Source organism: Achromobacter spanius, assembly GCF_039673305.1.
Classification (GTDB): Bacteria; Pseudomonadota; Gammaproteobacteria; order Burkholderiales; family Burkholderiaceae_B; genus Achromobacter; species Achromobacter spanius_F.
This window is the reverse complement of sequence record NZ_JBDJLJ010000011.1, coordinates 57,672-111,676: the sequence shown is the minus strand read 5'-3', so window position 1 is coordinate 111,676 and position 54,005 is coordinate 57,672. Positions and strand designations below refer to the sequence as shown.

Genomic DNA, 54,005 nt, shown 5'->3' with positions numbered 1-54,005 from the left:
CCGCTGAAGATGATGACGCGAGGCGTGCATTCGCGACAGGCAACCTACAGCTGAGGCGCTAGCTCGAGGCCGGTGAGGTCCGGCAGTTCGACATCCACGAGAATCACGTCCGGCGTGAACTCGGACACCGCGCGCAGAGCGGAGGCGCCGTCGCCGACGGTCCGAACTGAAACGCTCGAATCCATCGTCAAGCATTCGGCGGTCAGTTCGGCCGTCATTGAATCGTCGTCGACGATAAGAACTCGCATTGCTCCGGTCCTATTACGCGCATGAAGGGTACCTGCAGGGCGCACCAGAGCGCGGATGCAGTTGCTATGGCTTCGAGCTTTGAACTGTGCGACAAATGCGCGCTGCGGTCAAATCAGTGGGTCTCTGCCCTGCACCTATACTGGTGCCTTCGCCCCGGAGGGATCGATGTGTAGCCACTACCAAACGCTCAAAGACGCGGAGCTGCTGCTCAAGAAGTTCGGAGTGACCAGGCCAGGTGTGCTCGGCAAATACGATATGTGGCCCCGATACCAGGGCGTGTTCGTTCGCCGGCCACCGGAGCAGGACGCGGGTGACGAAGCAGTGCCCAGCCTGGAGGCCGTCCTTGGCCGCTGGGGGCTGATTAGCGCCATGACCAAGCCCGACGGCCTGGACAAGGCCGGCAAGCTTTCCACGTTCAACGCCCGCAGCGAGACGGCGCCTAAGTCCTTCACTTTCAGCAACGCCTGGCGCCGCGCACAGCATTGCATCATCCCAGCAGATCCGATCTTCGAGCCCGACTGGAGATCCGGCAAGGCGGTGGCCACGAGGTTCACGCGTGCCGACGGCGCGCCCCTGGGCATTGCGGGCTTATGGGACCGCTTTCGCGATGCCGCCGGGCAGTGGCAGGACAGCTACACGATGCTGATGATCAACGCGGACGAGGATCCGCTATTTCGCGAGTACCACCAGGCCGGCAAGGAAAAGCGCATGGTTGTTATCCTGCCGGAAGGCGCCTACGGCGAATGGCTGACGGCCAGCGCCGACCAAAGCCGCGACTTCCTCGTGCCCTTCCCCTCTGGCAAGCTGGTCGCTACACCAATGGCCTGACCCCGATTCAGCTGCCATATACTGTATATCCATACAGCCTTATCAGCGCAGGATCATGCTTTGCTCTGTCGTCCGCACCCACTACTTCGGCCAGAAGCGCCGAGACAATGACCCAGCGCCGGCGGTCACCGGCACGGTGCGGATGTACTCAATCACGCGCGAAGACATGCGCCGTCAGGTGCGCATCATGACGATGGACGGGCTGGCAAAGTTCGGCGCGACGGCGAAGGGGCCAATCCCAGACCTGCTCGAGCCGGAGCTGCTTACCTTCTGTTCCGACCGGGGAATGATGGTCTGCGGATTTGAGGAGATTGACGGGCGGCGCTACTCCCAAGGGTGGTGGATGCAGTGGATCCCGCGGTAAAGGGCCAGTCCGACAGGCGTGCAAGTCCGGTGCCATTGCTAGGGTGTTGTGCCATGTCAACACCCACACCAGGACCTCCGAAAATTACACTTGGTGTAATAGTGGTATATTGACATCCCCATCGTAACGCCTAGAATTGAGCAATGAAAGTTGAGCACAAAGACGGCTTGCTGCAGCGATTAGAGACGGATCCCCAATTCGAAAATGGCCAGGACCCGCACACAGTGCGGTCTTTTCGCATGCGCATGGTGATGCTCAGGAGCGCAATCAGTGTTCAATCCTTGAGCGCGTTCCGAATGCTCGACCTGCAAGAGGGTGGAAGTGGCATTTACTCAGTCCGCCTTACGGTAAACAAGCGGCTCACCTTTAGGCAAGAACCGAATCACACAGAAGAGATGGTTAGGGTCCTTTCAATCGACACTGTCCATTGAGACCTGACCAGGAGAGCGCAATGCAAACAGCAGCAGAGTATTTCCCCCCTGGGGACTTTCTCAAAGAGGAGCTTGAGGCTCGTGGGTGGACCCAGGTCGAATTGGCCGAAATTATGGGCCGCCCGACCCGGCTGATCAATGAAATCATCGCTGCAAAGAAGTCCATTACCCCCGAGACGGCGATCCAGCTCGGAGAAGCCTTGGGTTCGGACGCTCGAGTCTGGATGAATCTCGAGAGCCAGTATCAGCTTTCGAAGGTGACGAAACCCGATAATCTTATTGCCCGCCGTGCACACCTTTATGCACGGTTTCCCGTCCGCGACATGGTAAAGCGTGGGTGGATCCAACTGAGCGAGAACATCGAAGTATTGGAACAGCAGTTCAAGACCTTTTTCGGTATCGATCGTCTTGATCAGGATCCTCACTTCATGCACGCTGCAAAGAAGACGGATGAGACCCAAGAAGCCTCCATTCGACAGTTGGCTTGGCTGTTCCGCGCTCGAACGATCGCAGCGAATCAAGTGAGCAAGAAGTTCAAGAAAGAACTGCTCGAAGCTGCGATGCCGAAGCTGCATGCGTTGTTATCCGCGCCGGAAGAAATCCGTCATGCCTCGGGAATCTTGGCAGATTGCGGCGTCCGTCTCGTGTTCGTCGAAGCACTGCCGGGTTCAAAAATAGACGGAGCGTGCTTTTGGCTCACACCGACTCAGCCCGCGATTGCGATGTCGCTCCGGTTTGATCGCATAGACAACTTTTGGTTTGTCCTTCGGCACGAACTGGAACATGTGCTGCAGGGTGACGGTAAAGACGACGGCTTCATCTTGGATGTAGATATGGACGGAGATAACTCGGGACAGCTTCTTGAGGAAGAACGCATCGCAAATGAAGCCGCAGCCAATTTTTGCGTGCCTAAGACAGAAATGGACAACTTCATCGCTCGTGTCGCGCCGTATTTCAGCGACGAGCGCGTCACACTCTTTGCCAAACGCTTAGAAGTTCATGTGGGAATCGTAGCGGGCCAATTGCGGAAGCGGTTGAAACGATACGACAGATGGAGCAAGTATCTGGCGAAAGTCAGGCACATTGCGATTCAGAGTGCCCCAACCGATGGTTGGGGGAATGTTGACTATTAATTGGAGGATGATGCACCTATGTCGGCATACTCAAATGCAGTGAAAGACTACATTGAGCGCTATCAGCGCGAGAAAGGTGATGCCAGCGGTCTCGTTGACACGCATGAACTCGCGGCCTGGGCTTACGAGAACGGTCTGCACAAGCCGAACGCCAAGACCATCATTGACGCCATTGCGGCTGATATAGCTCAGGTCTTTCGCGAAGAATATAGAACGGATCGTCACGGTAGGCGCTACCGCGCGAAGCACGCCACAACGAAAAAGGTGGGCAACAAGACTCTTTCGCTTTGGGCCGACCTTGACGACCCCAATGCCCCGCATGAGCATTTCCAGCGCTCGTTCGCTCAGCGGCGTCTTCAGATTGTGGGCGATTGCTTTCAGCTCAAAACGGACGCCGATGTATACAACGACCAACGTCAGCCCGAAACGCCCGTCCAAATTATCCTGGACTTTGCCTATGACGTGGAAGAACTCCAGCTTCGCAACAACAAACGGGCTGCATAACGAAAAGGGCCTCAAAGCGCGCCAACGCCCGAGGCCCCTGAATGAATGCGAAGCCCAAAGGTCCCATGGGCAACGCACCTTGACTGCAAGGTAGATATTGCATCGTAGTCGGTCGCCAAGCCGGCTGTCAAATGTCAAGGCGGAAGTTGGGGCGGCGTTTTGGAGCATACATATGCAGCCGAACGACACCGAAGAGGTCATCTATCGGATGACCATCACCGTAAAGGGACGGGTCATCCGTCGCCCTGACGGTCGCCCGTTCCGGATTGTGTTGCGCAAGAAAAAAGCCAACTAACAAGCCGGCCTCAAAAAGCCCCTGGCCCCGCGGCCGGGGGCTTCTTGTTTTCGTGCCTCACCTTGGCCACGCCGCCACAGTAGCCTGGTGCCGCACCGCGCACGCTGCATACGCCACCAGCACGACATCCTGCAGCCAGACCTGCCAGTCGTCATAGCTCGCCGGATCCTGGGGCGGATCGGGAATTTCTGGGCACGGTGCCGCCAGGCCGCTATCGAGCGGCGGCATCACGCGCGGCACGTACAGCGTCCGTGAGGTTCCGCACCCGGCCAACATCAGGCCGGCAACCAGCAGGCAGAGGATTCGCATTTTTCAAAGCCTTGGAAAGTGCGCCGATCGACGCGGTGAGTTCGGGGCCGATCGCCGCCGCAGCGCGAGCGTTCTCAGCCATTGCCTGCAAGTCCCGGTTGGTTTGCTCGATTGAGCCGCGCGCGACTGCCAAGTCATCGGCAGCCCGCTCCAATCTCACTTCGGCCAGTTCCTGGCCATGGACGGCGCCCAGCACATACCAAACTGTGCCGGCGCCTGCCAGCGCCGCCGCTGCATAGCCCCGCCAACCCAACAGCACGCCGGCAAACTTCTTGGCGCCGGACATCATCCTGCCGCCTTCCAGCCGCGCGGCAACTGGAAATGCGGCCCATCCTTGAGCGTCTTCCAGTCGCCGCCCCACTCCACCGGCACACCGAGGTCCGCGGCGCAGGCCTTTACGACTTCGGCGAGGTCCTTGAACCTGGCCCATTCGTTCCACGGAATCGCGCCGCCAACAAGCGGCGCCAAGTCGACGGCATGGCCGTAGCCGTCCGCCTGCCGGAGGTGCAGGCCGTTCATGGTCCGGCTCTTTCCCGCTGCCACCAGCTCGCGCTGGCGCTCGGGCGTCCGCAAGCCTTCGACCACCGTGAAATCCACCGCCGTGCGTTGAATTGCCAGTTTGACGACTTCGACAAGCTGGGGGTGAACTCCCTCCAGGCGCTGCAGGCTGCGCGCCGACAAGGCGAATCCAGACATAGTTGCTCCTCAAAAAAAGAGCGCGCCGTAGGCGCGCCGTCGCTTAGAAAAGGTAGGTTGCCGTCAGGGGCGCGCGGCCCGCGCGTGCTCATCCGCCGTCATGGCCAGCCGGTTGCGCGCGCGATACAGCAGATCCAGCTGCGCGCGCTTTGCATCCGGCTCCATGTCGGATCGCTCCAGCGCCTTGATCCTGGTGTTCACGTCGCGCAGCTGGCTGTCCGCAGCCTTGAACAACGCGCGCACGTGCAGTTGGTCGTCGCCGGCCAGCGCGCGAGCGCGCTCGAGGTCGCCAAGTTCGCGAGCCTGCGAGTAGGCTGCGTAGACCTGGGTCACGTCGCGCTGCTCGTCGTAGAAGCGCTGGATGTATTTGCTGCTGCGCGGGTCAGACTCCTTCACGAAGTCCCCGACGACAAACCAGTTGTCCAGGCGGCTGAGGTCGCGTCGCGGGTTGTCCGGCAGGCCAGACAAGGGCCGAGCCAGATGGTCGGACACGTTGAGCGCCTGTGTCCCCAGCCAGCCGAAATACCCGCGCACCAGGTGTTCCAGCCTTTGCGGCGACACTCCAAGGGTCCGACCCAGCGTCACGGCGCCGGCAGACGTGGAGGCCGTAAATCGCTCGCCGGCCGGCAGGCGCTGCTGGCCCACCGAGTCAATGTCCCTCTCTCGGAACGAGTCATAGTTGAATGCGGCTTCCATGGCGGGCTTGACGATCTGCGGCACGGGGTTCATAGCCAGCTGCTCGGTCAGGATGGCGCCCACGGTCTTGCCGAAATCGGCGAGGCGAAAGTCGTCCCCGCCGAAGGCCAATTCCGTGCCGCGCTCGACCACGCTTCCGAGCGCGCCGATTTCAAAGGGCTTGGGGATGTACACGAACTGGTTGGTGCCCGGCAGCTTGGTGATCCAGAAGGAGTTGCGAGCCCAGTCCGGCAACTGCTTGTAGTCGTCGTCGTCCTTCATTCCGAGGTACAGCAGCGCGGACGCCATCGCGACGGCGCCCGTCACAACGGCAAAGCGCGCGGGGTCCGCGGCCGCGCCCCGACCCAGCTTGTACATGCCTTGCAGGCGCGCATTGAAGAACGGCACGACCTGGGACAACAGCCGAACAGCGGAGAACGTGCCGCCTGCGGTGAAGTCCATGAGATCGCGCGCTGCGTAGCTGGCCTCAAGATGGTTACGGCCTGCCTTGCGAGCCTGTTGGTAGATGGAAGCGCGGTTGATGGTTTCCGCCCGATCGCCCGTCTCCTGGTACCAGTCAAACGCCTTGCGCATCGCCCGGCTCATGCCGGCCGGCGACGTGATGACGTCGTCGGGATGCGCGCCCAATTCGTCCACCAGCCGCTTGACGTTGCGGGCATTGCCGTCGTTGAAGGAACCGAAGCGCACCGCACCGCCGCCGGCCATGAGACGGCGCCAGGTGTCGCTTTCGGCGCCGGTGGCCTTCCACCCTTCCGCCAGGTTGCGCAGCGGATTCGTTGACAGGTTGCTGTCGATCGCCATGGCTTGGATGGTGTCGCGCAGCAGGTTGCGCACGCGGAAAGTCGGACTGATCGTCACCCCCACGGTAAGCGCGTGCTTGAACTTGCGCGCGGCCTTGGTGAATGGATCATTGGAACCGACGTAATGCAGGGACGTGAGGGCGTTCATTACCAGGGGATCGCTCACCAGGTAATGGCGTTCCTGACCGTCGAACATTGCCCGCACGCTGCCGCGCTCGGCTTGGCGAACCCGCGACGCGATGCCCAGCTTTTCCGCCTCCTGCAACGCGCCCTGCGCCGCCAGGTTCTTCATGCTGGCGGAAAGCAGGTGCGACCAGTTGGACACGGTGTTCGCCACCAGGTCGCCCAGCTTGTCCGTGCCACCCTTGAGACGTTTGTAAGCGTGCTGCCCGACAAGACCGCCAATCTGTCCCGGCCCCATGGTTCCGGTCGCATCGTCCTCCATGACCCGATAGAACGGCACGTAAAACTCGCTCTCCCACAGGGTGCGGGCGCTGGGATCAATCAGCCCCGCCTGCTGGGCGACGTCAAGCACAGACCGCTGCAGCTCGTTGAACTGAGCCAGCGCCTCGCGATAAACGCTGGCGCGGTCCCGGCCATCGGCCATCTTGCCGGCGGCCAGCCGCTTGCCGGCCGCGATGTCCTCGGGCGTGAACAGGCGTTCGCGCGACGCAGCTTCTGCCTTGGCGCCCGGCCACTTCGCCGCCTCCGCACGCGCCGCGGCTTCTTTGGCAAAACGCTCGGTCACACCATTGTCGAATCGCACTTGCCATTCCGCGGCCAGGCGCTCGGCCCGGTTGGCTGCAATCCAGGCCATGAAATGATCGTGCTCGCCAATCAGGCCGGCCAGGATCTCGGCTAGGCCCTTGCCGCCGGCGGTGTCCAACGCGCCGTCCTGCAACTTGACCGCGCCGTGGCGGACCAGATATTCCGCTGCGCCGTCCGCTCCCTTGGATAGGCGGGCCTGCATATAGGCTGTCGCACTGATGCCTTTGAGCGGCGCGAACTGGTCGAATATGCCTTGCACCAGCTTGGCCTGCCACCGATCGGATGCCTTGGCCAAGCGCTCCTTGATGGGGTCTTGCTCAGCCCATGCGCCGATCTTGCCCAGGAACTTGTTGCGCTGGCGGCGCTCGATGTCTGAAAGGGATTCGCCGGGTCGGGCGACCTTGGCGCCGCGCTTGGGCTCGCGTGGGGCGCGCGGTGCCATCGGCGGAATGCCCGCCGTGCCGGATGCGGCGCGCGACTCCATTGGCCCAGAAGCAGAAAGCCCCGCACGGGGCGGGGCTTCGTCGGCACGCTCCGGTGTCAGAGTGGGAGGGGATCCCTCTTCATGAGCTCGTCTATCTGTTCCACCGATTCGCGCATGTCTTTCAGCAAGGATTCGACCTCGGACGGCGTCAGGCGCGTCATGCTTGGCGAGATAACGACCTTCTGATTCTGTGAGCGAGTCGAAGCCGCGGCCAGTGGCTTCGCGGAAAGCTTGTTCGACATCGCCATAGCGGGCTCGCAGTTCAGACAGGGTTTCGGGGGACAGCCGCAAGGTAGCACTGTAGAGTTTACCCGTCAACGCGAACGAACCGACCACCCGCCCCCCATTCTTCTCGATATGTGAGGCAAGCGCGGCCAGAGTGCCGCCTTGCGTCAAGGTGTCATCGACCAGGAAATAGGACTTGCCCGGCTGCACCTCTCCGTCGAACTCGGGTTGTTGGAAGATCCGGCTCAGTCCGTCCAGCGCCGTGCGTTTTGCCTTGACGGATTGATAGATTCCGCTCTCGACAGGAAGGTCCAAATGCTTGCCAAGCGCCTTCGCCGAGGCCAACGGAATTTTGTTGTGGCCAGCGGCCTCAATCGCCACCACCGGAACGATCGTCGGCTGCTCATTGCCAATCGCGGCACGCACCTGTTCGACCGCCTCCCGCGACAGTACGTCCTTGAGCAGTCGATACGCCGCTGCAGTGTCGCCGGCCTTGGCCGCCGCATGGTCGGGATGCTTTCCGGCCGCACCAAGACGCTGGCCAATGACGACGGGCGGCAACGAGACAGGTTCGGCGCCGCGGCGAGACTCTGCCGCCAGCGATGCGGCTGCCTCTTGCATCCCGGCGCTCGCGCGCGCTGCGGGCGCGCGCTGCAAGAACCGGCCGGCATCGATCACCATCTGCCTGATGTCGATGTTGGTCAGCTTGAGATTCAGGCCGAGCCGTCGCAGCGCAGCCCGGATCTTGCCGTAGAGCCGTTCCAGGAAAATCGGGCGCCTGCCCTGCTCCGCCATGCGGGCCAGGACTTCGCGGGCCCGGTTCTCAGCGGAGTAGTCGGGATAGCGCAGCGTCACTGCTTCGAACGTGGCGTAATGAGGATGATCCGGGCCGGCGTTGCGCGGGATGTGCGCGCCGTCAGGCGCCCGCGCCAGGCGGCGCACGTCCGCCAGAACCTCGCCGAAGCGATCACCCAGCAGCGCCTCCACGCCGAAATGCCCCACCACCTCATGGGTCAGGACCTGGTGCAGGCGCTCGGCCGTAGGCAGGTTCTCGGCCACGAGGTAGATGCGCCCGCCGTCATGAGCGGGGTAGTAGGCGCCCTCGGCGAGGGGGGACGGCTTGGCTCCTTCCGGGATCTGGTCCACACTTTCCACGACCGACACACGGAGGCTGGCCGCGCCCGGCAGCTTGCCCATGAAAGCGTCGGCAACTTTCGTGGCCTCGGAAACAGAAACCCCGGCGCGGGGCCGGGGTTCTTCAGCTGAGCGCCGCTCTAGCGGTCGCGGGCCATCCAACAGGCTGCGCTGCCCGCGCGCCTCCGCTTGGTCGGCCCCCCGATCACTCCCCGTCAGGACGAAGTCGTCTCGGACCGCATCGGCTGCCGCACGTTGGTCGGCCGCTCGAGCCTGCGCAGCACTCTCCTGCTCTCCGGCGGCCACCGCCTGAGCTGCATGGCGCAGCGCGTCGGACGTCGGGTTCTCCAGTGTCAGCGCTTGCCGGCCGCCCGCGCGATCACCTTCTGCGCCTGGTCCGTTGCCTCGCGCTCCCGGTTGGCCTGCACCGCGCGAAGAATTGCCAGTGTCCCGTCGGCCATACGCCGCTGCTTGGGACTTAATGTCGGCCTCGTAGAGTCCGGCGTCGCCGTCGGCTCGGATTGAGGCACGCTCGATGATGGCTTCTTGGGTTGGGACATCCGTAATTCCTTGTTCGCTCAGATAGACGGCCGCATCGAACTGTGCGGCCAGCTCCAGCGCTGTCGTGCCGGCGGGCATGGCGTCGATGACGCCAAAAATGTCCTCGGCCAGCTTCTGCTTGTCTTTCGTATCGCTGAACCTTTCGGCTTGGCGCTCAGCATACGCGCGGCGGGCTGCCTCGTCCATCTGCTCCAGTGTGTAGACCGCCTCACCTTCCAGGGCTTCCCGTACGCGGTCCATAGCGGTGCCCGACAGATCGACGGTGTCGCCGTCCATCGGCAGATATCCCGCCTGCTGCATGGCCTCCACCAGCATGTCGGCATCCATGCCGCCCCTGCGGAACAACCCGGGCGCGCGGCGATTGGCCAAGTGCGCGCGATCGCCGTAGATATCGGCTGCCAGCTCCGGCCGGATACCGCCTGCTTGCCGCACCATCTGGAGAAAGTCGCGCCGGGCATCACGCCCGAAATCCGCGGCGGTGGACCCGGGCTCTGCGACTGGCGCTTGCCCGGTGCGCGGCCTGGCGACGAATCCACCCTCGACCGGCACTGACTCCGCGTTTCCATGCGCGGTGGCGGCACGCTGCGCAGCGCCTCGCGTGAGAAACGGCCGGCCATTTTTGGCGGTGATATCGGGCTCATACACCAGCGTGCCAAGCCCGGATTCTGCCGCGGGCCGCGTGGTGTCGCTATCGGCCAGCCAGCGCTTGAACGTGGGCATGTCCATCTGCGTGACCTTGCCCATACCCCGCCAGTCCGGCGTATAGCTGTCGCGATATGCGCGTTCAGCGTCCTCCCGGCTGTCGTAGCCCAGCATCACCTTGGATTCATCGAACCCGCGGTGCCCAGGGTCCACCTGGTCGATCACGAACACCGGGCCGCTGAAGTTGGGCGACGTGCCCGGCCGCACGAATACGTCGACCTGGTCACCGTCTGCGCCTTCCGTGCGGCGGATGTAGCCGTAGTGGCCCGCCATCCGGTTCACCCATGCGGTACCGTCCGGCGCGGTGCCGCGACGCTCTGACCCATCCGGATTCTCGATCGACAACTCCAGGCCAGCCACGCGCGTGCGCCCGACCTTGTAGTTGCCGGCCTCCTTCTGAGCTTCCGAGGGCTCTGGCCGACCATTCGTGGGAGAGGTCGCTGCCTCGTTCGCAGCTGTGTCGATCGCCGCGCCTGGATGCCGCTCGCCGGCGGCGGCCACATCGGGCGTCAGGCCCATGGCCGCCTGGCGTTCCAGCTCGGCACCACGTTGGCCGGCGGTCGCGGCGACGCCGGCCGCATCCACGCGGTACACGGGCGCCGGCAACGCGCCCCGCGCAGGAGCACCGGCGAGGGCCGCGCCGACACCCTCGGCGAGCTCCTCGGCCGTGTAGGGCTGCATGCCGTTTTCGTGCCGGATGATGGCCGTCGTCAGGCGTGCCAGCGTGCTGGGGTCGCTCAGGTCCAGCCGCTCGCCAGCGTCAACGCCCAGTGCTCGCGCGACCTGCTGCACGTAGGCGCCCGTGTCATTTTCCGACGGCGGCGCCCAGCGATTCACGATGTCCTGCACGGTGTCCAGCCCGTGCTGGCGTTGATAGGTCAGAAGGTTGCGCGCAGTGGCCCGGATTCCGTCCTCCGGCGTGGCGAAGATAGCGAAGCGCGGATCATTGCCTTCCACCTCGCCGGCGAACCCGACGCCCTTCTGGATGTTGCCGGGGTTGTTGTTCCGGATTCCACGCGGCGCATTGGAGGGCATGCGCCAGGACTCGCGCGCTGTGAACCCGTCGCCGGCGGAATACCCTTCGGGTGCGGGGAGAGCGTCGCGCCGCACGGGCCCGTCCAGCACAGGGAACGCTTCCGGTCCGCCCAGCGCTGCGGGGCCATCCATGGCTTGCCGCAGAGTGTTTCCCGGCATAGGCCCGGCCGCCAGCTCGGAAAGGCGCACGAAATGCCCTCGCCCGTCTGCAGTTCGAACGCGCGCCAGTGGTTCGCCGCCGGCGCGCGCCGTCGCGGCATTGCGCTCCACGCCCAGGAACTCGACGCCCAGTTCGCGGCCGTTCTGGCGCAGATAAACTTGTTGCCCGCGCGTGAACGTACCTGCGGCCTCTTTCTGGGGTTGCTCCGTCTCCTCAGCCTCCGCGGCCGGAGACTGCATTCTTGCCAACTCGTCGGCGGGCACGAACGAATCCTGACCGTTCACCCGGACCCGAGCGTACCGTCTGCCGTCGGAGCCGACTTCGGGCTCCATCTGGACGAATTCCACAGGGACATCGTGGTCGGCGTTCTTCCAAAGGACCTGATCGCCCTGTGCGTAGGCTGCTCCTCCTTCGGTTCCCGCTGAATTGTGGGCAGATTCCTCCGGTGCCGCCGTCTGGCGGCCAGGGCGAACGATGAATCCGTTCTCGTAGCGCAGGACCTGCGCATCCCCACCCAGCTGCTGGGCCTGCTGCCACGCGGCGCTCGCAGTCACGAAGGGCCTGCCGCTCGGGTGCATCACGTCACCGGCCTCCAGGGCCGGCGCCACGCGCACCCCACGGTTTCGCACCCCATCGGTAGCGCCGTGGATTGCGCCAGGGCCCACGCCGGCGACGAAGCCCAGCGCCGCGTTGCCGAACGAGCCCTCCAGTGGGTCCAGTTCCATGCCCGCGCCCGCGTTGATGCCCTTCTGCGTTGCGACACCTTCGCCCACTTCCTGGATGGCCTCCTCCGTACCGGCCAGGCCGGCGCGGCCCACCGTCTGCGCGACGGCGCCTCGGCCGCCCAGCACCCGGCCAGCAGGCGACAGGATCTTGCCCGTTGCGGCACCGCCGGCGGCAGACACTGGAAGGGTTCGGACAAATGCAGCATCCTCCGCCGCGGCGCGCACGCGCGCCCGCGCCTCCGACGGCGTCAGCCCCTGGGCGAGCAAATCGCGAAAGCCGGACGAGGCCGCAGCCAGCTGCTGGTCGTCCATTGCGTCGATGGTCTCGCGTGCCTGTTCGATGGCGCTGCCGCCGCCCATCGCGCCGCCCACGCCCGCGCCGGCCGCCATGCGCGCACCGACGCCAGCCGGGCCGGCTGCCAACGAAGCCGCGATCGGCAACAGGCTGGAGCCGCTGGCGTTCAGGGCCTGGAGGGCCAAGCCCGACGCCGAAGGGTCTCGGCCAAGCGTCCACGTGTCCGGCTTGTCCAGGTCACCACCCGGCTGCGAATCCGCCTCGCGCTGCTTCGCCTCGGCGCTGCGCGAATCAAGCACGCGCTGCCCCAGGTCGCGAGTCGCGTCCGCCGCACCTTCCAGCGGATTGCTGGGAATCTCCAGCCCGGCGTCGAAGGCCTGGTTGAGGGCGGTAACCGCCACACGCCCCAATCCTTCGGCCACCTTTCCAACGCCGCGCACGGCGCTGCCCGCGCCCTTGATTGCGCCGCCGGCGAAGGTCTTGGGATAGTCGACGAACTCGATGCCGCTGGCGTCTTGCTGCGGCTGCTGGAAGTCGGCAACGCGGAACGTAAACGGCGCAGTCTCCAGTGGCGTGCCGGTGGGCGCCTTCGCGTCCGAGAATCGCAGGCTCAGATCCTGCCGCACACCGTCGCGGCGCGCATCCACGCTGTCTTTGAACTCGACATCGTCATCGCGCTTTTCAAAGTTGTCCATCTACACCCTCTCCGTTGCTGCGGCCCATAGCGGCACGCGTGATTTCGGATCCTTCCGTCGCCCTGGCCCAGCTGTCGGCAGCCGCCTGTTCAGCCGTCCGTGCCAGCTCCACATCGCGCTCCGCCTGTTGCAGGAGCGCCGCATGCTTGGCGCGCGCTTCGGCACCGGCCTTCATCCCCGGCGGGCGGGTGCGAAGCTGCCGCACCAGTGCCTCCGCCTGGTGCAGCTGCGCGCGGGCGGCGTCCAACTGGACACCTTCCGGGCGCTCCTCGACTTGCCCGGCTGGCGCGGCTGCAGGCGCCGGCGTGCCGGGCGTGCGTCCAGCGTTGGCGGCCGCCCTGCTTGGCTGCGCCGGCGTCTGGGCGCCAGGGCCAGCGGGGCCGCCAGGCCGAGAAGTTCCGCCTTCCAGCAGCCGCGCGCGAATCTGTTCCTGAACCTGCTTCGGCACGACCGATACGGGCAGGCGAATCAACTGCCCCTCGTGCTCCACGCCGAACCCGAACTGGCGATCGCCCAGGCGGATGGGCACGATATCCGCCGTACCGCCCTGCACCTGTTGGGCCAGCGCCGCCAGGTTCCCAGCGGTCAAGACCTCGCCTTCAGGCGTACCCGCATTGAGCCGGTTGATGTTCTCGCCCGTGGCGATGATCCCGCTGACCTGCTTGCGCTCGTCGTCGCCCAGGCCTTCCAGGCTGTCCACCTTGAACAGGCGCATGACGTGGTTGGCCAGATCCTTGTTGGACGTCACCATCTTGGGCTTGCCCGCTTCGCTTCCCTCTGCACCAACCCGCATGCCGCCCTTGCCATCTGGCACATACAGCGTCTGATCCTTGCCCACAACACGCGGCTTTCGCAGTTCCTCGTCGCTGCGCAACTGGCTGTCCAGCAGCTTGTCGCGGCGCTTTTGCTCTGCCTCCCACAGCGATTTCGCCTGCTGCGCGACCATCGCCTGTTGCGCTTTGGGGTCACTGACGTTGCGCACGAAGCTCTGCAGCATGAACTCGCTGATGGGCTGCTGGACGGGCTTGCCGGTGGCCGTGTCCACGCCGACAAAGTCATAGACGGGCGCGCCGCCCGCCTGCTCGGAGCGCTTGTTGATCGAGGTCACCTCAATGCCGCCGGGCATGAAGCGGTTCACGAACGGAACATACGCATTGGGGTCGCCGGTCAGCTGGTAGCGGCTCTGTGCCGCGTTGAACGCTTGTTCGCGGTGCTGGCCGACGAATTTCTCCCGATCGGCCAGCAACTGCATTGCGCGCCCGGGCTCGCCCAGCTCGAGGGCCTTACGGTAGGCACGGGTCAGTCCGTCAGCGATCTGGCCGAACTCGCTGCCGCCGAGATAATCAGCGGGCTGCGGGCTTTTTTTTTCAGCCGCGGCCGTCAGGGGGGACGCCACCGCCGCGCGCGGTGCGGTACCGCCCAGGCCTCGCGGCGCGGAGTCCGCCAGGCCGATCGTGCTGGCGTCCAGTCCCTGCGGCGCCGCCGACGGTGCGGGCGCGCCCAGCGCCACAGGCTGCAGGCCCCACGCATCACCAACCGCCGGACCGGATGCGACGGACGGCGCCGTCTGAATTCGCTCCAATCCACCCCCGGACGCAGGCTGGGCGGTGTCGCCCGCCAGCGCTGCCGCGATCTCCCTATCAGCCCGCTTTTTCTTTTCCTCCGCCTCCCGCGCCAGGTTCCTGTCCTTGGCCGTGTCATAGGCCTGAGCAATGGCCATCCCGTTCCGCAGCCCGTCAGCCAGGCCGCCCGCAAATCCGCCGTTCATCGCCATCAGATTCTCTCCAGTCCAATCAGTCCGGCCGACAGGTCGCCGGCCAACGCCGGCGGCAATTCGCCGCCGACTCCAATCTCGTCAGGGACGGCCACACGCTCCAGGCCCGGGGCGCCGCGGGCGCTGCGGCGTTGCTCCAGCCGGTCCACCTTCTTGGCGAGCGCGCGGATAGCGGCGTGGTGCTTGCCGCTCACGCTGATCATGTCCAAGCCCACACCGCCGGGCGCGACCTCATCCCCAAAGGCCGCCTGCATGTCCTCCGCGTACGGCCCCACGTGGCGGCCACCGTCGGCCACGCCGTCCTGATACTTCCAGCTCTCGACCGGCACGCGCGTCAATCCGTCCAGCGCGGCATCGTCGTCGACCGGCGAGCCGCCCTCCTTCAGCTCCTTCGACGAGAACATCATGGCGCCGGCCATCATCCCGGTGCCGATCAGCGATCCCAGGCCTGCTTGGCTGGACGAGTTCGCCTGCTGCTGCATCTGCATCTGGCTCATGCCCAGGTTGCCCATCGAGTTGTAGGCGCTGCTTGCCGTCCCCAGCAGGCCCTGCCCGGTGCCCGCGGCGTTCCCCTGGGCGGCCTGCGCGCCCATGACACCCGTGGCGGCGTTCCCGGCCTGCAGCGATGCCTGCGAAGCGGCGATGCCCGTCCCGGTCTGGTTCCGACCGAAGCGCGCGGCGTTCTCCCGCAGGCTCATGCCCAGAATCTTGGTGTCGTTGCGCTCCTTCGTGACGGCGCCCGCCGTCGCCAGCGCCCTGGCGTTGGCCTGGTCCGTCATTGCGGTGCTGCCCAGGCTGCTGGTGGGCGAGACGCCCATGCGCGCCATCTCGCGCGACGTCTGCTCCTGCGTATTGTCGAACTGCCGGCCCACCGTGGCGGCGGCCAGGCCTTCGCGGCGCGCCACCTCCTCCGGGCTGTCGTAGTTCATGGCCTCTTCGGCCATCTTGTTCTCGATGGGCTGGAAGACGTCCTTGTATTGCTGCCACTGATCGTCCCCGCGCTCGGCGTTCTTCGTGGCTTCGCTTAGCGCGTTGTTCATCAGGCCCTGGTAGATGGGCGCGAACTGGTCAGTCAGCTCCTTGTTCCATTCGAAGTTACGTTCGGCCAAATCCTGCGCACGCATCCCGATCTGCGCATTCGCTTCTTGGGCCCGGCCCACGGCCGGGTCTTGCTTCACTTCCGAGGACATGCACCCCATGTCAATCTCCCCGCGCGGCCCGCTCGGCCTCAAGGTTGGTCAGGTATTCGCCCCAGGGCTCGGTCTGCTGCCGCAGCTCCACGCCCACGTCCCGTGCCCACCGGGGCCCGCCCAACAGCAGCGCGCTGTGCGTGACCAGGTCCACGTAGGCGGCGCGCAGCACGTAGGCGATCCGCTTGGGCGCCGTACCTTCGGCGCGCTCCAGCTCTGTCGCGACCCGCCAGTTGGTGCTGGCGTTGGCCAGGATCGAATTCAGCGTTTCGAAGTTGGCGCGGTAGAACGGGTTGCGGGGCAGCAGCACCAGGGCAGCGAACATGCCATCGTTGATTGCCTCGTCATCCAGCACCTGGTCGCGGTCGATCAGGTCGTCCCACAGGTGCGCAGCCTGGAAGGCCAGCCGCAGAAAGTCCACCGCGGCCTGGTTGCCGCGCATCCAGCGCAAGGCCTGCGCAGGGTCAAAAAAAGGCGCGCTCATTGGCGCGCCTTCTTGGGCTTGGTGCTCGCCGCCGCCTTGGGGACGGCGGGCGATTTTCGTGGCCGCCGCTTGGGCGACGGCTTGCGCTGGTAGGCGGGGTCGATGATCGCGGCCGGCGCAGCGTGGTTCGCGCTGGGCACAGTTTCCCCGGCCACCTCGGCGCCCGCGTCCACGGCATCCGCCGCCGCGGCGCTGGCCGCCGCCTGTCGCTCGGCCTGCACCGTCTGGTGCAGGATCTGGGCCAGGTTCATCACGAGCCCCATGGCCAGCTCCTGCGTCAGCCGGTTGCCGACGTTGGAGAAGATGACGCTTTCGATTTCCTTGTTCAAGGACTGCTCCCAATGATCTGCGTTAGAGGATGCCCGCGACGTCGATGATCGACACTTCCACGCTGGGCGAATATGAAACAAAGGCGTTTGCGTAGACCGGCGCCCACCCGATGAACGTGCCGGCGGGATCTGGATAGCTTGCCCAGAAGCCGTTCGCCGTGGGCGCCAGCGCTTCCAGCATCAGGTAGGAAATCCACCCGCCGCCAAGGTACTGCTGGCAGTTGAACCCTTGCCGGACAAAGGACTGGTTGTAGGCGTACTTTCCTGATACCAATCCGCTATATGTCCAGCCGTCCTGGTAGGCCATGCGGTAGGCCTCGGAATAGGCTGGAACGGTGACGCTGCCGATGATGTCCAGCGGCCGCTGCGCCGCGGTGAAAATTTGCGTGCCGGCCTCGTTGAAGGCGTCCAGAAAGCTGGGCTCCACGGGGCGGTCAAATACGTAGTACTCGCAGGTGTTCCGGAATGACAACTGCAACTGGCCGTTCACCAGATTCGCCAGCCTGAGATAGCAGGGGTTCGCGAGCGGCCGAATGAATACGACGGGGTCGATCGCCGGCACCGTGACATCGGTGTTTGCGACGCCGGCGTGGCGCAGGAACATGTTGATCGACGAGCTGTCGACAATCAGCTCGCTCGCGCCCGATAGCACCTGAAATCCCGCAGCCATCACCTGACCCCGTACACGACTTTGACCGAAACGCGATCGCCCGGCATTCCAGAAACGAATTGCCAAGTGATCGTGGTCCCTACCCGCCTGATGTCCGGAGCATTGCTATGCGACGGTGAGCCCATGGGAAAGGTCGCGATCCACGGTATGCCGTCAGCCAGCTCCGGGAAATTCAGCGATCCATTCGACGTTCCAGTAAAAAAGACCCCGCGTTGCCGCGCGATCTTGCTGGTGTATGACGTCAGGACCGCCCCATTCGGGCCGTACGTCTCAATTCCTACCGGCATTACCAGATCCCCAAGCGCACGCGCAGGACGTTGGCAGCGTCGTAGACCAGCAGCAGGTTGTCCCGAATCTCCAGGCGGGCGCCGCTGGCCGCGGTGCGCAGCAGCCCGATAGTCGCTGTGATGGCAGACAGGGACGTCACGCTCAGCTTATCTGCCGATATCGAATTGGCGGCGATGCGGGCGGCATTGAGCACGCCGGCCGTGATCTTGTCGGCGCTCAGGTTCGCGATCTTGGCGTTGGTGATCGCCGCGTCCTGAATGTTGGCGGTCTTGACGTAGGCGTCGGTGATGACCGCCAGGCGCGCCGACAGCGAGGCCACCGTCAGGCGGTCCGCATTCAGGGAGTTGACCGCTATCCGGTCGCCGCTCATTTCCCCGAATGTCACCTTGGCCGCGGACAGCGATGCCACCTTGGCATCGGTGATGGCGGCGTTGCCCAGCTGCAGCGTGCTGATGGATCCGTTGGCCACGTAAAGGTTCCGGATATAGATGCCCGGGGGAACCGGCACGCCGTTGATTTCCGTGGGCTCATGGATTTCGTACAGCAGCGCCTTGGGGTCGCCGGCCGCCGCCAGCACGTCGATCAAGTAGGCGGGGTCCAGGGACACGGCGCCGGCAGTGCCGCCCACGTCGTTGAAGGGGCCGATCTTCCCCCCAACAGAGACGAACCGAATCCAGTAGAAGTAGGTCGTGTTGGCATCCGTGCCGACGGGGTCGCTGTAAACCCACCCCGTCGTCTGCCCGACGCTGAGCGCCTGCGCCTGGTTGTCCGTGGTACCGCGGAAAATCTCCGCGTAGCCAAAGTACGCGAAGTTCGGCTTGTCCCACTCCAGCACCACGGCGCCAAGGGCCGGCGTGACCCTAAACCCGGTGGGCGCAGGCGGGATTCCGTCGACGACGGGCGGCGTGCTGGGCTGGAACGCGCCGCCTGGATTCTTGATCAGGATCGGCTTGCCGTCCGCGCCGCGCATCGTGACGATGCCGTTCTCGACCAGGTCGCCCCACGTGACGGCGCGGTCGACAGCCTGGCCACCCTGGCCGAAGCGCGTCGCCAGCGTCATGCGCATCTGCTCCAGCGCGCGCGTCGCCGCCGGGTTGCCCGGCAGCTGGGCAGCCTCGATCGCCGGCAGGTCCGTGTATCGGAGGCCGGATCGTTGGGAAGTCGCCATGCTTAGACCGCCGTGACGTTGCCTAAGGTCGACGCCACCGTGACCTCCGTGATTGCCGCCGTGCCCTCGAGCGTGAATTCGAAGCTGCGCGCGCGGTAGTTGCCCCGAAGCCGGAACGGGCGGCCGCTGCGCACGACGTGCTCAACCAGCACCTCACGCGGGCCGCCCACGGCCTCGATCACTGCGCGCAGCCGGAACGTCACAGGGTAGGCGGCAGCCACCACCTGGGCGGCGCCGACGTTCTGCGCCCGCTCGAGCAGAAATCTTTTGCTCACGCAGCGCATGGCGAGCGGCACCGATCCACCCGCCCATTTGTGCACGTCGCCGTCAGGCAGCGCCAGAAACAGCTCATCCCGTCGCCCGTCCGAATACGACGCGGTGGCGTAGACGTCGGTGCGCGTCATGGACATGGCCCCTCGAGTGAGGTCGAAGATCAGGCCGCCGCGCTGGGCGCCGGTGTCGTACCAGCAAAACAGCCGGCTGTCGTGCACATTGGCGTGCATGGACTCGGGCCGATAGGCCTGCCATTGCTCCCGCGTCAGCAGCTCCTCGGTAACCAGGGCGATACCGCCTGTCTGGTCGACCATGACCAGGCCGTCAGGCGACGCATAGACCACGCCGCCCTTGAACGCCCGAATCGTCCGCTTGGCGACGCACGGCTGGTTGCCGTCCAGCCGCACGGGCGTCAGCGTGACCGGGTCCGCCTGGGTCGCCAGGTAGGTATCGCCCTTGGTGCACACCACCGTGGCCTGCCCCATGATGGCCCCGCCCACAATCTCGTCCGCCACGGGCGAGTAGTAGGGCCAGCCGAAGGGCTTAAACACTTCCGACCGGTACACCCGCTTTCCGGAGAATCCAATCATGAAGCCAGCAGGATGATCCATCAGGCCGAACAGGTCGTCCGGTGGCGGCACCAGCGCGCGCTCTGGCAATGCCTCGCCGAGCATCGTGAAATCGACTTCGTCGCTGAACGTCACGGCGCCGGCGGGAATCTCCTTCCAGAATCGAAGGATGGCGGTTCCCGTGGCGTCCGTCGTGGACAGGTAGAGTCGCTTGAGCGTGATGTTGTATTCGCCCGCCGGCGGCCCTTCCAGGTTGATGACGTTCAACGTATCGGCCGTCGCGGCATCGAACGGATCGCTCACTTCGTTCGGCGGCCCCTCCTCCCCCCAGGCGGACACAAAGGTGTAGGCCAACAGGCAGGATTGCCGCTCCAGGCTGGAAGGCGGATCCGGCTGCTCCGAGATAGTCACGGTAGCGCGCGACGTCGGCGCCGGGACTCCCAGGCGGTACCAGGCGGTGGGCATCAGGTCGTTCGCCGTGGCCATGGTGGAATCGGTCACCCGCGGCGGCTGGCCGGCTTCGGTGAAGTACGTCCGTTCCTGCGCGTCGTCCGGGATTGCGCCGCGCGCCACATCCGCATCATTGAGCCAGTGGAACCAATACCGTGCGTCGTCGTCGATTCCACGGCCGAACCGATAAATGGCCAGCTTCGTGCCCACCTTGGCCAGGTCGGCCACCTTGGCCGGCTCCTTGTAGGGCACCAGGGAGCCACGCTGCAGGTTCAAGTTCAGGGCGTCCTGGCTCGCGCCCGCCGGCAGCAGGTGAGGTTCCACGCGCGGCAGCATGCCGGTGAAAGCCTTGATTGCCTCCCTCATCGGAGTTCCGCCCGCGCCGGCTTGCCGATGGCGGCGACATTGCCGCGGGCTCGGAACACCAGGATCGCAAGCAGCACCGCGATGCCCAGCTGCCAGAGCGTTACCCCCCCAGCCCAAGGGCCGAACTGGCCCTGCCGCATCAGCACGTCCAGGCCCTGCCCGCCCGTGAAGACCGCCAAGAGGTAGGCGATCGCGGACATGCCCGGGCGATACCGCGCGCCTTTTCGCCGGTAGCACATCAGCCGCCCGGCAGTGCAAAGGTTCACCGCGACAAAAAGAAAGGCCACCAAATGGTGGCCGGTGGGGTCAAAAGCGAGTGCGGGCATTTGCATATCAGCCTCCCCGTTTCCAAAGAACCGATATATCGAACGTCTTGATCCGTTCGATGGCCGTGACCGCGATGGTCACCGCCACGGCCGCGGCGACGAAGCCAGTAATCACCGTTTCGTTCACGCCCGTCACGCGGCTCAGTTCGCCGGCGCCGAAGTAGCCCAGCAACCACGACACCAGGCCATAGACCAGGCGGCGCACTACACCCAACTCGCGGCTGTGCATCATGAACACCGCGGCGCCCGCGAAGGCGCCGATCAGCGCGCCACTGTCGATGCCCGGCAGGAGCGCCGCGAATAGAACGCCTGATGCCGTAGCCACCGCAGCGCCGACCGTGCTTGTTGGTTCCGCCATTGTTTCTCCAATTTTTTGGGGCATGGTCGCCCCGATGTCGCGGTGGACCTACGCCCTGATGCTCGCCGCCAGAATGAACAGCGCGTCGACCTGCGCAGCGGTCAATCCCAGCATGCCGGAAATCGCCGCCAGCATTTCGCTGTCGCGGCGGAATTCTTGTAGATCATCCCAGGCCCGGCGGTACATCGCCGGCGTGGCGGGATCCGCTAGCACGGCCTCAGCAGCCTCGAACAACGTCCCGTCGCCGTGGGCCGTGCGGTGCATCGCCTCGCGCCCCTGGAAGCGGGACACGACCGGGACAATCGATGCGAAAGGCAACTCTTCCGGAGCCTCACACGGCACAAGCGACGAGGGGATGTTCGAAGGATGCTCATCACCAGGAAAGACGAACCGCCAAACTCCGCCGACTTCTTCAGCGGCCACATCGTCGTTAAACCACCATACGAGGCCGGTGTCGGCGTCCTTGAATGTCTGCATCAGGAGTACTCCCACGCTTCGTTGACGGTGGCATTTACGGCATCCACCATCCACCACACCCCGGGTGGAACCATAAAGCTGAACCCATTTCTAGTACCCGCGCCCGCGCCCGAAGTCAGATCGTAGTGAACCGACCTCATGCCGCTTGTGCTACCGACGCTGTTCAAATAGCCTGCCGTAACGACGTTCGCCGCACCGGTGCCCATGAAAGTCACGCCAACCAGGATCGGACGAGTTGACGTGTTCTGATACCACGCCTGGATAACCGTGGTTCGAGGCCGAATGATCTGCCCGACACCGAATAATTGGCTTTGCGCCGTCGCGAGATCTGCACGCGTGGACGCCAGCAGGGACTGCGTTGCGGCAAGGTCGGTAGCCAGTTGCGCGGCATCGACGGACCCGGGGTTTACGACTGCCCCGAAGGCGTGGACGGTCCACACCCCGGTAACGTTCAGTGCGCGAGTTTCAGACGCGACGCGTGGAGTGCCGTGTGTACCGTTGGTCAAGATCGGCGCTACGGACGCGTTATCCCCACGCATAGAGGCCAAAGCAAGACCGCCAGGGTTTAGCCCATTGGAATTAATGCCGTACGTACCGAGGGGTGCGCCTGGGGTACCAAACGTGTGCCCCTGGAACGCATCCCGCTGAATGAGACCATTCGTCGCCGCGGACATAGCCCCATCGCCGCGCCACACCACAGCCCCAAGCGACCCAGCCGATTTCCCGTTGAGGTCCGGCAGGCGGATTGTCGTAGTTCCATCGCCCAGGGTGTACTTACCCCGATGCGTCGGGTCGCTTTGCCACGTCTCCTCAGACACGACGGGTAGCGTGCCGGCAATCACCATGGCAGCCAAATCTGGATAGGTTGCTCGCGGAACCGTTTGGCCGTCCTGTGGGATTTGGCCGGCAGGTATAGACGATCGCAGAGGCCAATGACCAGGTGTTCCAACCGCCGGACCGGACCGCAACCGGTAGCCCCCGCCGGCGCTATCCCATTCCGCGTAGCCCTTCCCCACAATGCAGATGGGCCCAACGTCTTCAACTGGTACCTCATCCGCACCGAAGATAGCAAGCGAAGCGCGATGCAGGCGCTGCTCATTGACCCAGGCGTCGTTCGCGACGTTACGGCGCCGAACCCAGCCGGTCCCGATATCAGCCCACCTCATATAGGGCAGTACGTAGGCTCCCTCAAGCGTTGCCGGATCCACTTCTCCTGTGAAGTCAGTGGCGACGCCCACGAAATTGTCGTCGACCTCGTTGCGAGTCAGCAGGCGCGAAAGATTGCGCCGGAGAGTGAGAAGTCGGCCCATGGCTTACCCGCGCTGATGCGCCAGCGTCCAGTTGATCGTAAACACATCTTCGGGCTCTTTGTTCTTCACCCCGAACACCGACCGGTTCGTCAGCATCCCACCAACGGCGGCATTGAACAGGCCCGCCTCGGTGACGGGCCCGGAGCCTACGTTCTCGCCGAATGTCGCAGAGTAGAGGCGTTCCGTGCCAGTGCCAGAAACCGTCACCGGCACGCGGCTGCCCGCGATTTCGGACACCAAGGTCTGATCGCCGCCAGCGGCGGGCGTCGTGCCGATACCCAGCGCCATATGGGAAATGACGTCCACGGCTTCACCGGCGGCACGCGCCGCCAAGTAGGCCAGGCCATCGTCGGTAAACAGGTTCTTGATCAGGAATCGCTCAGTTTTCCCCGTGCGACCGCGATAGGCGAGGATTTCCAGGTCGCCTCGGCACAGGGTGCCAGAGCGGTGCTGCATTTTCTTCATGGTTTCTTCCTCTCAAAAGGATGTGGCGTCGCCGACATAGTCGTCGGCATAGTCCAAGGCGTAGTTCTCCAGCACCACCTGCCCGGAGTCATGAGACGCAACGGTGTCGCGGCGATAGCGCGCCACCGCCAGCGCCAGTACGTCGACGGCCACGGAAGCGTCAATGCGCACCGCGTTGACGCGCTGTCGCGTCCAGTCCTGGGAGGCGGCGATGGATCGCTGTACGAAGGCCAGGGAGATAGCGTCGAAGGAGGCCACGCGGTCATCTCCAGCGAAGCGAACTCCGACACCGACCTGATCCACCGCGGCAGCGCGGTCTCGGCGCGTGTTCGCCACCTCGGTTGACATCCAATCGACCGCAGCTGCGACGTCGTACCGCGCAAGGACTCGAATCAGACGGAAGTAGTCCACCGCGAGCCCCAGATCGCGCAGGATTGGGTTCAGGCCCAGAGGATCCGCGACGGCATCCACACGCACGACGACCGTGCCCGAGGCGTCGACCGTCGCGGCGACGATCTCGAATTCAATATGGACGGGGCCGGTCACGCTAAAACTGCTCCCGCACCTGGAACTTCAAGATGGCGAACGCAGTCTGGACGCGCCCATCGGGAAAGGTCACCTCCACCTCGCCCTCGAACTCCCCGGCCGTGTCCAGAGCAGTGGCGGACCAGTCCATCGCCAGGCGCCCGCCGCGGCCGGCCACGTCGTACGGCGGCTGGAAGTCCACCTCGCCCGTCTCCGGATCGACATAGCCCGCGATGGGGAAGCACGGCATTTCGTCCTTCACGCCATCGGCGCCCACCTCGCGGAACAGCAAGCGCGCCGTTGTGCCTGGTGTGGAAAGGTCGATCGCGCGGCGCGTGCGCTGGTCGGTCAGCGAGAGCTGCAGCTGCGGGGCGGTGTCGCCCTGCACCAGTCGAATCTTGGTCGTAGCCATGGGCTATTTCTGCTCGTTGGGGCTCGTCATCGCCTTGGCCGTGACGTCGCCGGTCAGGGTGGAGTGGCAGGCGGCCAGGTGCTGCGCCGCGCGCTGGTGGAAGGCTGGAACCGTGTCGGCCTCTTTCAGGAAGGCGCGATACAGGACGTAATCCAGCAGGGCCGGGGCGTATTCGCCCTCTGCCTCCAGTTCCGTGTCGCCCATGTCGTGCGTGACGGCTGCCGGCAGCTTCGCGTAGGACAACTCAATCACGACGCCGGCGCGCGCAGGCGGATACACATCAAACTGGCCGGGGCTGCGCTCGTCATACAGGAAGTGGCGGATTTCCTGTGCGGCCGCCTGGCCGCGCCAGTTGGGCCGCACACGGCCAAGGGCGCCGGCATCCGCCACGGTGATGGCGCGCTGGCGCGTCGCGGACACGTTCCGCGGCACATCAAAGAGCATCCGCGCACCGCCAGGCAGCTTTTGCCGGGTGCCGGCGGCGCAGGCGAACTCCTCCGACGCCTCGTAGATATCGGGGCGCAGCCTGTACGCCTCCAGGCGGGCGTCGGTCAGCCACTTCGGCAGCTCGTCGTCCTCCCAGTACACGGCGTCCGCGTCCTGCAGGATGGTCCGCGCGCGGTCGAGCACATCGGATACCTTCATCGGAATTCGTCTCCACCGGTGCGCATGCGCCGCTTGGCAAAGCCCCTGGCGCCCTCGTCGGCCAGGCCATTGCACGCTTGTTCAAACGCGGTCAGGTATGCAGAGGCCCGACCGGCATCCGCATAGCCAGCCTTGTGCTGGTGCAGGCGCGCCAGCGCGCCGTTGGCCAGCTGCTCGGCGTAGCGATTCAGCAACACATCGTGCAGCTCGCGCGCGGCCCGCGTCGGCGCGTAGGCCACCTCCAGGCGCAGCGCTCGAGGCGCCTTGACCGTGACCGCTGGTACGAGCTGCACGAATCCCGGCAGCCGGCAGTAGAAGCGCCGCACCTCGGCGGTCGTGCCCACCTGGCGCCATGCCCAACCGTCGGGGAACAGCTCCTCCAGCTCGGGCCGGGTGGCCGGATCCAGCGGCCCTTCCGGGAGCCAGGCCGCGGTCACGTCGACGATCTGGCTGTCCGCCTCGGGCGGGTCCAGCTCGTATTCGGTCGTGCCCGGCACCAGCGTCAGAGGGTCCAGAAACGTGCGCAGCAGGCGCGTGCGGGTGCAGAATTCGACGGCTGCATCAAGGATGGCGTCCTCAATCGCCGGCGCCGGCGCTCCCTCGACCATGGGCAGGACGAACCGCTCGAAATCTGCGAGGGCCGCCATTAGGTGGGCTCACCAGCCGCGCGCGAGTTGGCCAGGCTGACGATCTGCTGGATCATTTCGTCCTTCTTCAGGGCGCCATCCAGCTGATGGTTGAACTGCCCCAGGGCGAACGTCTGGAGGTCTTCCTTCTTCATGCCCTGCAGGTTCGGCATGTTGAACGGCGGCACCTGGCTTTGATCGCGCGACGGCGCGCTGCCGGGATGCTGCTGGGTCGTGAGCACCATGCCAACGCTGGCCGGATTGTCTTCTGCCTCGTCCCAGGCTTCGCGCCATACGTCCTTGTAGGGCGTCAGCTTGATGGCGATCAGCGGCGGCACAAAGTGAATCTGCCCGCGCTCCCACACCAGACCGGTGCCCGCCACCGTGTCCTTCTTCTGGTCCTTCGACCCGATGTACATGATCGGGATCGGATTGTCCTGTTCCATGGGAACTCCAAAAAGGTGGGGCCAGACGGTCACCCGCCCGGCCCCGAACGCCGCTTGATGCGGCGAGACAGCCCCGAATTGGGCTTAGGCGACGCCCACCATCTGGCCGCTGACCACGGCAGTCAGCTGCGGCGTGCCGGTGAATGCCGCGCCGCTGATCGTCGCGACCAACTTGACCGGACGCTTGAACAAGATGGGATGGGCCGCGGAATCCACGTTGCCCGCCGTGGCGATATCGGCGCCGGCCAGCCAGGCGTCCGGGTCGGCAAGCGGGCCTTCGGAGGCGTCATAGGGCTCGAAGCCGAGGTCAGCCTTCACGCCAGCGCCGGCGGCATCCGTCACCAGCCGAAGGGCGGTGACCACGACGCCGGCAGGAATGACGCCCAGGTAGATCTTGTCCGCCACGCCGGCCGCGGCGCGATAGCCATAGGTTTCCACCCAGGCATTGCCGAAGGCCTGCGTGTGCAGGGGCTTCGCGTTGTAGTCGGAAGAGTAGCGATCCATGAATTTCTCCAGTTCAACCGGAGCAGGCGGCCACCTGGCCGCCCGCCGCCGATCAGGTGTTGAGGTTGACGACGGTATCCAGGACCATGACGCCGTGATCCGTCGGGATCTTGTTGCCGCGCGCGTCCGGAACCGAGAAGCGCAGCTTCGCCTTGCCGCACATGACTTCGCCCGCCACTTCGAGATTGCGCTCGAAGTTGTAGCGGTTCTCCATCCAGTTGGCGTAGGTATCGGAGCCCTGGTTCTTGCCGTAGACGTGCGCCAGCGCCTGCGCGCCCAGCAGCATCCCGCGATCGACGCTGTAGCCGGGCTGGAGGGCCGGGATCGTGACGGAGGCCTCGGCGGCCGTGGCCTGGCCGGCCTGGGTGCAGTACTGGACCGAATCGCCCGGGTTCAGGCGGATGGCGCGGTCCATCTTGCGCACCAGGATGTTGTGCCAGATGCCGGCCTCGCCCGTGAACAGGGGGTGCTTCTTGGGGCCGGTGAACGACGAGGCGCGGTTCCAGGCATTCTGCAGGAACGTGCGCCATTGCAGGCTGTTGGCCGCGGTGTTGGTCAGGATGCTCTGCCACATGCGGTTCGTGACCAGCAGCAGATACAGCGGCTCGTCATCGGCAGCGGCATCGCCCGCGATCTTGATCGGCTGGAGCTTGAACTCCATGTCGTCGATGATCGCGCCCAGGTGGTCCAGGTGCTCCAGCTTGAAAGTGTCCGTGGTGTCGATCGAGCCCAGACCCTGGCCGCCCTGCACCAGCGACGTGCCATCGGCCACCCAGTGGCGGTTATAGGTCGGCGCCTTGACGGGGTTGATCATGATTTCGCCGAAATCGGGATCGCTCGTCATGGGCACCACCCAGTCCGTGCCCACTTGGGAGCCGCGCGCGCCCGCCAGGTGCACGATGGTGGACTGGTCATTGAAGCGGCGGAACCAGCCCTGCAGGTTCGCCATGGCCAAGCCGCGCAGGTTGTGCACCGTGCGCTGTTGGGTCATCTTGCCGCCGGCGTCCACCACCTTCGTGGCCAGGTCGATCCGGATGTCCATGCTGGACATATCCAAGCGTTCGCCTTTGCCCTCGGCCTGCTTGTCGCCCATGATCGGCTTGCCGCCGGTCTGGTTGATGAGGTCGACGCTCACCTGATCGCCCTGAGACTTCGTCAGGTCGGTTACGCGGACCAGGGGCATATCCGGGCTGGTCTGGCCTTTCAGCTTCGCCTCGGCCGCCGACTGCTTCGGCGCAGCGCCGGTGAGGTTGTTCATCAGCGAGGGCTGACGTTGAGTGTTGGCGAACAGCGCCGCGCCAAAGACCTTGCGCGCGAGCGGCGAGCCAACGGGAACAGTAGTTTGGGACATAAAGCCTCCAGTTCGTGGGATTTACGAAGAGAGGCGCGCCAGCTGCGCTTCGATTTCTTCCGGCGACAAGTTCATGAAATGGTCCGTCAGGGCACTGCCCGACAGCGCCGTCATGGCGTCGGCCTGCGACCCGGCGGCCGGCTGGCCACCAGGGATATCGGAAAGCGTGGAAGGACCCGATGCCTGAGCCGTCGCAGCTGCAACGGCCTGCGCAACGCGCGCGGCTTGATCGGCTGGCTGCTGCCCCGCCGCGGCCTTGGCCTGGCTGGGCAGCTCGATCGTTCCGCGTTCGACCTCAAACATGCGAACCGCCGCGTCAAACCGCTCCGAGAGCGGCTTGTCCTTCCATGCCGGGCGGGTGCGCAGCATGGAGTCGATTTCGGCGATTTCGTTGAATGCGGCCGGGTCAGTGGCACGGAGGTGTGCGAGCTTGGGGATGGACTGGATGGTGTCCTCGACGGTCACCAGCGCCTGCACCTGCTGTTCGCGCCGCGCGGTTTCGGCTTCCACGGCGGCCGGCCTGCCGGCGTCCACCTGCTCGCTCAGGCTCTTGGCCAGGGCGATCAGGTTGTCCATCCGGCTGGCGACGTCGGGAGCTTCTTCGCGAAGCTGCTCCAGCAGCTGCTCGTCGACAATCTCGTTCAGATCAAGCGACTTGGTAGCCTTGCCCTGTTGGGCAGCGGCCTGGTCCAGTTCCAGCTTCGCGGTCAGGTCGCGCACCATCTGCTCAGCGCGGATAGCACGTTCGCGCTCCTGCTGCAGCACCTGGTACGGAATGACGTGCTTGCCGTCCTTCGCCTGCACAACGGCATCGCCCTGCTCTGGCGCAGCGGCGGCTTCCTGTTGCTTCCCACCCTCACCGGTGCCGGGCGCTGCACCGCTGGTATCGCCCTGGGGTTTGCCGCCTGCGGCCGTGGCCGCAGCGTCATCTGCGGCCGACGGCATGCCAGCATCGGTAGGGGCTTCCTGCCCTCCTACCAACGCCGCCAACGCGTCTTCCGACAAGCTGAGGGGGTCGCGCAAGACCGCATCGAGGTTTTCGATGGGAGTTTCCGTCGTGTTTTCCGTGCTCATGTCTTCCTGCTCCTAGTTCTCGGATAGGTCCGTGGGTTGAAACGAAAAAGGCCCCCGGCGATTTCTCGGCGGGGGCCTGTGGATTGCCCGTGTCCCTGGGCGGGGAAATTCGTGTCGGTGCGCTACGCGGCCCTGGGCTGGCGCGTGCCCAGGCGGGCCAGTACCTGGTCCACCTCATCGGTGAGCTGCTGGAACCGCTCCTGCATCTGTGCGCCGCCTGTCTGCGCCTCGGCGCGGATGCGGGCGCGCTCGGTCTCCGCCTCTTCGTGCATGGCGGTCTGCTGCAGGCGGGTCTGCCATTCGTTGGTGCGGTCGGCCAGCTGCTGGCGCAGCCTCTGCATTTCCTGCTGGTATTGCGCCAGCGCGCCGTCCACCTGGTTGACCGTGTCGGTGTCGCCGGCAGCGCCCGCCTCGGCGCGGATCTTGCCCGCCTCGGCCAGCAGCTTTTCAGTGCGGGCCTGGCGCTCGGCGATCTTCGACTGCGCATCCTGCATCGCGGCCTCGGCTTGAGCATTCGCGGCCTGGTTGGCCTGCTCTTTGGCGGCCTGGGCTTCGGGCGAGTTCGGGTCGGCCTGAATGCCCAGCTGCGCGCGAAGGAACGCCGCCATGTCCTTGCGCTTGCTGAAGTCGGACATTTCCAGCGCGAAGGGGATCAGCAGCGCCTGCATGTTGGGCGGCATGGACTTCAGGATTTCGGAGAAGGCCGCGAACTGCTGCGCGCGGTAGGTCGGGGTGCTGGGCACGTCGGACAGCGCGACCTTGACCGGCGCCGTCTGCACGTCGTTCTCCTTGTAGGCCTCCCCGGTGACGGGATCCTTGCGAGGGATGTTCACCACCACCTTGCGTTTGACCGTCCCGTTGTCCACCAGGATTTCCGCCTGGTTGGTCGTGTCCTCTTTGATCAGGTCCAGGAGCGCGTTGCCGACGCCGCGGCGGGCTATCCGGTAGTTGTCATTGATCTTTGCCAGCGTTGTGACGCCCTGCTCCACCAGCGACTGGATGGCCAGGCCTGAGCTGGCATTCGACTGCTGGCCCATCATGGCCGCATACACGCCGGCGGCCTCCTGGATCGCCTGCTTGCGCTCCTGCATCACCTGGAATTGCTGCTGGGACAGGTCGAAGTTGGTCTCGACCTTGATATTGCTCCCGACGCGGCGCGCATTGGGGTTCGTCACGACGAACGCGTCCGACCGGCCCAGTTCCCGGTTGGCGTCGCTCATCGTGTTGTATTTATCGTCCAGGGCGTCCGAGTCGATGAAGGTACGCCGGCTGTTCATCAGCCACATCATGCGCGCGGCGCGTGCGTTCACCTCATCCTGGGGCGAAAGCATGGCGCGGATGATGCCGTAGGGAACGCCCGTCAGGTCTTCGCGGTAGCCGAAGAATGGAATGTAAGGGAAACGCCGGCGATTCGTCGCACGGTCCTGCACGCGGATCGGGCCAATGTGGAAGGCACAGCGAATCTTGTCGTAGACCGCCAGCTTGGGCTGTACGGCGCCCGAAGCGACGAGGGCGCGGTGCACGTGGTGCTGCTCGTTGAACTCCAAGGTGCGACCGCCAGGCAGCGCCAGCACCAGGCCGCGCACCCAGACCCGATACCAGACCTCAAAGCACGTCACAACCCGGCGCTCGACATCTCGCCAGTCAAGGTCATCCCACGTCGTGCGCGTGCCCTGCCCGATGTCATTGAAGAAGTCCGCCGACATGCGAGCTTCGGTCGTCAGGTAGTCCGCCCAGTCGCGCCACCCTGCCGCGGCCAGGATCATCTCCCGGTGCTGCGGGAAGAACGCGGCGATATGGTCGGCGTCGTACCGCTTCTTGCGCACCAGATAACGGGCATCGCTCCAGTCCAAGGCGCGGCTGCGCCAGTCCCAGTAGATTTCGGAGCGCGGAACGCTAGTCACGCGGTACGGATAGTTGAAAGGGTTGCTGTTGCGGGACACCTCGACGACCCCGAAGCCAGCCTTGATCTGGCCGGCGTAGGCGTCCGATGTGGCGGTGTCCGCCTGGGCCTCACGCTCCGTCTCGTGCATCTTGGCCGACAGCGCCTCAGCCACGTCCTGGTACTGGTCGTCATCCGCGCCCACCCGCCAATCGGTCCGGGTCTTGGCCTCCATGCCCAGCACGGCGTTCACGGTGGGCTGAATGAGGTTCGTGACCAGCGGACCCAAGCCCTTTTCGTCCAGCCGTGCCAGCGTCTCCGCGTCCAGCTGGTTGCCGTCGTAGTAGTCGCAGGCCTTGTCGGCCTCGCGGCGCCAGCTCGGCTGATTGCGGATCTCGTCCAGCCAGCGCTCGAGCTGAGACACGGACAGCGCGCCGGCGTCGGCCGGCGCCTGATCGCGGGCGTGCGCGGCCGCGCCGCTGCTGCCATCGAGGAGGCGGAAGCCGGTAACGGAAGTATTCATGCGCGCCAGGATTCCCGGTGTCGTTTGAAGTTTGCGGGCACGTTATTTCGTGCGAAGCGGAGGGACATCACGCCATAGCGCGATGCGGAAATGACGTCGTCGTCGATCTTCACGATGGCGCCGTCCTTGCGGTGATAGGTGCGGTACTCGGAAAGCCACAGCTCCAGGTGCGAAAACACCTTGAACCGGCCGGTCATCATTCGGTCCAGCATGATCTGGATGCCGGCTTCCACGCCGTTCGAGCCATCCTCGAACTGCGCGCGCTCCGGGAGCATCGCCACTTCCTGTGCCAGGTAGGCATCCCGCATCGGAATGCCGGTGTCCTTCTGCGCCTGCAGGGCGTCGTGCGGCCATGAAACCGGGATCCACTTGCCGCGCGACTTGATCGCGCTGGCATGCACGGACACCGGCTGCTTTCTCTCGGCGTAGACGTCGTAGACGTAAACGATGTCGGCGTCCAGGTTGTGCGCAAGCCAGGCCCCAGCCGTCGGGTGATCCCAGCCAAGATCCAGGCCGCAGATGCGCGGCCAGCTGTCCGGGATGTTGAACGGCGGCACCACGATGCTGGATTCCGGCACCGGGAAAACCGCGCCCGAACCCAGCACCGGCTTGCCGTAAGCGCGGGCTTCGCGTTCGTGGTCCGGATAGCTGGCCAGGATCGCGTCGGCCTGGTCGCGGGTGTAGTGCTCAGCATCGTAGATGCCCATGAACACCACGACCGTGCCGGTGTGTTTGTCGATCAGGAAGCGCTTGACCGTCGCCGACATGCCCATGAGGGGCGTGAAGGTCATGTACACCGGGCCCAACGTCGTGTTGGTGCGGGTGATGGCCTCCATGTAAATGTCGTGCGGCGGCTCCTCGTCCAGCCAAACGAAGTCCAGGGTTTCCGCCTGAAACTTCGCCCGGCCCTGCTCGTAGTTCCGGAAGCCCAGCACGCTCTCGCCGGCCTGCACATCGCCGCCGCCACCGTGGCGCACCACGATGATGGACACCGCGCCCGGCACGCCTGCGAGCGGCGCTACTTCCTTGATGGCGTCAGACGGGATGGCGCCGGTGCCGCGGTCGCTCTCGACACCAGGCCGGCCCAGCAGCAGGCGCTGCATACCGTCCCGTGTCAGCGCCGCAGACACCGAGGCCGCCCAGCCCGCCGTAGGCTTCTGGAAAACCTTGCCTTCCCACCAGTCCGGGTAGCGCCCGGTCAGGTGCATGGCCGTCTCGTACGCGCCTGAGTACGTCTTGCCCAGCTGGTTGCCAGCGGAAAAAAGGCGCTCGCGGTATGCGGCGCCCTGTGCGTGGAACTCCCTCTGTTTCGCGTATGGCCGGTAGTACTTGAGCCGGTTGCGCTTGGCGCGCCAGGCCCGCTCTTGCAGCGCCCTGGCCAACATCACGCGCGGATTGGACATCAGTGCATCGTCGCCCCGGTGCCGGCGCCGGCCGCGCGCAGCTGGGCGAGTACCTTTTCAACGGGCACACCTTCGGCTTGGGCGATTTCCTGGGCAGCTTGCGCGATCGCGGCATCCAGCTCGGCATCGGACTTCTTGTCCAAGTCGCCCACTCGAAGCTCCTTGCGCTCTACGAACATGCCCAGGTGACGCCCGATCAGCTCCAGGTTGGGCGTCTTGGGCGCCAGCTTGAGCGTGAAGTTGCCGTTGCGGTCCCAGGACCAGCCGATCACGCAGCGCCGCACCTGCTCCGGAAGCAACTTCAGGTCGCGCGGGCTGGTGATGTCGCGCACCTCGCCAGTGGCCGGATCCGTGACCACCAGGTCGGCCGGATCGTAAAAGCCCATCGCCACCCATTCCTCGAGCACACGCTTGGCGGTGACCTCCAGCTGTGCCGAAAGCTTGTCGCGCATGGTCTGCACCGCGGCGGCGACGTTAGCCTGGGCTAGCAGGCGGGATGCGCCACTGACGGCTGCCGCACCACGCGCCGTGTAAACGGCCTCGTAGGCCTTGGTCTGGTTCAGGAAGCCGCCAGCAGCGAACTCCTCCACGAAGCGCCGCTGCTGCGGCGACAATGCGGTATCCGCAGACACCACACGGCGGGCAGCGGTCGACAAGGCGCGTTTCGTGCGCACAGGCGTCTTCCGCGCCGGCTTGGGCGCTGGGGATTTTTTGGAGGGCATGGAGAGGAGAAAGCCAGGAGGGAGGGCAACAAAAAACCCCGCTCGGCTTGCCGGCGGGGTCTTGGGCGCACTGATGACCAGTGACAGAATGAGGCGGATTTTGCGGATGCAATCCGCAAATGTCAAGCCGCGACCGCCAACTCGCCCACGATTTCGGCTTCACGCAGCACGGCTTCGACCTGCTCCATGGCTTTGGCCTCCTCGCCCTTCTTCCCCTCGTCGAACTCGCCCCGCCCTTTCCGCACCAGGCGCGCGCCACGCAGCCAAAGCGTAATTTTTCCGTTCTGGTCGGTGACGGTGCGCTCGCTGATGCCGGCCTTGCTTGCAAGATCCGAGAGCACAATGCGCGGCCGGTTTGCCTTGGTCGCGAAATACCGCATCACCAAGCCGTCGCGGACAACCCGATGCACGACATGACCCGACAGCACGCCCGCACCCATGGCGGCGTCAGACACAACGCGGACCGATTGCAGCCATTCGGCGTTCCAGACGGCGCTGTGGCAGCACGGGCACGGGGTGGTCTGCGGCAGAAACGCGGCCTCGAGGATCCGCTGGTGCAGCGGCGACAACGCTTGCAGTTCGCGCAGGATGAAGCCCGCCTGCGCTGCGCCATCGACGCCGGCCAGGCCGCGGCCGGTGCGAGGCATTCGGTCGGCCATCTTCACCATGGCCGGCCTGTCCAACGTGCCGCTGGAGTAGTTGAAGGCGTACGTGAGCGCCTGGTGGGCACCCTTGAAAAGCGGTTCGGACACTGTGCGCTCCTGGCAATCGAGAAAAATTTGTGCGCCGGCCTGTCGGGCCGGCTGGTCATTCCTGGTCATGAAACCCGCCGTTGCGAGGGCTGCGCGCACCTGCCAGGCTCTGCACCGGCGGCTGGGCCCGGCCGACGCGCTCCAGGTTCAGGCCGAGGCGCGAGGCGAAGGAAAGCGGCTTGCGAGCCGGCGCGCCTTTGACGATTTCGACGTCGCCGCGGTAGCCGGCGATCGCGCGCAAAACTTCGTCCTCAGCCTTTGGCGCTGCGGGCGGCGTCGGGGGCACCACAGTCGGCGCTTTGGGCTGCGCGTCTGCGATCGAAGCGGTCAGCCATCGGCTGTACGCATCGGCAGGCGAGGCAGCCGCACGCGCCACCTGTCCGCAACTGCACTCCCACAGGCCCGATGCAGCCTTGCGCAGGCGCGGACGAACCGCGAACGGTTCGGATCGCCAGGGGGGTTCCAGGGGGACAGCCGGGGCCACGCCACGTTGGCGCCGGGCCGGCGGCTCACCGCGCTGCCGGCGCTGCTCGGCCTGCACGATTTGCCAGACTCGCTCCGGGGTGATGCCGAACTCCAGGCCCAGATCCGAAGGCCGCTCACCAGCGAGCCGCCGGCGCGTGATTTCGGCGTTGCGTGCTGCGGTGCTCATGCGCGCGCCTCCAGCCCCAGCGAGTTTTGGCCAGCATCGGCGCACACACGGGAGATTTCCATCGCAACGCCGGGGACGGCCGCGTATCGCTTGCGCACGACCATATCCACGACTTGCGTGTCGTCATGCCAAACGACGCCGTTCAGTGCGTCAAAAATTGCCTTGATGACGTTGTCAGCGTCCGGCTTCTTGGTCGGATACTCGGTGCCAGCAAGGGCGGCCTGTTGCTTGCGCTTAGGCCAGGACTGGGGAATCGGCAGCCGGATCTCCATGACCGTCAGCACCGGCCCCTCGATCAACAATCTGCCAGCCATCGCCTGGCGCGCCGTTAGCGCGATGACGCCCTCGTAGCTGGCAGTTTTCTCGGGCGTGTACAGCTGGATGTGTTTGCCCCGGGCCGCAGCGCGCGGACGGCCTTTGCCCACAGGCACGCCGGGAATGTCGAATTTCAGCATGTGGCTCCCTCGCTGCGCAGCTCGCGCAGCCATTCGATGCGCGCCGCGGTCTTGTCCGCCGGCGCAGGTTGATGGGTCCGGCACTGCCGGGGAAATCCCGGGCTGACGAACGTACCCGGGCGGTCGGTCATGTCGAGGCACCGGCCCAGGCCTTGCGCGGCCATGCCAGCGTGATGGCGCAGGGTGAAGCGCTCGCAGGCGACGCATTGCACGGCGGCCGTCATGTGCGCACCCCGTAGTCGGCCAGTAGTCGGGCGCGATCGGCGTCGGTAAGGCCTGCCGCCGCATGCACTCGCGCTTTGAACGCGGGGAAGATTTCGCCCGGCTCTTGCGCGATGCCCAACTCCTGGCCCTTGGCTGTGATCCCTGATGCGGTTGTGGCCCAGGCCAGCGGATCCGACGCCGCGGCCTGCCGTGGCTTGCCGTTCACGACGCTCTCGCCCTTGGGCGGGTGCAGCACCTTGCCCACGAAGACATCGAGGAAGCCGGGCGTGATGGGTCCGGCGTCGCCTGTGGCCTCCCGGTCCAGCACGGCCAAGTCGTAGGCCTCAGCCAGCTGCAGCCCGGTGGCGCCGGCCTCGAGCCAGGCTGCAATGCGGGGGTCGCTGCCGTTCGTGCCGCGTGGCGGCTTGCCACGGGCCTGCTCCTCGCGCCGCAACCAGATCGCCACAGCCATCGCCAGTTCTTGCGCTGTCTTGCCCTCGCCAAGCGGCGGCAGCGTGCGGTCGGCCTCGCGTGCAGGCGCATGCGCGAGAGACGCCGCCGCTGCTTCTTTTTCTTTTAAATACTGTCCCTGTCCCTCTCCCTGTCCCTTGGAGTGCGTTTCCCGAGGGACAGTCGTGGGTTGTCCCGATGGACCGTTAGGCCTTTCCTTGGGGACATCGGCGCTTGTCCCTCGGACAGACAGGGGTTGTCCCTGGGGACAACCGAGAGACAGCCATTCATCTAGGTCAAGGACAGGATGGCTGGTTTCATGCCGCTGGTTGTGCTTCTTGATCCGGGCGCATTCGGTCTTCCAGCGCTGGACCAGCTTGGCGCGCCAGGCCTCGACGGCTTTCTCAGCGACGACGGGGTGGTACAGGCGACCATCCGCGCATTTCACCCAGCCGCGCAGCGCGCCTTCACGATGACGCATCCATTCTTTCGCGACGCGGCCGAAGCCGGCCAGCTGCGCCAGGACGTCGTTGTCATCCGGGAGGCTCGCCGCAGGCACTTGGTGCCAAGACGCGCACCAAAGGAGCACGGCGCAACGGAAGGCCTCGCCGTCGGCCTTCACTGCAAGGTCACTGTCGCGCAATCGCAGCACGTCCAGGGGCATGAAGGCGAAGTCACGCAGATCGCAATCTGCCGGTGTCAGGGGCGCGGGAAGCTGATTCGGGCTCGTCATGGGCCCTCCGAAGAAAGCAAGCCCGCATGGTTCAGCGCGTCAACGCATGCAGGGTTAAGCCATAAACACTCTGTGCGTACGGCCGTCCCACGGGCTGCGCTGATCCGCGCGTTGGTGGTGGTCTTCGCCCAGCCCATCAGGGCATCGTCGTAAAGCAAGCTGGGATAGCCGCAGAGTGCGACCATGCCTCGCACCTGGCGGAGCCCTTCCAGCAGCTCACCGTGGTCGGCATTGTTCATTTCGTGGGCGTAGTACCGGCCATGTGCGGCGCCGGCATACCGCGTCTCGTGCAGATACGGCGGATCGACAAAGAACAGCGTGTCTGGAGCGTCGTGCTGGCGAATGACGTCAAGCGCAGGCCGGTTTTCGATCATCACGCCGGTCAAGCGCTGGATTACAGGGCCAAGCGTGGCGGGGTACTCGGCCCAGAGTTGCTGCGCGGTACCGTAGCGCCGGCGCGTGTCTATGCGAAAGCCTGTCGTACCCTTCGTTGCCCCTGCCGAGCCAAAGCCCATAGACGCGCGAACTATGGTGCGGCGCGCCCGCTCAACGGGGTCGGGATGGGATTCATAGGCATCGTCGAATTCGTCGCGCGCGTAAGGCGTCAGCTTGACCAGATCGATCAGGCGCGCGCCGCCCTCGGGGTCGCGAAGCACCCGAAACAGATTCACGATGTCGCCATCGAGATCGTTGTAGACCTCGGCGTACGCTCGCTCTTTCTGCAGGAGGACGCCGGCGGCCCCGCCAAACGGTTCGACGTAGCAGCGGTGTGGCGGCAGGTGCTGGATGATCCAGGGTGCCAACCGCCATTTGCCGCCGTGGTAGCGGATTAAGGGTCGTTTGGGTGTCATGGCGCCTCCCGCCGCACAGTAATATGGCGCGCCGACCACCAAACGGGAGAGATAAATTGCGAAGCCATGCCAGGACAATCGCGATCGCCGCGGCATTGGGCATCGTGGGGTACTTTACGGCCATCGGCCTTATGACCGTACTGTTTGCCCCTCAAATGGACAGCCTTGCGCCAAAGACGAGCGCCGATGCCGCTGGCTGGGTACAAGCGATCGGCTCCATCATCGCGATCCTCGCGTCCTACCACTTGGGATCCCGCCAAGCCGCGCAGGCTCAACGCCAAGAGGCCGAAAGACAGGCTGCCCGCCTGGCCAAACAGCAGTCCTTCGGCGCCCTGGTTCTGACAAGTACGGACCAGATTCTGAACGCGCTCGAGCTGATGATGGGAGCCAAGGCGGACCCCAGAGTCGTCCACATGTTCCCGGCGACAAGAACAATTGCGGACAAGGTGTTGACGTCGCTTCAGGCTATCCCTATGACCGAGGTGGAGCCGCCTGCGAACATGCTGCACATCACGGGGATCATCAGCAGCCTGCAGCATCTGAAACAGGCCATGGACCTGTTTGATTCCCTCTGCGAACAGGCGCGTGCGGATTCGGCTTTGGAGCCGGACGACGTCGAACGGCAAATCCGTGACTGCTGCTGGTCCTTCGCCCACAAAGTCACTGTCACAGCGGCCAATATTCACGACCACCTGCAAGCGCTGGGCGTCCCGTCGTCCCGTCCGCATCCAATTTACGGGACCGCTGAGGTACCGCAGGCAGACGTCTCCAAAGGCACGTAGAACCGTCGTCATGGATGATCCTCCCCGCGCACAGCGAGAGCCGTAGCGATGGGCCGCACCCAGATCGGCGTGGCCGACAGCTGGAAGGATTCGCCGGCCCGGGCCAGCAGGATGGCCTGGCCGATGACCTCGCCCATAGCGCGCGCCGCCTTGCGCGGGACGGCATTGCCGATGCGCTCCCGGTGCGCGCTATCGCTGGCGCCGTCCATCTGGAACGGTTCGCCGCGCGCCTCGGCTTCGGCGTAATCGTCAGGGTCGTACAGGCTTTGTAGGGCCGCGAGCTCGAGCGTGGTGAACGGCCGATGCCAGGTGCCGTCCTCGGCCACGATCCGGCACACCAGCTTGTCATTCGCGGCCGGCAAGGAGCGCGGATCAGCCACGGACCATGAGCCGTTGTCGTGACAAGCCGATGCCGACACGGCGCCGATGTGCTTGTCCCAGGCGGCCACCCCGTAATGCCCAGCGGTCAGATAGTGATCGCCGCGCTCGCGGGCCAGGCCGGGGCGCGGATCGGCCACGGAAAATGCGCCATTGGCGTTGCCGGCGATGACCGCATGGGCATGCTCGCTCCAGCGCGCAGTGTGATATTTGCCGTGCAGCTTGCTTGCGTCAGGACCGCCGCGAGGATCCGCGACGCATTGCCCGGTGCCATGCGCACCCGTGACCGCACGCGCCGCGGCGTCATAGCGCACGATGCGGAATTCGTTGCTGTGCTTGGCGGGCCCGTGGTGGCGCGGGTCGGCGACGGTATAGGCGCCCTGCCCCGGTCCTTGTTGTCCTGCGATCGCGCCCGTCGACGAATCCCAGCGGCGGACACCGTAGGCCTGGCCGTCCTTCCACGCTGCAGACGGATCAAAGCGAGGATCCGCCACTGAGAAAGCGCCATTCAAGGGAAAGTTGCGGCCGGCGATTACGCCGACGCTGTCCTGCATGCTGTGCACGCCTAAGGCGCCGCGGTGCATTTCCGGCACCAGCAGGTAATCCTGCAGGTAGCCGTCCTGGACTGTCAGGCGGTTCAAGCTGCGCCAATCGCTGCCCGCCTCCACGAACGCCAGCCGCACCCAGGTTTTCCAGCTCAGATTCGGGATTCGGTGCATCGGGCCGGCGCGCAGGTCGCCCGGCAGGTGCATGCGGCCTAAAATCTCGCCAACGGCGCGCAGCGGACGCTTGGGAGGCTCATAGATGAACGCAGGCACCTTGTCGGCGTGGCGCGCGACCATGAGGAAGCGCTTGCGGCTCTGCGCCAAGCCGCCCAGCTCGCCGCAGTCGTGGGTCGTCTCGCGGACCACGTAGCCGTAATGGCGCAGCAGCTGGACAATCTGATCCAGGAAGTGGCGCCCGCGCGAGGCGATGCGCGGCACATTCTCGAACAAGATAACCTCGACAGGGTCGTCCTTCCAGGCCTCCAGCGCCAGCCAGATGCCGCGCAGCGTCAGTTCGTTGAGCGCCTGATACTTGGCGGTCAGGCTGCGGGAATGCGACAACAGGCCGGAGAAGCCTTTGCACGGCGCCGACAGGAAAAGGATGTGCGGACGGCGGCCGCCTGCAGCGGCCCGGATATCGTCCGGCATGGCCTCGGCCCAACCGTCCGGGGGCTGCTGCCCATGGAATGCGGTGTACTGCTGGCGGCTGAACAGATCGCGCACCGTGCAACGCACGCCCGTGAAGCGGAAGAAGTCGGCGGCACCCGCCGCGTCAACGTCGATCCCGCCCAAGCAAACCATGCGCCCGGTCAGGCCCGGTATCTCCGGCCGCGCGTCTTGCATGCCGGCCGCGCCGACACCCGCTCCAGAGAACAGGTGGAAATGGTTGATGTCAGAGAGGGTCATAGCGTCATGCCACCGGATTGGCGCGTGCGCGCACGTAGCCCAAAGCGCCGAACGCGTGCTGCTCCAGGACGGCGCGAGCGTATTCGGCCTTGTTCTTTCCGCTGACCGTGGCGAGGGCCGCGATCGCGTCGTACAAGTCGCTGGTGCAGGGGATATCCAGGCGCTCAGTGCATTTGCCAGCGGCGGACGTTTCAGCCGGGCGCGATTCGAGGGAGTGCAGGACGGGATTGGTCATGGGATTCCTATCGGAAGTTGTTCGGCTTGGCCCCGCTCGGCGCGGTGGGCAGAATGCCGACATGGACATAGATCAAGGGGAAAGGTCGAAGCGGCCCGGAATCACATGCGTGCGTCTGACTCCGTCGACACTGCAGTTGGCGATAGCCGTCTCTTCCGGTTTGCTGGCCATGTCGACGCCGAACCATGCGGGTGCGGTACAAGATGAGCGGGTGAATGGGGGAAGACCGACGGACAATCGCGCCATCCCCTGTGCAGCGATCAGCCGAGGCCTGGACGCAGAGACAAACACGCGAGGCTCAGGCATGGCCCTGCCTCGGTCGTGGGCCGGACCTGGACGCCGGGGTCGTAGCAGCCGGCAAGTCCTGGGCTTCATCCGGGAACAAAAGCTCCGTCAGGGTGAGCCGGGGATCGGCAGTAGTGAGCCGACGCGCCAGACCGGCCGACGGCTTACGAATGCCCGTCGCGATCTGGTAGAGGTATTTCCGATTCGCTTGCGTCGCCGTGTGCAGGCGGTCGAGCAAATCGGGGCCTTCGGCTTCGTAGAGGGATTTCAGTGTGCTCATGCGGCGATATGGTAGCGATTCGCTACTTAAACTTCAATAGCGAATCGCGGGTATCGTCGCGGGTAGCAGGTTGCTACTATCCCCGCATGAATTTACGTGCCGTGCGTCTTGCCAATCTTCGCGTCGCCATTTCCCGAGCGGGTGGCATAGACGTGTTGGCTGACGCCGCGCAGGTCAGTAAGAAGTACTTGGAGCAGATCCTCACCGGCTTCCAAGGCAAGAAAGATAAGAATCCGAGAAGCGTGGGGAACACGCTCGCGGAGAAAATCTCCGAAGCCATTGGAGAGCCGGCAGGCTGGATGGACCAACCACATCCAGAGGCTTGGGAATCGGCTGATCAGGAAGCCTATGGGGCCTCCGAGTCATCCGCAAGTAGCGAAAAAGCCGCACGTATTGCGAACGCACGTTTCGCTACTAGCGCAGAACCCTGGCCGTTTTCAAACGTGCCCTATGCGCGGATCGCAAGCCTGACACCCAGCCAAAGACGCGAAGTGGAAACTGCGTTGCTGGCGGCCGTCACTGTCGTTGAAAGCCGACCGGCCGGAAAAAAGTCCGCGGTGCCAAGAAAGGCTGCGTAGCATGCTCACGCAGTCGCGTCCAACAGTGGCCGCGTCTGGCGGTGGACAATCCGCGTCCGGCGCGCAGCCCCCCAACGGGACGGCTCCAGGCAACGAATAGCGAAAATTTTTTGCGGTTAGTGCAACCAAACACTTCCTCGAATTTCAACAAATAACCGGAGAACTTTACGTGCGGATCATCGGATGCCTTTTCCTCGCAACCCTCCTGACGGCGTGCGGAACGACGGAGAAGGTCTTAACGCTTGGTCCTGATACATATCGAATTTCTGCTACGAAGCACAACCTGTCAGGTGGAGCGCCCGAAGCTGAAGCCAACGCCCTCCAGTCCGCGGAATCGTTCTGCACAAGCAGGGGTAAGCAGCTCTTGGTCAGCAACATGTCTAGCGGGTTTGATCGCCCGTTCTATACGTACACGGCTACATTCCGCTGCCTGACATCGGGAGACCCCGACTTGCGGCGTCCCGTCTACCAGTCGGCGCCGGACATGGTGATCCAGACTCGCCCGTGAGCGTCGAGGATGCGGGCTATCGGGCCAAGAGCAAAATGCCTCAAAAGGCGTCCGACGCGCGTCGCCGTCGCATCGACGATGCGCGCGGCTACATCTACGTGCTCCGGAATGACGCATTCCTGGACGGCTGGGTAAAGATCGGCGAAACGAGTCGCTCTGGGCACGCGCGCGCCATTGATATAAACGGCGAAGCCGGCACCGGATATCCCGGACGGTACCGATGCCTATTTGAGGTTGAAACTCTTGATCGCCATCGCGCGGAGAAAGCGGTCTTTGAACGCCTCAAAGACTACCGGCAAGGCAAACAAGAGCTGTTCATTGTTGAGATTTCCCTGGCAGAGCAGGTCATTCGCGAAGAGTGCTCTCGGATCAATCGCGAGACGCTGCGCAAAATCGACGAAGCCAACGCTCAGCGAGCGCGTGAGTTACAGCAGCAAAGAGCAGCAGCGGAACAGAGCGCACCAGTCGCCGCACCAGGCAGGAACCACACTCCGCAGCCTCGTCCACACCACAAGGTCGTACTGGCCGGAATAGAACGCGTGAAACGCGCCCAGACGACCCGGCCCGCCCCATCGCGCCCCGATCCGCGCACCAGCGGGCAATGGGTCACTGCAGAACAGGCCGCTGCAGCCTGGGCCGCACGACGAACAGCCCAGGCTGATCGGGCCAAACGCGACGCTACCCTAAGGCCGCTGGAGGAGCCCCTCCCTGCTACCGCCTCCACGCAACCATACCCGGAGTTTCGATGGATCTTGGTGTTGATCGCCCTACTTGGCATAGTCGCCGTGAGTATCTGACTCCCTCCCCACCACACAACCGCTCCGATGAGCGGTTTTTTTTCGCCTGAGCCCATCTCGTTCTGGTAGCGAATTGCTATTGCAATTTTGGTAGCGTATCGCTACTATGCAGCCGTTGGTAGCGATTCGCTCCCAACCAACCAGAACAAGGAAGAGGCGCCATGCGATCCCCCTCCCTCAACACGGCCAGGCCTATTGCGCTCCACGCGCTGCCGACGCTTGCTTCAACGCACGGAAGCAACGCCGACGACTATCCCGTGGTCAAGCTTGCCCCCCGCGAGCTTACCGACGCCGACATCCTCAGCGTCCTCTGCGACCTGTTCGCCGGTCGCGCGGCCCGCGCCTTCGGCGAGCCCATCGATTGGTGGACCGAAACGCTGCAGTGCGACTTATCGCCGACAGCGGCCGCCGGCGTCGCTTTGACCGCCATCAGCAAATGGCAGTTTGACCGCGACGCCGGCGCCGCAGGTGTGAAGCGGCTGCAGGATGAACTCGTCCTGCGCGCCCGCCAAATCCTCGGCAAGGGCGGGCAGCCGTGACTGCCGTCGCCCTCCTCCTCCCGCCCATTGCGTTCTGCATGGCCCGAGCCATCGACGCGTTCGCGGCCTATCGCCGCCGCACCGATCCGTGGGGACGCGCATGACCGCCGCCACCCTCTGGGTCCTGCTGGCCTTCTTGCCATCCGGCAACGATCGCCCGTCCGTCATGGTGATCGAGCGCTTCGCCACGCAGGCCGAGTGTCTCGACATCCTGGCCATCTTCCCGCCCACCACCAGCGTCACGTTCGACTGCATGCCATCGCGGCAGGTCAGCGCGCGCCCTCTTTCGGAGACTCGGCAATGAAGCCTATCCGCAAACTGATCCGCACCGACGGCGCCGAAACCGCCCTGCACGGCCCTCACGCCATCCAGGACGTCTGCCAGATGCTCGGCGCCGACGCGCTGGACACGGTCAGCCTCGCCGACCGCGTGCACGTCATGCTGGTCGACGACGACGGAATCCAAAAGAACTTGCCCGTCAACCCGGCCGCGACGCGCCTCTACCAGGACGCCCGCGGCATTCCCCATCAGATCCGCGGCGACGTTGTGATCGTGCCCGAATCTGACTATGCGAGGCACGCATGAACGCCCGGCGCATTGTCATTCTCTGGCGCCGCGCGCGCCGCGCAGGCCGCGATCTGGATCTGGCCGGTTACGCAGCGTTCGCTGTCGGCGCGCTGATGCTGGCCGCCACCGGCGTAGTGGGTCCGACCCTGGACGCCCAGCCGGAACAGCAGGCGGGCGCAGTCCACCACGCCGCTCGCTGATGGGGACCACCATGCAACCCAACATCTTCACCGTGCGCGCCTCGAGCTGGGGCCGCCTGTTCGACTGCGCGCACGCCTGGGAAGGCACGCACATCCTGGGCATGAAGAAGCCCGCGGGTATGCGCGCGTTGCTCGGCACGGCCGTCCACGCCGGCACCGCCGCCTACGACCTGGCCCGCCTGGAAGGCAAGCCCTGCACGCCCGACGAGGCCGCCGACGTGCTGGTCGGCGAGCTGCACAACCCTGCCTACGAGGTGGACCACACGCAGGACGGCCTGCCGCTGGCGAAAGCCGAGCAGATCGCCCTGACCATCCTGGTCAAGTACTGCGCGGACGTAGCCCCGAAGTTCACCTACATCGACGTCGAGACGAAGCTGGACCCGTTGGACATCGACTGCGGCAACGGCATGACCGTACGACTCACCGGCACGATGGACCGGGCGCGCGTGGCCGAAACCGAGGGCGGCATTGTCGTACCCGACGTGAAGACCGGCGCCCGCGTCGTGCAGGACGGCAAGGCCGTCACGCAAGGCCGCGCCGCGCAGACCGGCACCTATCAGCTCATGTACGAGCACACCAAGAAGGTGCGCACGGTCGGCTCGCAAATCATCGCCCTGTCCACCAGCGGCAGCGCGGCAACCGCTGTGAGCCCCGTTTTTGACGCTCGCCGCGTCATGGTCGGCGAGCCCGACCGACCCGGCCTGCTCGAGCACGCGGCAGCCATGTTCCGCACCGGCCTTTTTCCTCCGAACCCCTCCAGCGTCCTTTGCAGCCAGAAGTACTGCGCGCGCTGGTCCTCCTGCCTTTTCCGATAACCAGAGGAGCCCCGCATGTCCCTCCACCCCGTCAGCCGCGACGTGTTCGTCCGGCGCACCGACAAGGCCGGCAAATCGGTCGTTACCCAGCACCTGGCCTGGGACCCCGCCGAGTTCCTGGTCAGCCAGGTCAAGCAGAACGACAAGGAGGCCAAGCCCGCCGAGCGCCAGACCGTCGCAATGGCCACGGCCGCCGAATACCACGACTACCGCGCACAACAGAAGAAAGGAAGCTAACCATGAACCAGAACACAACCGTCCAGAGCTTGCGCGCGGCGCCCGAATCGCAAATGCCGATGGTGGCGCCCGGCTTTGGCAGCTTGCAGGGCTTCGAACTCATGCAGCGCGCGGCGCGCCTGCTGTCGAGCAGCACCCTGGTTCCTGTCGCCTACCGCCAGACGATCGAGAAGCTGGACCGCTACGGCAACGTCAAAGAATCGCGCGAGAACCCCAACGCGCTGGCGAATTCCGTCGTCGCGCTGAACATGGCGCAGCGCATGGGCGCCGACCCGTTGATGGTCATGCAGAACCTCTACATCGTGGAGGGGCGGCCGTCGTGGTCGTCGCAGTGGATCATCGCCGCGATCAACGGCTGCGGCCGGTTCTCGCCCTTGCGCTTCGACATCCAGGACCTGGGCGACAAGGAGGTCGCCTACACGACTACCAGCTGGAACAACGGCCAGCGCGAAACCAGCAGCCGCACGGTGAAGATCCGGGACAAGGTGTGCGTAGCATGGGCAATCGAGAAGGAGACTGGAGAGCGCTTGGAGTCTCCCAAGGTCACCATCGAAATGGCCGTCAAGGAAGGCTGGTACACGAAGTCGGGCAGCAAGTGGCAGACCATGGACGAGGTCATGCTCCGTTACCGCACCGCGTCGTTCTTCGGAAAGCTCTACGCGCCCGAGCTGCTGATGGGCCTGCAATCCGTCGAGGAGGCGCAGGACATCATTGAAGCATCGACGGGCCCGGACGGCACGATCAGCGTCAACGTGGACGAGCTGCGCGCAGCTGCTCAGCAGAGCCAGCGCCAGCCCGCGGCCTCGCAGGCAGACGCAACTGACATCGAGGCGCGCGAGCCCGCCACCCACCCCAGCACCACCCCCGAACGAGTGCGAGCCGACGCCGGCAGTCAGGCACGAACCGCGGCCACAGCCGCCCCTGCCGCTCAGGAGGAGGACGCCAGCGAGCAGGCCGAGGTGCCGAGCGCCGAGGGCGATCCGGGCCTGGACCCGGTCGCAGTGGAACACCAGATCGCCAACGCAAAATCCCTGGACGTCCTCGACCTGGCCAGCGATTCGATCGAGGGGGTGAACGACCTGGCCGAGCGCGCGCGCCTGCACAAGCTGTACCAATCGCGCCGTGTCTCCATGACCGCAGAGCAGCAGCGCGCGCCGGCGTCCACGTCGCGCCGTCGCATGGCCGCACCTGAGTAACGGCCGGGGACCGACATGGTGTTTTTCCGCAACCTCTCGGTCTACTCCCTCCCTGCTGGGTGGGTGGTGACCCTTGAGCAGCTGACAAGCATGCTCGAGCGCTTTCTGTTCGTACCCACGACGGATCTGCAGGCCGAGTCTACCGGCTGGGCCCCGGTCCACGAAGGCTTCGGCGTGGTGCATGCCGTGCAGGGCCACCTGTTGCTGCGCATGCGCACGGAATCGCGGGTGATGCCCGCCAAGGCGATCGAACTGCAACTGCAGGAACTCGCTGAAAAGGTGGAAAAGTCCCAGGGGTTCAAGCCTGGAAAGAAGCAGCGCAAGGAGATCCGCGAGCAGGTCATTACGCAGATGCTGCCCGCGGCGTTCCGGCAGCAGGATGACGTCCAGATATGGATCGACACGCACGCTGGCCGCCTTTGCATCGACAGCGCTGCGAGCGGCCCGCGAGATACCGCCATCAGTCTGCTGTGCAAGAGCATCGACAACTTCGTTCTGGAGCGCCTCACCGTCAAGACCGCTGCGGCTGGCGCGATGACGGGCTGGCTTGCCGAAGACGAAGCGCCGGAAGGCTTCACCATCGACACGACGGCGGACCTGCGCGCTACCGGTCAGGGCGCGGGCGCGGTGCAGTACGTAAACCGTCCGCTGGAGGCCGACGAGATTCGCCGCCACCTTCAGAACGGCATGCAATGCACGCGCCTGGGCCTTACCTGGAACGACAAGGTGTCGTTTCTGCTGGACGACGAGCTGGTGCTGAAACGCGTCCTTCCCTGCGAGGCCCTGCACAAGGATGTGGAGCGCGTTGCCAAGAACGACGCGGACACGTTTGAGGCGGACTTTTATTTGATGGCCAGCACTCTACGCCCGCTGATCGCGGACCTGGTCGACGTGTTGGGCGGCGAATGCGTCGACGATCGCCAGGGCGATATGTTCCGGACGGCAACCGGGCCGGCGCTCGTTAGCGGCGACGACGAATCCAATGCCGACCCGCTTCTGGCTCAGGCGCGCCACGTCATCGTCCAACACGGCCGCGCCTCAATTTCCCTCGTTCAACGCCATCTGCGCATCGGCTACAACCGCGCCGCGTCGCTCCTGGAATCCCTGGAGCAGTTCGGCGTCGTTACGGCGATGCGCCCGGATGGCTCTCGCGAACTGGTTTTCCCAATCTGAGGAGCAATCATGCGAATCAACCGTATCACCATCGAGAATTTCCAAGGCGCCCGCGCCGTTGATCTTGATCTGCGCACACCCGCCGCCTTGATCGCCGGACCCAATGGTGCCGGCAAGTCCAGCATCGCCGAAGCCGTGCGCCTGGCAATGCTGGGCAGCCCGGAGCGCGTCGGCCTCAAGAAGGAGTTTCCCGCGCTCGTCACCGATGGCGCGAAGCTTGGCGCCGTCACCCTGGACCTGGACGAAGGCGCGGTCGGTATCAGCTTGCCCAAGGGCACGCAGTCGGGCGAGGCCCTGGTGCCGCCATCACCCGCCCTGCCGTACGTACTGGCGCCCGAGCGGTTCGCCGCCGCCAAGCCGGACGACCGCCGTACGCTGCTGTTCACGCTCATGGGCACGAAGATCAAGCCGGATGACATCGAGCGCCGCCTGGTGGAGCGCGGGTGCGCCGCAAACCTAGTGACGCAGATCAAGCCCATCCTGCGCAGCGGCTTTGCCGCCGGCGCCGAGCACGCCAAGCAGGAGGCGACCCAGGCCAAGGGCGCCTGGAAGGCCGCGACCGGCGAACAGTGGGGGAGCCAGAAGGCAGAAGGATGGGCCGCCGAGATTCCGCCGTTCGACCAGGCCGCGCTGGTAGGCGAGCGCGCGACGCTGGCCGGCGTCGACGCGAAGCTGGAACAGCACACCAAAGCCCTGGGCGCTCTCGAGCAAAAGGCCAACGCCTATGCGGCGGCCCGCGATCAGATCGCGGCTCGACAGGCGCAGGCCGCGAAGCTGCCGGCGCTACGCCAGAAGCTGGAATTCGACCAGGCCGAATGCGCCAACTTGGCGGCCAAGATCGAAGCCCTGCAGGCCAAGGCCGGATCTGGCGCGCGCGAAGGCCTCATCCATGAGCTGGCCGACTGGCTGTACAGCGCCCTGAATTTCATTGAGGCAGAGGGCGGCGGCTTCGAAGCATATGACGTGGCCGATGCCGCCCTGGGCAAGTATGTCGCGCAGTATGGCCCCATTGACGGCAAGGGCGATCCGGAGGCTGTCGCGGCCCTGCCGAAGGCGATCGAGGCCCGTGACCTGATGGCGCGCAGCGTCGAGAACGACCGGCGCGACATCGCCGCGGCAGAGGCCGCCGAAGCACAACTGCAGGATGCGGCCGCACCGGAGGCGATCCAGCCCGCCGACGTGGAGGCCGCACGAGCCAAGGTGACCGCACTGCGCGCTGAACGCAAGACCGTCGACGACCGCGTCCAGGCCCTGCTGAACGCCAAGCAGGCCGCCGCCGGCGCAACCGAGCGGACACAGAACGCTACGCGCTACCACGGCGAGGTGCTGGCTTGGCTGGCAATCGGCGACGCGCTGTCGCCCGATGGCATTCCGGGCGAGATCCTGTCCGAGGCATTGCAGCCCTTCAACGACAAGCTGGCCGATCTAGCCGATATCGCTGGCTGGCGCGTGCCCGCCATCGGCGCCGATATGGGCATTACCTCGGAGGGTCGGCAGTACCGCCTGCTATCCGAGTCCGAACGCTGGCGCGTTGACGCTCTCGTCGGTGCCGCTCTGGCCGTGGTCTCCGGCCTGCGCTGCCTGATCCTGGACCGCTTCGACTGCCTGGACCTGCCGGGCCGCGCCGACGCGCTGGCCCTGGTCGACGCGTTGGGTGCCGACGGCCACCTGGACACCGTCCTGGTGCTGGGCACGCTCAAGGCAGCCCCTGCCGCCCCTTCGGACACCTTCACCACCTTCTGGATTGAAAACGGTGCGACCGAGCAGCCCAAGCTGCGCGCGGCCGCCTGACACAAGGACAACGACATGCAAAACCTGGGATTTTTCTACGACACCGAAACGACTGGCCTGCCGCTGTTTAACCAGCCGTCCGAGCATCCGGACCAACCCCATATCGTGCAGCTGGCCGCGGCGCTGGTCGACCTGGACACCCGTGAGACGGTTGCCAGCCTGGACGTCGTCGTCCGCCCCGATGGGTGGATCATCCCCGACGAAGTCGCGGCGGTGCACGGCATCACCACGGAACACGCGGCAGCCGTCGGGGTGCCCGAGTCTCTGGCCCTCTCGTTGTTCTTGGAGCTTTGGGGCCGTCGTACCCGGATCGCGCACAACGAACAATTCGACGCGCGCATCATCCGCATCGCCCAACACCGCGCCGGCGAACTCGAACCCGAGCTGGTCGCCTGGAAGAACGGCGTCGCGGAATGCACGGCGCGCAAGGCGACGCCCATCGTCAAATGCCCACCCACCGCAAAAATGATCGCGGCCGGGCGACACCACTACAAGACGGCCAATCTGGGTGAGGCGGTCCAGTTCTTCACGGGCAAGCCGTTGGCGAACGCACACAGCGCGATGGCAGACGTCAAGGGCTGCATGGACGTCTATTTCGCCATCCAGGACTTGCAGCGCGCGGAGGCCTGACTATGCACCCCTACATGAACCGAAAGGATCGCCGGCTGGTACAGCGCATCGAAAGCCGTCGCCGTAGCCGAACGCGCCGCGAGGAGCGGCCCAAGGCCGCGCCCATGATGGTCGGCGCGGAGATCGTCATGCGCCCGCTCGAACAGCTGTTCGACGAGCTGGACCGCACGGGCACGGTATCCGTCAATGAGCGCGGGTTCCCGGAGTTCCTGGCGTGTGACGGCTATCGGTACGAAGCCGCACCCGCGATCGAAGGCCTGATATGGCACTTCGAAATGTGGGAAACCCGCCACGGCAAGACGCTTCCGCTCCAGCCGCTGCGCGACCTGCACGTCGCACTGCACTACCTCGTTCCGATCCAGGAGCGCACCGTGGAAGCCCTCCGCCAGGCGCTTCCCATCTTGCGCAACGTCATGGCCACGGGCAAGCCCGCAGATCAGATCGACCTGCTCCAGCAAACCCGCATTAAGGCGGCGATGGAGGGCCCGCGCGTATGACGACGACTACTTGGCGTCTCGTGCCGGCCCAGCCCGACCAGGGCTGGATCGATACGTTCGCTGCCCGCGGCCCGCGCATCGGCACGTTTGGCGCGACCATTCGAGCCGTCCTGGACACGGCGCCGCTGCCGGATTTCAACCTCGTTCAGGCGCTGCGCGACGTCCGGGCAGCCCTAGCCTTCCTCCCAGCCGCTGACCCGGCCGTCATCGGCCTGGACCGTCTCATCAGCTCGGTTACTACAGGCGGCGCATGCGACGACGCGCCGCCGCGCGCGGCAGATACAAACGGGGACCGATAAATGTCCGACATTCCTCCGCGATTCATCCGAGTCGGCAAGGCGCCGGCCTATCTCGGCATGTGCCGCCGCGTCTTTGATGTGGCGGCACGGCCCTTTCTGCGAGAAATCAGCATCGGAAAGCAAGGAATTGCCTTCGATCGCAAGGAGCTCGACCGCTTTGCTGACGAGTATGCGGAGCGGATGGCGATTGACAAGGACGCACCTGCGCGCAAGGATTCCCCCCGCAGCGAGCGCCCACGTAGCAACGGAGCATCAAGTCTATGGGGCAAAAAACAATTACCGGGCTCACGCTCAAAGACGGCGTCTGGCACATCGACAAAGTCGTCCGCGGATACGGACGAATTCGAGGCAGCACTGGCACAAGCGTTCGCGCGGAAGCCGAGCGGTTCCTCCTCGAGCGAATCGTCCAGGCCGACGCAGAGCGGAAGGAGCGCGCCCACTGGCGCCCGACTTTCCGCGCCGCGGCAACCCGCTACCTAAAGGAGTACGCGCACCAACCATCCATTTGGCTGACAGCCACCTATCTCAAGCAGCTGGACCCGTATATCGGCGACCTACATCTGGATGAGGTCGACAACGAAGCGCTGCAGGCCTATGTCGATGATCGCCTCGAGGCCGGGCGAGCGCCTCGCACGGTCAACATTGCGCTGCAGCGCGTCGTCCGAGTCCTGAACGTCGCTTCCCGCAAGTGGCGCGACGACAACCGAAAGCCCTGGCTCGCGGTGGTCCCGATGATCGAAATGCTGAGCGAGAAGTCGCGGCGCCAGCCCTACCCTCTCTCATGGGAGGAACAGGCGGCGCTGTTCAAAGAGCTGCCGGAGCACCTGCAGGTCATGGCACTCTACAAGGTGAACACCGGCTGCCGCGAGCAGGAAGTCTGCAAACTGAAATGGCAGTGGGAAATCGAAGTTGAGGGGCTCGGCACCAGCGTGTTCCTCATCCCAGCAGAGTTCGGAGGACGGTTCGACGACTCCGGCGTGAAAAACCGGGAGGAGCGACTGGTTGTACTCAACGATGTCGCGCGGTCAATCATTCGCAAGCAACGGGGACAGCACCCCGAATGGGTTTTTCCCTACGAGGGCCGAGCCTTGCACCGGATGAACGACACCGCCTGGCGTAACGCACGAAAGCGGGCCGCCGCGCAGTGGAAGAAGACCCACGGCACGGCGCCGCACCCGGGGTTCGCAAGCCTGCGTGTTCACGATTTGAAGCACACATACGGAAGGCGACTGCGGGCGGCCGACGTGCCAGAGGAGGACCGCAAGGCATTATTGGGACACACAGACGGGAGTATCACTTCGCATTATTCAACGGCTGAGCTGGCGAAGCTTATTGAATATGCGAACCGAGTTTCCGCGACCGACACGCGCAGTCCGGCGTTGACGGTTTTGAAGCGGAAGGTGGCATAAGGGGATATGGGAACGTGGGAGTATGTCCCCACGAAAGTCCCCACAATGAGAAAGGCCGTTAGTGAGTACTCTCACTAACGGCCTTGGAACTACTGGTCGGGACGGCGGGATTCGAACTCGCGACCCCTTGCACCCCATGCAAGTGCGCTACCAGGCTGCGCTACGCCCCGAAAGAAAAAGAGTATAGCAGAACAAAAATTTGTTTGCACGCATTGGTGCAAAAAAGTGCTGAATACTCAAAAAAAAATTTGCGCCCCACGTACACCGCACGCATCAGCTTCGCGTGATGGAACGGCGTGCGCACGGCGCAATGCACTACGGCTTGCGTTGCGCGCGACCGTCGAGGTCTACACGCTTCGCGGGAACTGCTCTAAAAACTTTGGACTTCAAATGACGCGCGTGGCGCGCGTCAGGTTCAGAACGCGGGGCCCGCCTGGCTTGCGCTGGCGGCCGACGTGCTTGCCGCATTGCCGAGGGCTTCGCCCAGCATCGCCGACACGTTGCTCAATTCATTGCGCAACGATTGCATCTCGGTGCCCGACAGGCGCACGGCGGCGTCCTGATCGTGCGGCACGTCGCGCGCGTCGCCCAGGCGATTGCGCGCGCCGCTGATCGTGAAGCCTTGTTCGTACAAGAGGGAACGGATGCGACGGATCAGCAGCACTTCGTGATGCTGATAATAGCGGCGGTTGCCGCGGCGCTTCACGGGCTTGAGCTGCGTGAATTCCTGTTCCCAGTACCGCAATACATGAGGCTTGACGCCACACAATTCGCTGACTTCACCAATGGTGAAGTAACGCTTGGCGGGAATGGGCGGTAAGGTAACGGTGGATTCAGTACGTGTCATAAGCGGATTTTATGCGCGCGGTGCGTCGGGTGCCGATAACAATTACCGACAAAGCGTATCACTCCGCGGCGTCGGGTGCCGCAGGCACTGCCTGCTCCACCACGCTCTTGAGTTTCTGACTCGCGTGGAACGTGACCACGCGCCGTGCGGCGATGGGAATGGTCTCGCCGGTTTTTGGATTGCGGCCAGGGCGCGGCGGTTTGTCGCGCACCTGGAAATTGCCAAAGCCCGAGAGCTTGACGGAGTCTCCGCGCGCCAGGGCGTCGCGGATTTCCTCGAAGAACGTATCGACGATGTCCTTGGCTTCGCGCTTGTTCAGGCCGACCCGCTCGAAGAGCAGTTCGGCCAGCTCGGCCTTGGTCAGGGTGCGTTGCTCGGCAAGCATACTAGTCCCCATGGTTCAGGCACGCTGGCGCGCGCCGTGCGCGCTGACCAATGCATCCTTGATGCGTGCCAGGCAATCCGCCACACGGGCTTCGTCCAATGTGACCTCAGTGTCCTGTAGCCAGAATCGGAAAGCAAGGCTTTTCTCGGCGACGGGTTCGCTGCCGGCGGCCTTCTCGCGCCACACGTCGAACACGCGCGCGTCCTGCACCACGGCCAGTTGCGCGTCGGATTTGACGGCCGCCGCCACGGTGTCCAGCATCGATTGCGCGGACACGTCCTCGTCGACCCACAGCGCCAGGTCGCGCACCACCACGGGCTGGCGCGACAG

General features: G+C 65.0%; 61 protein-coding genes and 1 tRNA gene (1 of these 62 only partly in view). 21 read left to right on the top strand and 41 right to left on the bottom strand.

The features are described 5' to 3' along the window. Positions 1-44 precede the first annotated feature (44 nt). Complete coding sequence (locus tag ABE485_RS12360) at positions 45-248, bottom strand: response regulator (protein WP_346515588.1); 204 nt, start codon at positions 246-248, stop codon at positions 45-47. A gap of 166 nt (positions 249-414) precedes the next feature. Here ABE485_RS12360 and ABE485_RS12355 point away from each other — a divergent pair, with 166 nt between their 5' ends. The 5 genes from ABE485_RS12355 to ABE485_RS12335 all read left to right on the top strand — a co-directional run bounded on the left by ABE485_RS12355 (position 415) and on the right by ABE485_RS12335 (position 3,804). Then, complete coding sequence (locus ABE485_RS12355; protein WP_346515587.1) at positions 415-1,077, top strand: SOS response-associated peptidase; 663 nt, start codon at positions 415-417, stop codon at positions 1,075-1,077. A gap of 55 nt (positions 1,078-1,132) precedes the next feature. Further along, positions 1,133-1,441, top strand: coding sequence for a hypothetical protein (locus ABE485_RS12350; protein ID WP_346515586.1), 309 nt, complete (start codon positions 1,133-1,135; stop codon positions 1,439-1,441). A 451-nt stretch (positions 1,442-1,892) separates the two neighbouring features. Continuing rightward, positions 1,893-3,005 carry a HigA family addiction module antitoxin gene (locus ABE485_RS12345; protein WP_346515585.1) on the top strand — a complete coding sequence of 371 codons (1,113 nt, stop codon included), beginning with the start codon at positions 1,893-1,895 and terminating at the stop codon, positions 3,003-3,005. Positions 3,006-3,044: 39 nt separating this feature from the next. Beyond that, entirely contained in the window at positions 3,045-3,509 is a 465-nt protein-coding gene (locus ABE485_RS12340) for a hypothetical protein (protein ID WP_346515584.1), read from the top strand. 172 nt (positions 3,510-3,681) lie between these two features. Beyond that, a complete protein-coding gene (locus ABE485_RS12335) occupies positions 3,682-3,804 on the top strand; it encodes a hypothetical protein (protein ID WP_020928351.1) in 123 nt (40 codons plus the stop codon). A gap of 57 nt (positions 3,805-3,861) precedes the next feature. Here the strand turns inward: ABE485_RS12335 and ABE485_RS31230 are convergent, their stop codons facing one another. From ABE485_RS31230 to ABE485_RS12175, 33 genes are all read right to left on the bottom strand, one after another. Further along, the gene (locus ABE485_RS31230) at positions 3,862-4,032 is read right to left on the bottom strand and encodes a hypothetical protein (protein WP_430795418.1); all 171 of its coding nucleotides are present in this window, start codon (positions 4,030-4,032) and stop codon (positions 3,862-3,864) included. Further along, a complete protein-coding gene (locus ABE485_RS12330) occupies positions 4,016-4,402 on the bottom strand; it encodes a hypothetical protein (protein ID WP_346515583.1) in 387 nt (128 codons plus the stop codon). The genes ABE485_RS31230 and ABE485_RS12330 overlap by 17 nt, the downstream gene beginning before the upstream one ends. Continuing rightward, a complete protein-coding gene (locus ABE485_RS12325; RefSeq protein ID WP_346515582.1) occupies positions 4,399-4,809 on the bottom strand; it encodes a M15 family metallopeptidase in 411 nt (136 codons plus the stop codon). Before ABE485_RS12325 ends, ABE485_RS12330 begins: the two co-directional genes overlap by 4 nt. Positions 4,810-4,872: 63 nt before the next feature. Next, the gene (locus ABE485_RS12320) at positions 4,873-13,089 is read right to left on the bottom strand and encodes an LPD38 domain-containing protein (RefSeq protein WP_346515581.1); all 8,217 of its coding nucleotides are present in this window, start codon (positions 13,087-13,089) and stop codon (positions 4,873-4,875) included. Further along, positions 13,076-14,863, bottom strand: coding sequence for a hypothetical protein (locus ABE485_RS12315; RefSeq protein WP_346515580.1), 1,788 nt, complete (start codon positions 14,861-14,863; stop codon positions 13,076-13,078). Before ABE485_RS12315 ends, ABE485_RS12320 begins: the two co-directional genes overlap by 14 nt. Further along, positions 14,863-16,062 carry a tail fiber domain-containing protein gene (locus tag ABE485_RS12310; protein ID WP_346515579.1) on the bottom strand — a complete coding sequence of 400 codons (1,200 nt, stop codon included), beginning with the start codon at positions 16,060-16,062 and terminating at the stop codon, positions 14,863-14,865. Before ABE485_RS12310 ends, ABE485_RS12315 begins: the two co-directional genes overlap by 1 nt. A gap of 1 nt (position 16,063) precedes the next feature. Then, positions 16,064-16,537 (bottom strand): hypothetical protein, encoded by a 474-nt coding sequence (locus ABE485_RS12305; protein WP_346515578.1) that lies wholly within the window; start codon positions 16,535-16,537, stop codon positions 16,064-16,066. Beyond that, entirely contained in the window at positions 16,534-16,866 is a 333-nt protein-coding gene (locus ABE485_RS12300) for a hypothetical protein (protein WP_346515577.1), read from the bottom strand. Before ABE485_RS12300 ends, ABE485_RS12305 begins: the two co-directional genes overlap by 4 nt. Before the next feature lie 22 nt (positions 16,867-16,888). Continuing rightward, positions 16,889-17,536, bottom strand: a complete 648-nt coding sequence (locus ABE485_RS12295) for a hypothetical protein (RefSeq protein ID WP_346515576.1) — start codon at positions 17,534-17,536, stop codon at positions 16,889-16,891. A 286-nt stretch (positions 17,537-17,822) separates the two neighbouring features. Then, positions 17,823-18,992 (bottom strand): hypothetical protein, encoded by a 1,170-nt coding sequence (locus ABE485_RS12290; RefSeq protein WP_346515575.1) that lies wholly within the window; start codon positions 18,990-18,992, stop codon positions 17,823-17,825. Between the two features lie 2 nt (positions 18,993-18,994). After that, positions 18,995-20,650 (bottom strand): hypothetical protein, encoded by a 1,656-nt coding sequence (locus ABE485_RS12285; protein ID WP_346515574.1) that lies wholly within the window; start codon positions 20,648-20,650, stop codon positions 18,995-18,997. Then, complete coding sequence (locus ABE485_RS12280; protein WP_346515573.1) at positions 20,647-20,976, bottom strand: phage holin family protein; 330 nt, start codon at positions 20,974-20,976, stop codon at positions 20,647-20,649. The genes ABE485_RS12285 and ABE485_RS12280 overlap by 4 nt, the downstream gene beginning before the upstream one ends. Positions 20,977-20,983: 7 nt before the next feature. Further along, positions 20,984-21,334, bottom strand: a complete 351-nt coding sequence (locus ABE485_RS12275) for a putative holin (RefSeq protein WP_346515572.1) — start codon at positions 21,332-21,334, stop codon at positions 20,984-20,986. Positions 21,335-21,382: 48 nt separating this feature from the next. Further along, positions 21,383-21,811: a hypothetical protein gene (locus ABE485_RS12270; RefSeq protein ID WP_346515571.1), complete on the bottom strand. Its 429-nt coding sequence runs from the start codon at positions 21,809-21,811 to the stop codon at positions 21,383-21,385. Then, positions 21,811-23,121 (bottom strand): phage tail protein, encoded by a 1,311-nt coding sequence (locus tag ABE485_RS12265; RefSeq protein WP_346515570.1) that lies wholly within the window; start codon positions 23,119-23,121, stop codon positions 21,811-21,813. Before ABE485_RS12265 ends, ABE485_RS12270 begins: the two co-directional genes overlap by 1 nt. Before the next feature lie 3 nt (positions 23,122-23,124). Continuing rightward, positions 23,125-23,586 carry a hypothetical protein gene (locus tag ABE485_RS12260; RefSeq protein WP_346515569.1) on the bottom strand — a complete coding sequence of 154 codons (462 nt, stop codon included), beginning with the start codon at positions 23,584-23,586 and terminating at the stop codon, positions 23,125-23,127. 12 nt (positions 23,587-23,598) lie between these two features. Further along, on the bottom strand, positions 23,599-24,132 hold the full coding sequence (locus ABE485_RS12255; RefSeq protein WP_346515568.1) for a hypothetical protein: 534 nt from the start codon (positions 24,130-24,132) through the stop codon (positions 23,599-23,601). 1 nt (position 24,133) lies between these two features. Continuing rightward, on the bottom strand, positions 24,134-24,523 hold the full coding sequence (locus ABE485_RS12250) for a hypothetical protein (protein ID WP_346515567.1): 390 nt from the start codon (positions 24,521-24,523) through the stop codon (positions 24,134-24,136). A 3-nt stretch (positions 24,524-24,526) separates the two neighbouring features. Continuing rightward, on the bottom strand, positions 24,527-25,168 hold the full coding sequence (locus tag ABE485_RS12245) for a DUF6682 family protein (protein ID WP_346515566.1): 642 nt from the start codon (positions 25,166-25,168) through the stop codon (positions 24,527-24,529). After that, positions 25,165-25,815 (bottom strand): hypothetical protein, encoded by a 651-nt coding sequence (locus tag ABE485_RS12240; RefSeq protein WP_346515565.1) that lies wholly within the window; start codon positions 25,813-25,815, stop codon positions 25,165-25,167. The genes ABE485_RS12245 and ABE485_RS12240 overlap by 4 nt, the downstream gene beginning before the upstream one ends. Then, the gene (locus ABE485_RS12235; RefSeq protein ID WP_346515564.1) at positions 25,815-26,240 is read right to left on the bottom strand and encodes a hypothetical protein; all 426 of its coding nucleotides are present in this window, start codon (positions 26,238-26,240) and stop codon (positions 25,815-25,817) included. The genes ABE485_RS12240 and ABE485_RS12235 overlap by 1 nt, the downstream gene beginning before the upstream one ends. Before the next feature lie 84 nt (positions 26,241-26,324). Beyond that, the gene (locus ABE485_RS12230; protein ID WP_346515563.1) at positions 26,325-26,744 is read right to left on the bottom strand and encodes a hypothetical protein; all 420 of its coding nucleotides are present in this window, start codon (positions 26,742-26,744) and stop codon (positions 26,325-26,327) included. 52 nt (positions 26,745-26,796) lie between these two features. Beyond that, positions 26,797-28,095, bottom strand: coding sequence for a DUF4043 family protein (locus ABE485_RS12225; protein WP_346515562.1), 1,299 nt, complete (start codon positions 28,093-28,095; stop codon positions 26,797-26,799). A gap of 21 nt (positions 28,096-28,116) precedes the next feature. Continuing rightward, the gene (locus ABE485_RS12220; RefSeq protein WP_346515561.1) at positions 28,117-29,169 is read right to left on the bottom strand and encodes a hypothetical protein; all 1,053 of its coding nucleotides are present in this window, start codon (positions 29,167-29,169) and stop codon (positions 28,117-28,119) included. 122 nt (positions 29,170-29,291) lie between these two features. Continuing rightward, positions 29,292-31,574, bottom strand: a complete 2,283-nt coding sequence (locus tag ABE485_RS12215) for a hypothetical protein (protein ID WP_346515560.1) — start codon at positions 31,572-31,574, stop codon at positions 29,292-29,294. Beyond that, positions 31,571-32,977: a terminase large subunit domain-containing protein gene (locus ABE485_RS12210; protein ID WP_346515559.1), complete on the bottom strand. Its 1,407-nt coding sequence runs from the start codon at positions 32,975-32,977 to the stop codon at positions 31,571-31,573. Before ABE485_RS12210 ends, ABE485_RS12215 begins: the two co-directional genes overlap by 4 nt. Beyond that, positions 32,977-33,633, bottom strand: a complete 657-nt coding sequence (locus ABE485_RS12205) for a terminase small subunit (protein WP_346515558.1) — start codon at positions 33,631-33,633, stop codon at positions 32,977-32,979. The genes ABE485_RS12210 and ABE485_RS12205 overlap by 1 nt, the downstream gene beginning before the upstream one ends. Before the next feature lie 188 nt (positions 33,634-33,821). Next, complete coding sequence (locus ABE485_RS12200; protein ID WP_346515557.1) at positions 33,822-34,520, bottom strand: hypothetical protein; 699 nt, start codon at positions 34,518-34,520, stop codon at positions 33,822-33,824. Next, positions 34,507-35,103 carry a hypothetical protein gene (locus ABE485_RS12195; RefSeq protein ID WP_346515556.1) on the bottom strand — a complete coding sequence of 199 codons (597 nt, stop codon included), beginning with the start codon at positions 35,101-35,103 and terminating at the stop codon, positions 34,507-34,509. Before ABE485_RS12195 ends, ABE485_RS12200 begins: the two co-directional genes overlap by 14 nt. Next, positions 35,100-35,558, bottom strand: coding sequence for a RusA family crossover junction endodeoxyribonuclease (locus ABE485_RS12190; protein ID WP_346515555.1), 459 nt, complete (start codon positions 35,556-35,558; stop codon positions 35,100-35,102). The genes ABE485_RS12195 and ABE485_RS12190 overlap by 4 nt, the downstream gene beginning before the upstream one ends. After that, a complete protein-coding gene (locus tag ABE485_RS12185; protein WP_346515554.1) occupies positions 35,552-35,782 on the bottom strand; it encodes a hypothetical protein in 231 nt (76 codons plus the stop codon). The genes ABE485_RS12190 and ABE485_RS12185 overlap by 7 nt, the downstream gene beginning before the upstream one ends. After that, positions 35,779-36,945, bottom strand: coding sequence for a DUF1376 domain-containing protein (locus tag ABE485_RS12180; RefSeq protein WP_346515553.1), 1,167 nt, complete (start codon positions 36,943-36,945; stop codon positions 35,779-35,781). Before ABE485_RS12180 ends, ABE485_RS12185 begins: the two co-directional genes overlap by 4 nt. Next, complete coding sequence (locus ABE485_RS12175) at positions 36,942-37,796, bottom strand: DNA adenine methylase (RefSeq protein WP_346515552.1); 855 nt, start codon at positions 37,794-37,796, stop codon at positions 36,942-36,944. Before ABE485_RS12175 ends, ABE485_RS12180 begins: the two co-directional genes overlap by 4 nt. Before the next feature lie 56 nt (positions 37,797-37,852). Between ABE485_RS12175 and ABE485_RS12170 the strand changes: the two genes are divergently transcribed. After that, on the top strand, positions 37,853-38,578 hold the full coding sequence (locus tag ABE485_RS12170) for a hypothetical protein (RefSeq protein WP_346515551.1): 726 nt from the start codon (positions 37,853-37,855) through the stop codon (positions 38,576-38,578). 8 nt (positions 38,579-38,586) lie between these two features. Here ABE485_RS12170 and ABE485_RS12165 read toward each other — a convergent pair whose 3' ends face one another. The 3 genes from ABE485_RS12165 to ABE485_RS12155 form a co-directional block, all read right to left on the bottom strand. After that, positions 38,587-40,407 (bottom strand): DNA cytosine methyltransferase, encoded by a 1,821-nt coding sequence (locus ABE485_RS12165; RefSeq protein WP_346515550.1) that lies wholly within the window; start codon positions 40,405-40,407, stop codon positions 38,587-38,589. A 4-nt stretch (positions 40,408-40,411) separates the two neighbouring features. Next, on the bottom strand, positions 40,412-40,642 hold the full coding sequence (locus ABE485_RS12160) for a hypothetical protein (RefSeq protein ID WP_313619522.1): 231 nt from the start codon (positions 40,640-40,642) through the stop codon (positions 40,412-40,414). A 298-nt stretch (positions 40,643-40,940) separates the two neighbouring features. Then, the gene (locus ABE485_RS12155) at positions 40,941-41,207 is read right to left on the bottom strand and encodes a hypothetical protein (RefSeq protein WP_346515549.1); all 267 of its coding nucleotides are present in this window, start codon (positions 41,205-41,207) and stop codon (positions 40,941-40,943) included. 86 nt (positions 41,208-41,293) lie between these two features. Here ABE485_RS12155 and ABE485_RS12150 point away from each other — a divergent pair, with 86 nt between their 5' ends. The 15 genes from ABE485_RS12150 (at position 41,294) to ABE485_RS12080 (ending at position 52,443) form a co-directional block, all read left to right on the top strand. Beyond that, positions 41,294-41,785, top strand: a complete 492-nt coding sequence (locus ABE485_RS12150) for a hypothetical protein (protein WP_346515548.1) — start codon at positions 41,294-41,296, stop codon at positions 41,783-41,785. A gap of 504 nt (positions 41,786-42,289) precedes the next feature. Beyond that, the gene (locus ABE485_RS12145) at positions 42,290-43,090 is read left to right on the top strand and encodes a GIY-YIG nuclease family protein (protein WP_346515547.1); all 801 of its coding nucleotides are present in this window, start codon (positions 42,290-42,292) and stop codon (positions 43,088-43,090) included. Between the two features lie 161 nt (positions 43,091-43,251). Then, positions 43,252-43,629, top strand: coding sequence for a hypothetical protein (locus tag ABE485_RS12140; RefSeq protein WP_346515546.1), 378 nt, complete (start codon positions 43,252-43,254; stop codon positions 43,627-43,629). Positions 43,630-43,729: 100 nt separating this feature from the next. Next, complete coding sequence (locus ABE485_RS12135) at positions 43,730-43,933, top strand: hypothetical protein (RefSeq protein ID WP_346515545.1); 204 nt, start codon at positions 43,730-43,732, stop codon at positions 43,931-43,933. Beyond that, a complete protein-coding gene (locus tag ABE485_RS12130) occupies positions 43,930-44,214 on the top strand; it encodes a DUF3846 domain-containing protein (RefSeq protein ID WP_346515544.1) in 285 nt (94 codons plus the stop codon). Before ABE485_RS12135 ends, ABE485_RS12130 begins: the two co-directional genes overlap by 4 nt. After that, the gene (locus ABE485_RS12125; RefSeq protein ID WP_346515543.1) at positions 44,211-44,396 is read left to right on the top strand and encodes a hypothetical protein; all 186 of its coding nucleotides are present in this window, start codon (positions 44,211-44,213) and stop codon (positions 44,394-44,396) included. Before ABE485_RS12130 ends, ABE485_RS12125 begins: the two co-directional genes overlap by 4 nt. A gap of 11 nt (positions 44,397-44,407) precedes the next feature. Next, complete coding sequence (locus tag ABE485_RS12120) at positions 44,408-45,211, top strand: RecB family exonuclease (RefSeq protein WP_346515542.1); 804 nt, start codon at positions 44,408-44,410, stop codon at positions 45,209-45,211. A gap of 15 nt (positions 45,212-45,226) precedes the next feature. Next, positions 45,227-45,448, top strand: a complete 222-nt coding sequence (locus ABE485_RS12115; RefSeq protein WP_346515541.1) for a hypothetical protein — start codon at positions 45,227-45,229, stop codon at positions 45,446-45,448. Positions 45,449-45,450: 2 nt separating this feature from the next. Next, on the top strand, positions 45,451-46,644 hold the full coding sequence (locus ABE485_RS12110) for a hypothetical protein (protein ID WP_346515540.1): 1,194 nt from the start codon (positions 45,451-45,453) through the stop codon (positions 46,642-46,644). A gap of 15 nt (positions 46,645-46,659) precedes the next feature. Further along, entirely contained in the window at positions 46,660-47,817 is a 1,158-nt protein-coding gene (gene rdgC, locus ABE485_RS12105; RefSeq protein WP_346515539.1) for a recombination-associated protein RdgC, read from the top strand. Between the two features lie 9 nt (positions 47,818-47,826). After that, positions 47,827-49,608 carry an AAA family ATPase gene (locus tag ABE485_RS12100; protein WP_346515538.1) on the top strand — a complete coding sequence of 594 codons (1,782 nt, stop codon included), beginning with the start codon at positions 47,827-47,829 and terminating at the stop codon, positions 49,606-49,608. Positions 49,609-49,623: 15 nt separating this feature from the next. Then, positions 49,624-50,238 carry a 3'-5' exonuclease gene (locus tag ABE485_RS12095; protein ID WP_346515537.1) on the top strand — a complete coding sequence of 205 codons (615 nt, stop codon included), beginning with the start codon at positions 49,624-49,626 and terminating at the stop codon, positions 50,236-50,238. Between the two features lie 2 nt (positions 50,239-50,240). Continuing rightward, entirely contained in the window at positions 50,241-50,735 is a 495-nt protein-coding gene (locus ABE485_RS12090; protein WP_346515536.1) for a hypothetical protein, read from the top strand. Then, positions 50,732-51,034, top strand: coding sequence for a hypothetical protein (locus ABE485_RS12085; protein ID WP_346515535.1), 303 nt, complete (start codon positions 50,732-50,734; stop codon positions 51,032-51,034). The genes ABE485_RS12090 and ABE485_RS12085 overlap by 4 nt, the downstream gene beginning before the upstream one ends. Before the next feature lie 260 nt (positions 51,035-51,294). Beyond that, positions 51,295-52,443: a tyrosine-type recombinase/integrase gene (locus tag ABE485_RS12080; RefSeq protein ID WP_346515534.1), complete on the top strand. Its 1,149-nt coding sequence runs from the start codon at positions 51,295-51,297 to the stop codon at positions 52,441-52,443. A gap of 93 nt (positions 52,444-52,536) precedes the next feature. On the opposite strand, the gene ABE485_RS12075 is transcribed toward ABE485_RS12080, so the two are convergent. The 4 genes from ABE485_RS12075 to pheT form a co-directional block, all read right to left on the bottom strand. Further along, positions 52,537-52,613, bottom strand: a tRNA-Pro gene (locus ABE485_RS12075). A 245-nt stretch (positions 52,614-52,858) separates the two neighbouring features. Continuing rightward, on the bottom strand, positions 52,859-53,290 hold the full coding sequence (locus tag ABE485_RS12070; protein WP_346515533.1) for a MerR family transcriptional regulator: 432 nt from the start codon (positions 53,288-53,290) through the stop codon (positions 52,859-52,861). 58 nt (positions 53,291-53,348) lie between these two features. Further along, complete coding sequence (locus ABE485_RS12065) at positions 53,349-53,687, bottom strand: integration host factor subunit alpha (protein ID WP_081477996.1); 339 nt, start codon at positions 53,685-53,687, stop codon at positions 53,349-53,351. A gap of 3 nt (positions 53,688-53,690) precedes the next feature. After that, positions 53,691-54,005, bottom strand: partial view of a phenylalanine--tRNA ligase subunit beta gene (gene pheT / locus ABE485_RS12060; RefSeq protein ID WP_346515532.1) — the 3' portion only. The gene runs 2,103 nt beyond the window's last position; 315 of the gene's 2,418 nt are visible here — the last part of the coding sequence; its start codon lies off the right edge, out of view; it ends in the stop codon at positions 53,691-53,693.

What these genes read in the sequence shown, in the direction of transcription:
- ABE485_RS12200 (WP_346515557.1), bottom strand. Translation starts at nt 34,520, where the DNA reads ATGACCAGGAATGACCAGCCGGCCCGACAGGCCGGCGCACAAATTTTT.
- ABE485_RS12235 (WP_346515564.1), bottom strand. Translation starts at nt 26,240, where the DNA reads ATGGAACAGGACAATCCGATCCCGATCATGTACATCGGGTCGAAGGAC.
- ABE485_RS12115 (WP_346515541.1), top strand. Translation starts at nt 45,227, where the DNA reads ATGTCCCTCCACCCCGTCAGCCGCGACGTGTTCGTCCGGCGCACCGAC.
- ABE485_RS12155 (WP_346515549.1), bottom strand. Translation starts at nt 41,207, where the DNA reads ATGAGCACACTGAAATCCCTCTACGAAGCCGAAGGCCCCGATTTGCTC.
- ABE485_RS12305 (WP_346515578.1), bottom strand. Translation starts at nt 16,537, where the DNA reads ATGAGCGCGCCTTTTTTTGACCCTGCGCAGGCCTTGCGCTGGATGCGC.
- ABE485_RS12215 (WP_346515560.1), bottom strand. Translation starts at nt 31,574, where the DNA reads ATGAATACTTCCGTTACCGGCTTCCGCCTCCTCGATGGCAGCAGCGGC.
- ABE485_RS12335 (WP_020928351.1), top strand. Translation starts at nt 3,682, where the DNA reads ATGCAGCCGAACGACACCGAAGAGGTCATCTATCGGATGACCATCACC.
- ABE485_RS12360 (WP_346515588.1), bottom strand. Translation starts at nt 248, where the DNA reads ATGCGAGTTCTTATCGTCGACGACGATTCAATGACGGCCGAACTGACC.
- ABE485_RS12250 (WP_346515567.1), bottom strand. Translation starts at nt 24,523, where the DNA reads ATGGCTACGACCAAGATTCGACTGGTGCAGGGCGACACCGCCCCGCAG.
- ABE485_RS12095 (WP_346515537.1), top strand. Translation starts at nt 49,624, where the DNA reads ATGCAAAACCTGGGATTTTTCTACGACACCGAAACGACTGGCCTGCCG.
- ABE485_RS12270 (WP_346515571.1), bottom strand. Translation starts at nt 21,811, where the DNA reads ATGCAGACATTCAAGGACGCCGACACCGGCCTCGTATGGTGGTTTAAC.
- ABE485_RS12140 (WP_346515546.1), top strand. Translation starts at nt 43,252, where the DNA reads ATGCGATCCCCCTCCCTCAACACGGCCAGGCCTATTGCGCTCCACGCG.
- ABE485_RS12100 (WP_346515538.1), top strand. Translation starts at nt 47,827, where the DNA reads ATGCGAATCAACCGTATCACCATCGAGAATTTCCAAGGCGCCCGCGCC.
- ABE485_RS12285 (WP_346515574.1), bottom strand. Translation starts at nt 20,650, where the DNA reads ATGAGGGAGGCAATCAAGGCTTTCACCGGCATGCTGCCGCGCGTGGAA.
- ABE485_RS12295 (WP_346515576.1), bottom strand. Translation starts at nt 17,536, where the DNA reads ATGGCTGCGGGATTTCAGGTGCTATCGGGCGCGAGCGAGCTGATTGTC.
- ABE485_RS12310 (WP_346515579.1), bottom strand. Translation starts at nt 16,062, where the DNA reads ATGGGGTGCATGTCCTCGGAAGTGAAGCAAGACCCGGCCGTGGGCCGG.
- ABE485_RS12065 (WP_081477996.1), bottom strand. Translation starts at nt 53,687, where the DNA reads ATGGGGACTAGTATGCTTGCCGAGCAACGCACCCTGACCAAGGCCGAG.
- ABE485_RS12230 (WP_346515563.1), bottom strand. Translation starts at nt 26,744, where the DNA reads ATGGATCGCTACTCTTCCGACTACAACGCGAAGCCCCTGCACACGCAG.
- ABE485_RS12325 (WP_346515582.1), bottom strand. Translation starts at nt 4,809, where the DNA reads ATGTCTGGATTCGCCTTGTCGGCGCGCAGCCTGCAGCGCCTGGAGGGA.
- ABE485_RS12085 (WP_346515535.1), top strand. Translation starts at nt 50,732, where the DNA reads ATGACGACGACTACTTGGCGTCTCGTGCCGGCCCAGCCCGACCAGGGC.
- ABE485_RS12150 (WP_346515548.1), top strand. Translation starts at nt 41,294, where the DNA reads ATGAATTTACGTGCCGTGCGTCTTGCCAATCTTCGCGTCGCCATTTCC.
- ABE485_RS12120 (WP_346515542.1), top strand. Translation starts at nt 44,408, where the DNA reads ATGCAACCCAACATCTTCACCGTGCGCGCCTCGAGCTGGGGCCGCCTG.
- ABE485_RS12220 (WP_346515561.1), bottom strand. Translation starts at nt 29,169, where the DNA reads ATGAGCACGGAAAACACGACGGAAACTCCCATCGAAAACCTCGATGCG.
- ABE485_RS12175 (WP_346515552.1), bottom strand. Translation starts at nt 37,796, where the DNA reads ATGACACCCAAACGACCCTTAATCCGCTACCACGGCGGCAAATGGCGG.
- ABE485_RS12110 (WP_346515540.1), top strand. Translation starts at nt 45,451, where the DNA reads ATGAACCAGAACACAACCGTCCAGAGCTTGCGCGCGGCGCCCGAATCG.
- ABE485_RS12320 (WP_346515581.1), bottom strand. Translation starts at nt 13,089, where the DNA reads ATGGACAACTTTGAAAAGCGCGATGACGATGTCGAGTTCAAAGACAGC.
- ABE485_RS12240 (WP_346515565.1), bottom strand. Translation starts at nt 25,815, where the DNA reads ATGGCGGCCCTCGCAGATTTCGAGCGGTTCGTCCTGCCCATGGTCGAG.
- ABE485_RS12160 (WP_313619522.1), bottom strand. Translation starts at nt 40,642, where the DNA reads ATGACCAATCCCGTCCTGCACTCCCTCGAATCGCGCCCGGCTGAAACG.
- ABE485_RS12355 (WP_346515587.1), top strand. Translation starts at nt 415, where the DNA reads ATGTGTAGCCACTACCAAACGCTCAAAGACGCGGAGCTGCTGCTCAAG.
- ABE485_RS12265 (WP_346515570.1), bottom strand. Translation starts at nt 23,121, where the DNA reads ATGGGCCGACTTCTCACTCTCCGGCGCAATCTTTCGCGCCTGCTGACT.
- ABE485_RS12315 (WP_346515580.1), bottom strand. Translation starts at nt 14,863, where the DNA reads ATGGCGATGAACGGCGGATTTGCGGGCGGCCTGGCTGACGGGCTGCGG.
- ABE485_RS12245 (WP_346515566.1), bottom strand. Translation starts at nt 25,168, where the DNA reads ATGAAGGTATCCGATGTGCTCGACCGCGCGCGGACCATCCTGCAGGAC.
- ABE485_RS12165 (WP_346515550.1), bottom strand. Translation starts at nt 40,407, where the DNA reads ATGACCCTCTCTGACATCAACCATTTCCACCTGTTCTCTGGAGCGGGT.
- ABE485_RS12125 (WP_346515543.1), top strand. Translation starts at nt 44,211, where the DNA reads ATGAACGCCCGGCGCATTGTCATTCTCTGGCGCCGCGCGCGCCGCGCA.
- ABE485_RS12180 (WP_346515553.1), bottom strand. Translation starts at nt 36,945, where the DNA reads ATGACGAGCCCGAATCAGCTTCCCGCGCCCCTGACACCGGCAGATTGC.
- ABE485_RS12330 (WP_346515583.1), bottom strand. Translation starts at nt 4,402, where the DNA reads ATGATGTCCGGCGCCAAGAAGTTTGCCGGCGTGCTGTTGGGTTGGCGG.
- ABE485_RS31230 (WP_430795418.1), bottom strand. Translation starts at nt 4,032, where the DNA reads ATGCCGCCGCTCGATAGCGGCCTGGCGGCACCGTGCCCAGAAATTCCC.
- ABE485_RS12345 (WP_346515585.1), top strand. Translation starts at nt 1,893, where the DNA reads ATGCAAACAGCAGCAGAGTATTTCCCCCCTGGGGACTTTCTCAAAGAG.
- ABE485_RS12190 (WP_346515555.1), bottom strand. Translation starts at nt 35,558, where the DNA reads ATGCTGAAATTCGACATTCCCGGCGTGCCTGTGGGCAAAGGCCGTCCG.
- ABE485_RS12080 (WP_346515534.1), top strand. Translation starts at nt 51,295, where the DNA reads ATGGGGCAAAAAACAATTACCGGGCTCACGCTCAAAGACGGCGTCTGG.
- ABE485_RS12350 (WP_346515586.1), top strand. Translation starts at nt 1,133, where the DNA reads ATGCTTTGCTCTGTCGTCCGCACCCACTACTTCGGCCAGAAGCGCCGA.
- ABE485_RS12275 (WP_346515572.1), bottom strand. Translation starts at nt 21,334, where the DNA reads ATGGCGGAACCAACAAGCACGGTCGGCGCTGCGGTGGCTACGGCATCA.
- ABE485_RS12210 (WP_346515559.1), bottom strand. Translation starts at nt 32,977, where the DNA reads ATGTCCAATCCGCGCGTGATGTTGGCCAGGGCGCTGCAAGAGCGGGCC.
- ABE485_RS12090 (WP_346515536.1), top strand. Translation starts at nt 50,241, where the DNA reads ATGCACCCCTACATGAACCGAAAGGATCGCCGGCTGGTACAGCGCATC.
- ABE485_RS12195 (WP_346515556.1), bottom strand. Translation starts at nt 35,103, where the DNA reads ATGAGCACCGCAGCACGCAACGCCGAAATCACGCGCCGGCGGCTCGCT.
- ABE485_RS12070 (WP_346515533.1), bottom strand. Translation starts at nt 53,290, where the DNA reads ATGACACGTACTGAATCCACCGTTACCTTACCGCCCATTCCCGCCAAG.
- ABE485_RS12225 (WP_346515562.1), bottom strand. Translation starts at nt 28,095, where the DNA reads ATGTCCCAAACTACTGTTCCCGTTGGCTCGCCGCTCGCGCGCAAGGTC.
- ABE485_RS12260 (WP_346515569.1), bottom strand. Translation starts at nt 23,586, where the DNA reads ATGAAGAAAATGCAGCACCGCTCTGGCACCCTGTGCCGAGGCGACCTG.
- ABE485_RS12130 (WP_346515544.1), top strand. Translation starts at nt 43,930, where the DNA reads ATGAAGCCTATCCGCAAACTGATCCGCACCGACGGCGCCGAAACCGCC.
- ABE485_RS12290 (WP_346515575.1), bottom strand. Translation starts at nt 18,992, where the DNA reads ATGGCGACTTCCCAACGATCCGGCCTCCGATACACGGACCTGCCGGCG.
- ABE485_RS12280 (WP_346515573.1), bottom strand. Translation starts at nt 20,976, where the DNA reads ATGCCCGCACTCGCTTTTGACCCCACCGGCCACCATTTGGTGGCCTTT.
- ABE485_RS12135 (WP_346515545.1), top strand. Translation starts at nt 43,730, where the DNA reads ATGACCGCCGCCACCCTCTGGGTCCTGCTGGCCTTCTTGCCATCCGGC.
- ABE485_RS12185 (WP_346515554.1), bottom strand. Translation starts at nt 35,782, where the DNA reads ATGACGGCCGCCGTGCAATGCGTCGCCTGCGAGCGCTTCACCCTGCGC.
- rdgC (WP_346515539.1), top strand. Translation starts at nt 46,660, where the DNA reads ATGGTGTTTTTCCGCAACCTCTCGGTCTACTCCCTCCCTGCTGGGTGG.